Here is a 47,021-nt window from a genome sequence, read left to right as displayed (position 1 = left end):
TCCAGCGCTCCCACATCAAGGCCTTCTGGCTCTCGGTGTAATAAATGCGTGGTTTCTGTTTCATCTTCAACACTCCTGTAACCTAGGCGTTTAGGTTAGAGTGTTGCGACCACCGATTGAATCCGCAGCCAAGAGCAGACGGTCATTTTTGTAGCCGGAAAACAGGATAGTATTGATGGTTAGCACCGAGATAGAGAAGAGGAAAGCTGTTCGACTACAGTATCGTGAGCTCTTCGATGCGCTCTCAACGCTACTGTTCAGGGCTGACCCAATTGGTATTAATTTTGAAACGAACACTGACGAATACGAACCAGAGGTCGGGACAATTATTCCCCGACTGAGGCATGCCAAATCTGAAGCCGATGTGCAACTTATAGTTCACGAGGAATTTTGTAGATGGTTCGACAGCGAGACTGCCGGGCCGATAACCGATTATCGTGACCTCGCTTCTCAAATTTGGGATGAATGGCTACGATGCAAATAATTGCAGTGGGGCTGACGGCGGCCTTCGGCCAAGAGCTGCCGTTCGTCTTACCCTCATCCGGTATTTAAAATTCATGCGCAACGAATATGACAACTCTTCTTATTATCGATATGCAAGTGGGAATGACCTGGGCCAAGGCTGATGTCCGGAACAATCATCACGCTGAGGCTACCATCGCGAAACTGTGAAGCGCCTGGCGCGCCCGCAACTCTCCCGTAGTGCATGTCCGTCACATGTCCCGGACAACAGGTTCTCCGTTCTGGCCAGGTCAGTCCGGTGCGGAATTCCAGCCGGCGCTGGCACCTCTGGCACATGAGCATGTTGTCGAGAAAAACGTACCCGATGCCTTCATCAATACAGGGCTTGAGCGTTGGCTCCATGCTCGCGGCGAATCAGCCATCGTCGTCGTCGGGGTCAGTACCAATAATTCCGTAGAAAGTACTGCACGAACCGCTGGCAACCTGGGCTTCAAGACTTTCGTAGTATCTGACGGCACCTATGCATACGCGAAGGTTGACTTTAATGGCACGCAGCGTTCTGCCGATGAGGTACATGCCATGGCCCTTGCCAATCTTGACGGGGAATATGCGACCGTAATTCACTCAGAAGCCGCATTGGATGGCGTTTAGTTAGCCGTTTGGCCTGGAATTTGAAAGGGCATCAGTCGGCCAGAAGCGGCCATTTAGAGCAGAGTGACAATGTGTGAGAATTTCTGCTTGGCAATCCGCTATGCTCTAGTGCCGCTATCGGCCAGGAGCGGCCCTCTGGAGGTGAAATTCGTACATTTGTAAATCATTGATTTCTGTCAATATGTTGCCAAAACCACAAACTCCTGCAATGCAGACCCAATAAAGATGAGGGTCGCAATCTAGGACATTTCGCTTGCGTCTCGCAAGTCAATGAACGGCTAGGATGTTAGTGACCATTATGACGAAATTGAATTCCCTCTTATTTATCATCCCGTTGTTGACGGTCGCAATTCAGGCACATGGAGAGCCAGTAGAGACGTACGTCGAAGCGGCGGGGCCAACGGGGCCCTTGAAAGGGGTAATGCTGTCTCCGGGTGCGCAACCAGGTCCGGTCGCTCTGATCATTCCTGGTTCTGGCCCGACAGACCGCGATGGAAACAGTCCGCTAGGCATCCGTGCATCGACCTATAAACTCCTTGCCCAGGACCTGGCTGCGCGCGGTATGACGACCGTCCGCATAGACAAACGCGGCATGTTTGCGAGCGCTGCGGCAACGCCGAACGCTAATGCGGTGACGATCGCCGATTACGTGAACGACGTGAATGCCTGGGTTGCGGGCCTGCAAAAACGTACAGGGGCCGCTTGTATTTGGCTCATAGGCCACAGCGAAGGGGGACTGGTCGCAATGGCTGCATCAAAGAATCAACCTGGAGTTTGCGGTCTTGTATTGGTAGCCGCCGCCGGACGCCCGTTGGGTGAAGTCTTGCGCGAACAGATCAAGGCGAATCCTGCGAACGGTCCGTTCGTCGGCCAAGCAATGTCGGCAATCGACTCGCTGGAACAGGGCCGGCGGGTTGATACTGCCAGCATGCACCCGGCCCTGCAGGGCCTGTTTGCCCCCCAAGTGCAAGGATTCCTGATCAGTGAATTTTCTTACGATCCACGTCGCCTCCTAGCGGATGAACAAAAGCCGGTGCTAGTGCTACAGGGTAAGCGTGACATTCAAGTCAGCGAAGCGGACGCTCACCAGCTCAAACAGGCGGCTCCGCACGCGACGCTTGTGCTACTCCCTGATGTCAATCATGTCCTCAAGGCGGTCGTATCCGATGACAGGCGCGCGAATCTTGCTACCTACACCGATCCAAGCCTTCCGCTCGCGCCAGATGTTGGTAGCTCGGTCGCAGACGTCATCATGCGCAATTCAAATATCCATTGAACCATATGCCGTAACGCCACGGTCCGCTTCGTGGCATAACCGGCCAAAGACGGCAGCCGGCCAATTTCAGACGTTCAGTATCGCCAAGGGATTCTATGCTGCAAAAGTATTTCGATGAGCTAAAGCGCGCCGACTGGACATCCAGTTCGCTCTTTGACGCGGAGACGGTGGTAGATCAGAGCAAACTCTTTGCGTTTCACCCGACAGTACGAGAACTCCACGGCAACGTATTGGATGACGAAAACACAAGCAACCATCATTTTTTAATTACGGTCGAGCCATTGGCTGGAAGTGTTTTTTTTCTTTCGCACGACGGCGATTCGCGAATGGTGTTTGAAAGCGTGACTGATTTCTTAGACTCCGTGCGTAAGGCTCAAGCCGAAGGGCTGTCTGTGTCTGAGTTACATCCGCGTTTGAGCCCTGTCGCTAGGGACCAGGCGGCACTAGCGAATTTCATTCTCACGCTCCACCGTCAGGAATGCAATGACCTAATCGTCAGCCTTCTGCCTTCGCTGGACCTTAAAGATCTGCCGTTGCTTCAATTACTCGCCAATGACGCCGACTTCTTTCTGGGTGAGGCAGTTGCCATGGAAATCGAGAAGCGACCGTCAAAGGCGCTTCTGCCGATCGCCATCACATGTGCTGACCATGTTCATCCTCAAGTTTCAGTTGCTGAATCGCGCGCTTTGCGACGAATTAAGCAGCTTCTTTGAACGTCCGTAAAGGGGCGGAATCTGCCAACGACGGCAAGCGGCCAGAAGCGGACGATTGACGTTACCCTTCATTACTCAATTTAAGTATGCCAAGTTACGTAAAAGACACTGGAACGAGACTAGAGGTGATAGGTACGATGCATGGGGCACGTCCTGGTGGTACTTTGAAGTCGATGGTGCAGGCTGGGTTACCCGACAAATTGAACAGTACAATTCTGGTCCGCTGCTTTGCTATAGTGCCGAGCATGAGGGCGACGAATTTGGCGGGATATCAGAAAAGCCTCTTGATTTATCGGAGCCAGGGTACAGTGCGATTTCCTATCAAGAGTTCGAATCAATTTGGAGAGCCGCGTAGCGCTTCCGTTATCGGCCAATAGCTGCCCTTCAAGTTCTTAGCTAGAGAGATGTCATGGATGCTACCGTATGGGCAAGTTCTGGAAAAAGACAGCTTGGGGTTCGTGTTGGCCCGGCAAATCGTTTCCACTACTTTAGTCCACTATGGAAACATATTTTGGTTGAACTGGACGGGGAACTTCGTCAATTCAATCTCACGCCCGGATTTTGGAATCATTGTCCCGAGTTCAGGGATAGTAGCGAAGCGTATATTAAGATGTGGCTAAGTCAACGCGGACTGCTGGACTGGCCAAAAGGGAGACCACCACGTCTGGTACTGCAGCCTTTAGATGGAAATCGCTTCCGACTTAGCATCCAGTAAAAAAGGCAGCCATCGGCCAGAAGCAGACAGTCAGCCGTCGTTGGCCAACGTGCCCACCACATTTTTATACTAGATCAAGAAAGATCACATCTCTATGAAGTCACTTCGCCTGTTAACCTGTGCGACGTTGGTAATTGCATGGTGTGCAGCATCGACAGTCTGTGCTCAAACGTCAATTGCCGAACAACAGGATGCACGGGTCATAGAGACTCTGCGTCAGAACTGCGCGGATGTTACCAAAGTACATGACATCGATTTCTTTCTTGTCTTTACACGAAAGGACGACGCGGTTGCCACTGCAGAGAAAATCAGTGCCTTGGGATACGAGATTGTAGGCGTTGGCCAGCCGCCCACCACGAAGCAATGGGAAATTCACGCCAAGCGCAAGATGGTGCCAGAGTTGCAAGCAATGCAGGCGACTACACGCGCGCTGCAATCCCTGGCGGAAGTGCGCAATGGGTATTACGATGGCTGGGGTGCCGTCGGAGTCAAATAGCGGAATTTGCGGGACAGACGGCTTCATTGTGGCCACTGGCCGCAACCGGCCAGCAGCGGATGGTTCAAGAACTCAACCGAGATGAGCATGAAACGACTATTGGCTCTTACTTTTTTTACTTGCGTTTCAGCATATGCTCAGGAAACGCCCTTGCCCGAGACCGAACATTCGGCCATTGAGTATAAATCTGTGTCCGAAGCATTGGCTGCGCTACGAGCGAAGCCGGGTACCGAAATAAGCAAAAAAGGTAACTGGACAATTGCAACTGAGCAGGACATGAATGTGATTTGGTCCTTTGCCCCAGAAGGCCATCCAGCTTATCCGGCTCTGGTCAGGCGAGCTATCGTTTCTCATGACGGAAGAATATCCATCAAAATGAATGTGCAGTGCCAAGCTAGCAAGTCGGCTTGCGATAGGTTAGTACGTGAATTTATACAGCTGAACGAAGACATGCGGGCATCATTTCAATCGAAAGAAAATAAGTGAAATTGGCCGCATCCGGCCAAAACCAGCCGTTCGACTTGCTAAAAATGTTGATGCGCCTTGACTACGAGAAGTTGAAAGTAGGAAATTTTATGGGACTTATGAGATGGAAAGATATGAACTCCATTCGCCTCGCCAGCGCCGCTTCGAGTGGTTTAGGAAGTGGGTGACAATTGTTTCTTGTTTGGTTGTAGCGTTTCTTTTCTGGGGTTTACTAGCCGCTGGATTGACCAGGTATTTTTTCAAGGTTTCTGAGGAAGGTGCTCTACTGTATGTTGGCCTTCCAACTGGGTTAGTGGTTCTCGCTATTCTGTGGGCTAAACTTCCAAAATTGACACGTGCATTGGGTTTTGATGACCATTTACGATAGCCTTTTGACGGCAGCAGTCGGCCAAGAGCAGACGGTCAAGGTTGTTAAGCGACAAGACTTGCTGCGCAGATGCGAATAACTTTCGCCCGTTCTGCCAATTGCGGCAAGAGGTGCAAATCAAACCGGATTCGCCTCGCTTGCCCCGGAGATCCGCAAGTCATGCCGCCTACATCACGGCTCGTCGTAATTCGATGGACGCGCCAAAGGCGTTTTGATAAAGTGAAATTGCTGCTGGGCAGCTTGCATCGACGAGATGCCTGCTTAGTCAAACAACAAGAATGGGCTTGTCAGAGTGAAGGGAGTGGAACTCAATATACGGATGGAAGAAAACATGCCTGAACGAAATTACGTTCAAGTCAAGTACGATTCTGTGCAGGCCTATGCCCGAGTCGGAGGAGCGCTTTACCTGACCATCATTATCATCGGGCTCCTCGGGGAGGCGGTAATTCGAAACAGCCTAGTAGTCGCAGGCGACGCCGCGGTAACCGCCCAACGCATTCTCGAGTCAGAACTCCTGTGGCGCCTAGGTGTCGCCGGGCAGCTTGTACTTCTGATATGCGCTGTCGCTTTGACGTTCATTTGGTACGTGCTCCTGCGCCCTGTGAATCGAAATATCACCCTACTCGCGGTTTTTTTTGCTTTGATCTCGCTTGCCGTCGAAAGTGTCAGCGCACTTCATCTGCAGGCGGTACTTACCCCTTTATCAAACGTTGCCTTAAAGGTCGCAGATCCGCAGCAGCTTCATGCTTTGGCATATCTGTCTGTCGTTTCGCATTCGCAGGCTTTCGGGGTGGCACTGATCTTCTTCGGAGTAGAGTGCCTGATTGTCGGATACCTCATTCGAAAGTCGGGCTATTTTCCAAAGTTGATTGGCACCATGATGCAAATCGCCGGTCTGTGCTACCTCATCAACAGCTTCAGTTTGGTCCTGTATCCGCCGTTGGCGCATCTCCTCTTTCCCGCAATTTTGTTTCCAGCACTTGTGGCGGAAGGTTCATGTTGCCTCTGGCTTCTGATCAAAGGCGTTAATGTCGCTGCATGGGAACGCCAAACGAGAACGTCTTTAGAACGAATGTAGAGGGATTGAATCCGCAGCCAGGACCTGACGATCACTACGCATCGCCTTAAGTACATATGTTGCCTCTGGCTTCTGATCAAAGGCGTTAATGTCGCTGCATGGGAACGCCAAACGAGAACGTCTTTAGAACGAATGTAGAGGGATTGAATCCGCAGCCAGGACCTGACGATCACTACGCATCGCCTTAAGTACATTTCTATTTAAAAGAAATATGAAAAATTTCAACACGCTACTGTTTTTTATCTTGGCCATGCTCCCATTCCACGCGAATGCGGTTGACCAAGAAAGTCACAGTTTTGTTGCAGACCCTAACATCCAAAAAAATATTGAGCTTTCCATTCAGGCAACCCTGATAGTAGGCTGACGTTTTTATTATTTAACACTATGTTTTAACCAGCTACCCGTCTGTGCTTATTGGCCCGTGTCCGTGCTTATCAGCTCACCCTGTCCGTATAAGTACCAGTTAATCCCCCAAGCCACTCTCTCAAGAATCATGAATCCAGATCTGCTGAAATCTTTTGCACAAATCGCAGCACCGGCCGGAATTGCCATCGGCGCATTTCTCTATATATGTCGTGATGTCGTTGCGAAGAACATCTTTCCAAGCCTCACCAAGCAACAAGCCTTTCGGGTCATCATGTTTGTAGTGTTTTCGGCTTTGACCGTGGCGTTAGCAGGCACAGCTGCATGGGCATACGTCGCCCTTCCAAGAGCAACCAGCCACCCTGCGATAAACGTTACCTATCCTCCTTTGTCAATGGATGCGCTGAAGAACCTAACGTACAAAATCGACGATGAATCCATCACCTTGCAGGAAGGGGCGCGAGAGTTCATTCCCGATGCTGAGCAGGGCATGCACGAGAAGACAATCGCAGTCTATCTGACGGACCATGCGTTCGGTGATCTTAATGGTGATGGAAGCATTGACGCTATCGCTGTTCTACAGAAGTCAAATGGGGGTAGCGGTATCTATTACTACCTTGCCCCCGTCTTCAACAATAAGGGGACGGGAAAGCAATATGGAAAGGCCTACGTCTTGGGCGACCGGTTGCAGTTTCGGAGTGTCTCCATAGACGACGGGAAAGTCACTGTTGAACTCATGATGCACGGTCCTAATGACGGATTATGTTGCCCAACGCAGTTCCGTATCCTGGAATTCATACTCAGAAATCTAACCTTGCAGTGCACCACGGAACCGTGCTCCGAAGTCTAAGAACGCCTAACAAAACGTCGTCCAGAAAAACAAAAGGCCCCGAAACTGGTCAAACCCACCTGACATCGTTTTCGAGAACCCACCATGGCCAAAGCACTTCTTCCTGACGACCTGTGGGCGGTGATTCAGCCTTTGCTGCCAGCAAGAGCCGAGGTGCCCTGCCAGGCTCCTGGTATGCGATCTCATAGCAACCTGATCCACCGACGAGGTCGGGTCTAGCCGGTCTATCACCCCTGCCCTGCAGAGCCTTCTGCCGCGCTGAAGCCGTAGTTGCTTCAGCTTCGGCGGGTTCCCGCATTAACGTTCCCGCAGCAAAACGCCTTGCGACGGCAACCTCAGGTTTCGCGGGTCGCGGCTTAATCGATTCGAGGTCTCTTTCGCATCATTTCTGCTCTGCAACGATGCATTTAAGTTAAAGTGTTGCATTGAACGATTGAGTCCGCAGCCAAAAGCAGACCGACGTACTACCCGAAATTTAGTGAGAAAGACTTAATGAGCGAACGCACCTTTATGGTTCCAGCCGAACGGTATGACCTCTCGGCACTTTTGTCGGAATGGACCTGGCTGGTCCCCGAGCGGGATACTCCTCTTTTCCTGACAGTAATGGCCGACTGGGTATTTGGCTCCCCTGATGGAGCAATCTGGCGACTGTCTGCGCTGGAGGGGGATTACGTGCAAATTGCCAAAAATGCCGAGCAATACAATTGTATGAAAAGATCGGAGGAATGGCTGAGCGAAGAGTTTTGCGCCGACTGGCAACCTATTGCCGCTGAAAGTAACTTATTGCCAGACGAGGCCGAATGCTTAGGTTGGAGAGTGCATCCTTACTTGGGCGGCGATATGAAGGTCGGGAACTTGCAGGTATTCTCCATGCTGGTCTACCAAAGCTTGATGGGGCAATTACACCGCCAGCTTAGAGCTCGCCCAGCCACAGCCCCTGCGAAGAAGCCTAGCTGGAAATTTTGGTGACTGATTCCGGCCAGGAGCGGACGGACGAAAGATAATGCAACCGCGTCGAATAGAGATAGGTATGGTAAAGATAAACACGACAGGTACTATCATAAATTCCGAGCATCCAACTCATCAGGTTCGAGTGGAGTATGACGCGGAAAAGACTGGAGGCTACTTCATCTTTGAATGGTGGGACGGTGGTGGTGGCCCACATTCAAATCTTGCTTTTGATTCATGGGTGGAGACTTTGAGTGGCGTGTCTCAGTTCATTGTCGAGTCTGGATGGAAAATCCGTTGGCAATAAAGCCAGGGCCGCTGTCCATGGGATTGATTGCCACTCGTGAACTCGACATGTACGGCGACAAGCCCAATCTCGCCTTGTTGATCAACGATAAGCAAGACGCTGGGAATTCACTTCATTGATCCGCCTACTTCGGTGGTTCTACGACCGCTTAGGGTTGTAATCTGTCGTACATGAACGGCGGTAACCGGCCAAAAGCCGACGCTCACCGTGGCCGCATACAACTTGTAGTCGGATAGAGGTTTGAAGATGCGAAATACATGCAGTATATGCGGTCGAAAACTGGACCAGAAAGATGACCCTCTGTCAGTTGACTGTGGTGGCGATTGTTGGGGCTGCATCGGTGAAATTGAAGCAGACATGGGCGACGAGTATTCGTTAACCAAAGTCAGGGAAGAGTTTGCGAAAGGATTCCGCCCACGATGGGTTGATACGAACTCCAATTTATCATCAGAGGTTAAGAAATAACAAGACGGTTATCGGCCATGAGCTGACATTGCCGCTCATTCGCACAGGAGTGCACCTGAATAAATTCTATTTAATAAGGGAACGTCAATGTTGGATGTCAAACGGCGGATAGAGGTAATTTCTGGGCTGCTTGAGCAGCGTACTCCGGAAAGTGCAACCTATGCAGCGCTGGAATGCCGATTGGCGATTGAATACCTGTGCTATGAGCGCATGCAACTGGCGCTTGAGCTGGCGTCGTATGCGGATATGGGGGGGTGGACGCCAAGCAAGGTAGTTAGAGCGGTTGAGGAGCTTGTGGATGAACATATTGCAAGTTCGTTCACGCTGTTGATAGCCAGCGAGCCTAATCCTGTACCTGGTCAAGAACTGACTCTGGAAGAATTCGAGAAATTGGACTACCACCCGCTCGGTACCCAAGCTCCGCTGGATCTCAAGAAACTCACTAAACTCTGGAACGCTCTAGCGAATTCAGCTTTACACGTACAGGTGCCAAAACTGCGAACCGATCAACTGTCCATCCACGGCGACATCTCGCGGACAACGGAAAAAGTGCAACAGTGCCTTACCGAGTTGAGGAAGATAGCGGACGGCACACTGCTCTCCAATGGGTTTGGTCCCGAAGTGTCGGTCGTTTGCGATGGCTGCGGCCATCCCGTAAAGCGAAGGGTGAAACGACTTTCCGATAAGCAAACTGTATCATGTGTCAATCCTAATTGCGCTGAGAGCTATACCGTCGAGAAAGTTGGCGATGATGAATTCACGTTCGAACGGAGATTAGCCCTTTTTGAGTGTAAGGACTGCGGGGTATCAAATAATTTACCATTAAGGCAAGTGGAGAAAATGAGAGTGGTCGAAGCTATCGATATCGCCTGCTCCAGATGCAGTGCACTTTATAAATTAAGCGCACAGCTTCAGATTACAAAGGTCTAGGTACCGAGGAGCGGCACTAAGCACAAGGGTTTTCTCGGACGTTCAGATTAGCGTCGGTCCGTTTTGGGGCCGAAACCGCCGACGACGGCAGCCGGCCATAAGCAGACGTACCACCTATACTTTCCCTCGGATTAAACTCGTAACATGAACCAAGATCCATCTCCCTACCTAGCGATGAAGCAGCGCGGCGCTTCTGCCGAAGAGGTATATCGGAAGGCCTGGAAAGATGGATTCAAACGACACGAATGCCTCCTTTTGATAATGGGTGTTTTCGACTTTGAGATGTCGGTAGCTCGCGACATTGGTCATGAGATTTGGCGAATAGAGCGGGATCAACATCTGTAAGCGGCCGCTTTAAGGCGAAACCTGCCAACGACAGCAGTCGGCCCCAATCGCGAAGGTCCGAATTGGGGCGGAACCTGCCAACGACGGCAAGCGGCCAGGAGCGGACGGTCGTGCAAACATGCGAGATGCAGCGCATTAAAGTCATTCATAAGGTGAGTAGGATTAGCAATGCAAGAGGAATCAAAAGAAGAAGTTCGCCGGATTTTGCAGGGAGCCTTTGGCAGCCTAAATCTCCATAGTGAGCTTCCATCAAGGGAGTTTTACGCGAGACTAAGCGTTGTTGGGCGTCCTGACGTATGGATACTGATCTACGGCGACTACATGGATTTCTCTTATACGGAAAATTCGTCACCGGTCTCACTCATCACCGACGTTTTTGCAGGACTTCAGCCTGCACAGATCATCGATTGGTCGCCCGGCCGGCTGGCATGTGTTCAGTACAAGTTAGCTGACCCTAACATGCTATTTCAAGCGATCGATGCATTACTAAAGAAACTTTATGGACTTACCGACTACAAACTCGCTGGCTCCCTAGAAACGTTTGGACGCGCGTAAGTTTGTGGGAAGGAACCATTATTTGATGGTAACAATCGGCCAGAAGCGGTCATTCGACGTATCCCTTGGAAACAAATGCAGATGGAAGTTAAATTTCTTAGTCTTGGCGAGCAAAGTGAACATGGTCGCGTCCTTGTTGCTCGCGGCCCAACCTCAGAATCCAACATCGTTGCCAGTGTCTTGATCGCTCACCATAGTGCGCCGGTGACTCGCGTAAACATTCTTGCCAGCGCAGGGTACTCGTGCTTTCAGAGCACACGTTTCGCCGAGGGCATTGTTTACATCGGCTTTGGGCAGTTCGTGTTCGTCGTTGATCTTTACCTTGGCGAAGTTCGTCGCCATCAGCTGGACGGTTACTTTGACCATCTGTACGATTCGCGCGACCTTGAGACCCTAAATAGCCGCATCGCAGTGCTTGTAACTTCGGCATCTGAAGTTCTTGCTTTTGACCATACAGGAGGTCTGATGTGGGAGCAGTCGCCGCTTGGGATCGACGGTGTAGTCCTTCACGATGCGAGCGCGGGTCGGATTCGTGGTGATGGTGAATGGGACCCACCAGGCGGCTGGCGCCCATTTAGCCTAGTTCCAGAGTCAGGAGCAATACTTCAATGACCGGTATGGGGCGGTATCAGCAAACCACGGCAACCGGCCAAAACCGGACCTTCCTGAACATGAGTTAAACAAGAAAATGATGAACACGAATGCCTCTGAATTTGATAGAACTATAACGCTGAGAGAAGCCTACCAGCTTCTCGAAGCTTTCATTGTCCAATACCATGCACGTGGCGAGCGTTCAACTGTTGAGCTTCTCGCTGATATTGGTCTTGGTGCACAGGGCTATTCGGGTGATCCTGCACAGCTCCAAGATTTTTTGAATACCGCAGATACGATTTTGGGGCCGGGTAACAAGCAGCCGTAGGCGGCCAGGAGCGGCCATTTGATAATTTCCAAGGAACGCGATGACCGAAGATCTGTGTCTCAGGATTGCTGAGAAATATTTGTCGTCAAATGCCATTGAGTACATCCTTCCTGGCCGGATTGGCAGCAAAGAGCCGAGCAGGTGGGAGGCGATTTACGTCGTTCCAGCAGAAACGGACCCCACGGTGGCAGTTGTCGATCCTCCAGATGTACGAGTTTGGGTCACACTTCTTGACGGTCAAGTGGAATGGATACACCAAATGTGAACGGCTGCTTTGGGGCGGAAGCGGACGGTGCCATTGGGGTCTTAGACTCTCCTAATCCGTGGTTCTTGAAAGATGATAAACCGACGGGTCGTGTTAGGAGCCTGGGTGTCCTGCCTGGCACTTGGTGTGCGATCTTCTCGCTGTCTGATCCAACGACGAGATCGGTTGTGCCCTCCCCCCTGACGATCCCTGGGACGTTGCTAGACAGTGCCGCCAATCCATAAGCGAGAAAGATAATCATGTTGGATAAGAAATGGTGGCATAACGCCGTCGTGTATCAGATCTACCCACGTAGTTTTCAAGACAGCAATCACGATGGGGTCGGTGATCTGACCGGCATCATCGGCAGACTGGACTACCTGCAACATCTGGGAATCAACCTGATCTGGCTGTCGCCAGTGTACCGGTCGCCGATGGACGATAACGGCTATGACATCTCCGACTATCAGGATATCGCCGCTGAATTCGGCACATTGGCCGAGATGGAGCAGCTGATCGCAGAGGCGGCCAGGCGCGACATCCGTATCCTGATGGATCTTGTGGTCAACCACACCTCTGACGAGCATGCTTGGTTCGTCGAGGCGAAGAAATCCAAGGATAGCCCTTACCGTGACTACTACATCTGGCGCAATGCAGGCGCCGATGGCTTCCCGCCCGACCAGCAACGTTCGTATTTTGGCGGCAGTGCATGGGAATACGATACCGCCAGCGGTGAATACTACTTCCATCTGTTCTCGAAACGACAGCCGGACCTGAACTGGGAAAATCCCCAGGTGCAGGAAGAGGTGCATCGCATGATGAACTGGTGGCTGGACAAGGGCATCGGCGGCTTCCGAATGGATGTGATCGATCTCATCGGCAAACAGGTCGACCAGCAGATTATCGCCAACGGCGCACAACTGCACCCGCTGCTGCAGCAAATGCACCAAGCGACCCTGGCCGCACGCGATGTAGTGTCGGTGGGCGAAACCTGGAGCGCCACCCCGGAAACCGCCAAGCTGTATTCCGACCCGGCGCGCCAGGAGCTGTCGATGGTCTTCCAGTTTGAGCACATCACCATGACCCACGATGCCAAGGAGGGAAAATGGAAGCCGCGGCCATTCGATCTGATCGAATTCAAGCAGATCGTCAGTAAGTGGCAGACCGAGCTAGCCGATACAGGCTGGAATTCGCTCTTCTGGAATAACCACGACCTGCCGCGCGCCGTATCCAAATACGGCGCCCCTGGCCGTTACCGGGTCGAGTCGGCCAAGATGCTGGCCACCGCGCTACATTTTCTCAAGGGCACCCCCTACGTCTATCAAGGCGAGGAAATCGGCATGACCAATGTACGTTTCGATTCCATCGACGACTATCGCGACATCGAATCGCTCAACCTCTACCGCGAACGCACAGCCGCCGGCGTGTCACCGGAGACGATGATGGCCGGCATCCACGCCAACGGACGGGACAATGCACGCACTCCAATGCAGTGGAACAGCACTCACAACGCCGGCTTCAGTACTGGCACCCCATGGCTAAAGCTGAATCCAAACTACCCCGAGATCAACGTCGCGGCCGCGCTGGAACAACCCGATTCGGTCTTCTTCCACTACCAGAAGTTGATCGACCTGCGCAAACACTGGGACGTCATGGTTTACGGGAAATACCTGCCGTTGCTGGAGCAACACCCGCAGGTATTCGCCTACCGGCGCAGCTTGGGAAGCCAACAGCTGGTTGTCGTCAACAACTTCTGCGGCGAACACGTCGAATTGGATCTGCCGGCAATGCTGCACGGCATTGCCGGGCAAGGTTTGATCAGCAACTATGCCCAGCGTGACAGCTTGACCGACCATCTCAGCCTGCAGCCATACGAATCGTTTGCTATCGCGTATGAGTGTGACGCGGGGCGCGGGTAAAACGTTACTGTGCAATCACATCGAGTCGCGCGAACGCCTGGGGAAATGGCGATAGGTGGTTGAGCGCACTCTGGGCTGGTTGCACCGATTCCGACGATTACGCATCCGCTACGAGCGCCGTGCCGATATCCACCAGGCGTTTCTCTCGCTTGCCTGCATACTCATCTGCTAAGGATACATTCAGCGGTTTTGTTAGGCGCTATAAGTGGAATTGCGCCAACCCATACGGTATGATCAGCTTGCCCCCAGTCCACACTTTCAGAATGTAATCATGGTTCAAGCTGCCGTCACTCTCCATTCCATTATCGTCCGCACTCAGCAAGACCTACTGAACATCGCTTTCAGTAATGAGTATACCGTTGCATTCAGCGAAAACCGCATCACAATCGATCCGGCTGCCAAGCGGAAGCTGCCGCGCAGCTTAAACCATGAAATCGCCTCGCTCCACACGCTGTTCGGAGCGAATGGATCGGGGAAAACTGCGATCATGCTGCGCATTGCGGAAGCGTTGGGCATGGATGGCGAAATGAATATCTCGGTGCACTTTGAGCGTGCCAACGAGTTGTACTTTTACTCGGCTCCCGATCTAAATGGCTATAGGCTGGGCGGAACGAGCAAAACAAAACGGACCAAGGTACTTCCGCATATCGCTTCCGTGTTTTACACCAGTTCACCGTATGAATGGGACCGCCGACAGCGACTTTTGGAGCGAGCCGGATGCCTCGACGTGTCACCGCGATATGGAAGCATTAATCAGCTAGACGGACTGGCACTGCTCGAAGTCAAAGACCTGTTGGGACGCTTCATGAAGCATGCCCAGATAGGAATTAGCGCCAACCTGATTCCCTTGGCTGAAATAGGCGAACTTCTATCGCTCGCATATACGGAAAAGATCGATGACCTTGACTTGGGTAGCATGCTGAAAGCACTGCTGTATAGCCTTCCCCGCAGGTCTATGGCGCAAGAATCGCTACGCCTGCGGGTATTATGCAGCATTGCGGACATACGCCTAGGTGATTCGAAGCTAGCTCGCATGTGGCCATCCTTGCTTGCAGAGTCGCTGATCTGGGCAATAGGTAACCTGCTTTCCGATGAACCATCGCGCCACGACAGCATGGCCTTGCGCCGAATTCCGCACATACGGCGGCAGAAGATATTCTGGGATATGGAGTCGCGCTTTCACGCTGCCATCAAAGGCATTAACAAGGACGCGGACGGCATCATTGCGACGCTGGAGGCACTGTCAAACTGGACAAGGCAGCGCAAACGCAGTGAAATTCAGGCCACGCCAGATACTTTCGCGAAAAACATCAAGGACCGTCTGAACGATCACGCAAGCCTGGAACGGTGCAGCGCATTAGGATTGGTCCGGTTCTCCCTCGCACAACTGAGTTCAGGCGAAACGGCGCTGGCCGTGTTCAGCGCCGCCCTGCACGGAGCGTTAAGCAAGCTCGAAGGAACACCCTCCAGGCGTGGGCCTGTGCTGCTCCTCATCGACGAGGGCGAGATGTTCCTGCATCCGAAGTGGCAGCGCGAATACATTGGCAGCATCCTCAAACTCATGGCCCAGTTCCCCAAGATATCGAAGCGTTCGCACGTGCTGCTGTCGTCCCATTCCCTGATCGTCGCCGCAGACACACCACCCAACTGCCTAATCGATATCGAGCATGGGCGAACGCTCAACGGCTTTGGTCTTGGGCCGAAAAGCCTTCTGCACAACGTTTATGAGGTGGACGAACTGTCCGGCGCTTACACCAACCCGGCACTGACGCAATTAGCCGATTACTTTGGTAACGGCGGTCAGAAAATCAGCAAGCCGGAAGCAATACTCACAGCAGAGGCTCTCGCGGACGACAACATCCGCACTTACCTAGTGGGCAAAATCGAAGAGGAGCGCCATTAATGAAGCGGCTCAATCTCTTCACCGCCGCAACGTTGAAAACTCACCGGACAGCGCTAAAGGACAAGACACTCCTTAGCCTAACGGCGGAGTTCAGCGAGCCCAGCGTTATGAAAACGCGCGGGGCAGCCGTCATCGAGAGGTATCTGAGGAAGCACATTGACTCGTTGTTGGCTGGCGAGCCGACCGAACTGCTGGCGCACATCAGACATTTCGAGAAGGAATTCAAATGGTTCCACGTCTACGCGCTTGCTAACCCAAAAGCAAAGGATCCGGCTTATAACAAAGACAAAGCCGCCGTGGTCAGTGCTGTTCACAACACTTTCAACTATGACAAATTCTCAAAGCCGCGTTCAACATGGGGCGCTTACCACCTCGTGATGACTTACGGCGAACGCATTTGTCCTTACTGCAACCTCAATCACATCAACTTTCACAGCCGGCCAACAGGTACCAAAAAAAGTGTAAAAGTGCTGGAGATGCGCCCACCGCTCGACCATTATTATCCGCGCTTTTGCTATCCGTACCTGGGCATTTCCCTTTACAACTTAGTCCCGTGCTGCCATCAGTGCAATTCCAGTATCAAACTCCAAAAAGACCCGCTCGCGGCCGACCTCCCGCACCCATTTAAATTTCCTGACGGTGCATTCAGTTTCACCGTCCAGGATATCGACAAGTTCGACAAGCCGGTTAAAGCGGAAGAGATCAAGATCAGCTTTGGATGCGCACCCGGTCCCGTGCAGAACCACGTCAATTTCTTCGCCCTGCCAGAACGCTACGGCTGGTATGTCCATGAAATCGCAGATATGCACGGCAAGTATCTCAGCTACGCGGGGGCACCTACGGTGCTGGCCAAGGCGCTCAAGCGCGACATGGTTCTCCCCTTCAAGCCCGGGTCGGGCGCCGAGCGGACGCTGGGATTCTGCATGGAAGATATCTTTGCAAGCTTCGAGAAGCAATTCTCAAAATAGGGGGCACATTCGGGGCCATACCGCTGAAAATCTTTTTTCAGCGAACTCTCTACGATATGACGTCAATGGCGCGAGAGGAATGGAATGTCATGCAACAATCCGTTTGCTGGAGGGATTACCCGTCAACTGGTTACATGACGGCACAGGAAGCACAACGGGACATCAGCCATTACCTGCTGCACCGGCAAAACTGGATACGGCCACATCAGTTCAATCACGGATTGGCACCGGCCGTCGCCGAAGAAAAACTCAACGTAGTGTCCGGGATGGGTTGACCACTACACATAGCCTGTACGCCTGGGTGAAACGCTATGGCGTTCCGGAGGAAGAGCGCAAGGCAGTTGATGTCCAGGCCGACGAAATGCGGCGCCTGAAAGCCGAGCTCAAGCGCGTCACGGAGGAGCGCGACATTTTGAAAAAGGCCGCGGTGTACTTTGCCAAGACGTCCGCGTAAAGTACACCTTAATTGTTGAGTTACAGGACCAATTCCCGGTGCGACGGCTTTGCAAAGTGCTCGAGGTTCATCCGAGCGGTTTTTATGCTTGGCGTCTGAACCCTGAAAGCAAACGTGCCAAGGAAGACAAGCGCCTGCTGGTGCCCATCAAGGAATCTTGGCTGGAAAGCGGCAGCGTGTACGGCTACCGCAAGGTCTGCGACGATCTGCGCGAGCTGGGTGAACAATGTGGCATCAATCGCGTTCATCGCCTGATGCGCTCGGCGGGGATTCGTTCTCAGACGGGTTACGCCAGGCGCAAGTACAAACGTGGCGGCGCGCCGTCGCTGGTGGCTCCGAATCATCAGCAGCGGCAGTTTGACGTGCAAGAGCCAAATCGCGTCTGGGTCACGGACATTACCTACATCCGGACGTATGAGGGCTGGCTGTATTTAGCCGTTGTACTTGACCTGTTCTCGCGCCAGGTGGTGGGGTGGTCGATGAGTTCACGCATTGATCGCGAGTTGGCAATGAATGCACTGCTGATGGCTGTTTGGCGTCGCCAGCCCAGCAATACGGTGATGGTGCATTCCGACCAAGGCAGTCAATTCAGTAGCTACGACTGGCGCGACTTCCTTGACGAGCACAATCTTCAACAGAGCATGAGCCGGCGTGGCAATTGCCATGATAATGCTGTTGCCGAGAGCTTCTTCCAATTGTTGAAACGGGAACGAATTCGCCGCAAGACCTATGGCACACGGGAGGAAGCGAAGCAGGATATCTTTGATTACATCGAGATGTTTTACAATCCAAAGCGCCGGCACAGTTTCAGCAATGGCTTGTCGCCGGCAGAATACGAAAAGCGGTATTTCCAACGGCACTTGAGTGTCTAGCAGACTCGTGGCGATTCAGACCGACGAACAAACGCATGCCGTAGACCTTTTCAAAACTTCACGCTCACTCAAAATCAGTGCGTTCGCTGGCACTGGTAAGACTTCTACCCTGACTGCGCTTGCGAAGTCGACGCAGAAGAATGGGCTCTACCTGGCTTTTAACAAGAACATTGCTACTGAAGCATCGACCAAGTTTCCTCGCTCTGTTGATTGCAGAACCATGCACTCGTTAGCATTTCGAGCAGTGCCCAGCATGTATCGAGGGAACATGCCGAAGCTCACCAATTCGTTGCATAGCAATCTTGTTACCCGAATCCTTGCGATCGAGGAAATAGCTGCAGGTAACATCTCCCTGAAGCCTAGGTCGCTCGCTTTCCTGGCTGCGCAGACCGTGCAGCGGTTTTGCCAGAGCGGTGACGATGAGCTCTCCGTTGTCCACGTCCCGTTATCTGGGAAGTTGCAGAAGCTTGACCCCAAATATCAGGATGAGTTTAAAGAATACGTGAGCGATCTCGCGGCACATCTTTGGGATAGGATGCTGGATCCTGCAAGCGAAGCGCCACTAGGGCACGATGGCTACCTAAAGCTCTGGTCACTCTCGAAGCCGCGGTTGGATTATGATTTCCTTTTACTGGACGAAGCCCAAGACACTAATGAGGCAGTGCTGAGTGTTCTGCGACTCCAAGACAGCCATTTGACGCTTGTTGGTGACCGGCATCAGCAGATCTACGAATGGCGCGGGGCAGTTAACGCAATGGCTAGTGTCGAAACTGACGCAGAGGCATTCCTTACCAGGTCGTTCAGATTTGGGAGCACTGTGGCTGCGGCTGCAACGTCCATTCTAAGGCTTTTGGGGGAGACGAGAAGTGTTGTTGGGGACCCCAATCGTGACACAAGGATCGCTGCATCAGGAAGGACCGCGACCACGCTTTGTCGAACCAACGCCGGTGTGGTTTCTGTTGTCATTGATGCTCTCGGCCAAAATCGCAAACCCCATGTCGTGGGGGGAGTGAAGGACTTGATCCGCATGCTGGAAGATGTGGGCAAGCTGAAACGCGCCATACCGGCGGAGTCTCCAGAGTTTTTTGGCTTTAAGGATTGGCCTGAGGTCGTTGAATTTTCTGATTCAGAAGAAGGGGAATCCCTGAAGTCCTTTGTCAGTATTGTTCTGGCCAATGGAGAGGACACCCTTATCCGTAACCTAAAATCTGTATCCGCTGAAGAAAAAGGGGCTGATCTGATTGTCTCTACTGGTCATAAGGCGAAAGGACGAGAATGGGATTCCGTCACCTTATTCTCCGACTTTGAACCTCGCTTGAGCAAGGATGTTCCTCCAAAGCCTGTCCTGAATCAAGAGGAGGCCAGGCTTCTTTACGTTGCAGCGACCAGAGCACAAAAGCTTCTCGTCGTTCCATCTCGATTGGCCGAAAAATGGAATGTGCCGGCAGTACCGACGGTTGCTGCTGTTCAAGTTGTGGTGCCGACGGTTATCACGGAAACACCAAGGAGGTCACTGCCTCAGCTCCCATCATTTGCGAAGGTAATCCCCCCGTCATTTTCCGAGTCCCAAGCAAATTCAGTGAATTCACCTCGCAATTCGCGCACAATCGCGACGCCCGCTCCGGAGACTGGTTTGCTATCGTCAATTATTTCGTTTTTTGGTGGAAAGAAGTAAGGTCTTGTCACATTGTGTATTTGGATGCCGGATTTTCCAGGAAAGAAACTGCGGTACCTCAAACCGGATTGCCTGATCCAGCGACGAGATCGGGTCTGAGCTGTCTATCCCCTGCCCTGCAGTGACTACTCCCGCGTTAAAGCAAAAGCTGCTTGAGCTTCGGCTGGTTGCACTACACACTTTGCGGCGTTGTAGCAAAGGTTTTGCGGTGCGCCGACTTTGACTTGATGCGCTGCCGGTGCCCGCGGTTTGGGGCTGGCCGCCACGGCCGAAACAGACGTGCAATTAAGAGCCATTTTTTCGATGAACGGCAGCAAACGGACTGCTCATCGGTTGATCGACGAATGGTTGAGCGATATGCCCCGCTCTTCCATCATTTCCTCGATGTGCCGGTAGCTCAGCAGGTAAGCCGCATACCATCGAATACAGACCCAGATGACTTCGATCGGGAAAACGCATTCCTTTGAAATTGATCATGGCGCGCCGTCAAGGCTTCGATAGTGCAGCTATCCCGTGGCAGGGGTCGTGTCGCCAATGCGACTGAGCCACTCATACTAACCGGCCTTCACAAAATCCGGGGCGGTTCACTTCTTGTCCGATACGCGTGCGAGACTAGGACGAACGGATCGCTGTGTATTAACGTACTCCCGAAACATAATTGCGGGTGTGTTAGTCTAGGAATGACCTTCTGGCGTAGAGGGTAATCCTGGCGTTACACGTGCTCCGCCGAAGAGGTAGTTTGGTCGTTATTTGGCGCTCAACATGCAAGTGTGTTTTGAACTGTGACAACGCCCCTACCAGAAACTCGATTCGTGAATTTCTCAAGATGCTGATTTTAAACATCTTTTTCGTCGCCACGACAGAAATTTTCGCACCACTGTCACGCCGCCTTACTATTATAAATATCGCTCTGTGACATAGGAAGATGACCATGCGTGATGATGTACTTGACGTCTTATTGAGTGAAGGGCCCCAGCTAAGCGGCCAACTTGCCGTCGCCCTTGAAAAATGGCTAGGTATCACGCCGGCTGCTGCTCGGAAGAAGGTCGAACGACGAAGCACGGCAGTTCGCGAGTTGAAGCTATCCCCTGCCCCGCAGAGACTTCTGCTGCGCTCTAGCAAAAGCAGGCCGTCTCTAGCCATAACTGCCGGCGAAGGATGGTTTATCCGACCGAGGTAGCAGAGCGCCTGCTTCCGAACGCGATAGCGGCACAGTTGGCTACGATAAACTAGCCCGTCATCTGCCTCGTGGGCTCGGCCAGATCGGGGACTTGCGCGCTGGCGGTGGAGTTGCGATCACGGCCGGCGCGACATGGCATCTGACGGTATCACGCCAAAACAGAAGCTTGCCATGGCCTCTTAACCTCTACTTTTAGCACGCTCTAAAAAATGGGGGATTACCCGAACGGCACGCCTGGTTGCTGGCGGCTCAGCGGACTGTTGCCGCCGGCCTCGGCACGGCCAAGGCGGTCGACCAGCCGCTCAAGCGCTGGCCGGCGCAGGCACCCTATGCCGCCTTGGGCACGCTGCCGATCGACAACAACCCGTTCGAGAACGCCATTCGTCCCATCGCCATTGGCAAGAAGAACTGGCTGTTCACCGGTTCGGAACGGGCGCGCCGCCGTGCCGCCGCCATCCTGAGCCTGTTCGCCACCACCAAACTCAACGGCCTTGATCCGGAGCGATGGCTGGCCAGTGTCTTGGAACGTCTCCCGACGTCCCCCAAACAGCCAGATCGACTCGCTGTTGCTGTTCCCGGACTCGATCCAACGCTAAATACGCTGTAAAGATGGGGCGGCTGGACGCTTTCCTTGAAACCACCACCGCTTACGTTCAATCTAGGCGATAATTTATTTGTATCGCGCTAAATCTGTATGCACTGAGGGATCCCGACATGCTCCAAACCTTTCTGTACCCGTATGTCTCGACCTTGTATGGCGCCGCGTGGAACATACAACAAAACATGGAAGGACTGGGCATCGCGTCATCGAATTTCGTGCAGCGCGATCCACAGGGACATATCGTCAGTAGTTACTGGTCTCCTGCGCAAGCTGCCATACCGCTGCTCGGGATGCTCGCGCTCTGCAGCTTGGCGCTAGCTGTCCTGTTCCTAGTAAGCGGCTACGTCCTGGGCCGCAAACGCGGCGCCATGGGCGTAGCAGGCTTGCTTGCGCTGCCTGGATGCCTCAACCTGGTTTCGCTATGGCCGATGCTGCGTTATCTTCCCGATCAATTCGCCATCAGCGGAACCGGGATGCTGGGCGCTCCGCTCGGCTTTCTGCCGCTGCTCGCACTCGGTGTGCTGTTGGGGTGGTCCATAACGATCCTACTAGCCGACATACTCCCCTTGGGGGACCGGTTCGGTCACCTGTACGATCATTTGTGGTGCACTGCAGGCATCGTCGCTGCCGTGTTTTTCGTGGCTGATGCAGGCGTGGGCGAACACGCGAAGGAACTGGCAGAAAGTCAGTCCACGTCGCGCCAGGCCAGCAATTATTTGGCGCGTCAAACGGGCGCTTATGCGGCGTGGTGCGAAAAACATCAGCGCACCAGTTCTGCCTCGTGTCGCTGGGCTTCCGACGTCCAGCAAACCTTGCTGGACTACGCGAGCGCCCATGTGGCGATTTTCACAGAGTTCGGTCCGCGCACCTCGACCGATATATACGCGCACTTTCGTCGTCCCCTCCCGCCCCAAGAAGTCATTGCGATACGGCGCGAGATCGCCGCATACAATGCGGCGATGTGTCCGGTCAAGCACCTGGCGCCCGGCATCTCACAGTTGGCACCGCCTTCCACGGTGTGCTTGGGCACTCCATCTATGTACTGCACCGCTTTTGCTGACCCGCTTGATGGAAAGGTAGACAAGGAACACATCGGTCGGACGACCGCGCTGGCGAGCGAATGCATTATCCCGACGCTGGTTCGCCTGCGCGAGGAGCAACAAAGTCTGCTTGCCCTAACCATGGAGGATAAGCGCAGCAAACATTATCGCTGGCTATATTACGGGTTTTTCTGCCTGGTCGTTGGCGGAAAAATCGCCACCTCGACGATGAAGCTGTTTTCCATGGGATCGCGCAGCCGGACCGAGATCCGACGCACGGTGCAGCTGTTCAAGGATGCAACGCAGATGGTATGGGCGGCAGGGCGCGGTACGATGCGTGCACTCCGACGGCTTTGGGGGAGGGTGTCAGGCGTTTTCACGACGGCACGAAGCACCACGCGAAGACGGCGTGCACAGGCGCATGCCAGGCACACGATGCGGCGATTACGTGCGCTGACGCAACGGACCAAGCCAGCGCCACCGCAGCCGTGATAAGCGCATTTTAGGTAAGCGTCCGACCGGCCACATTTACACGCTGTTCAGGGCTGGGTATAGCCCGGAAACGACAACATGAATCGCCATCAGTAGCTTAGACCCTCTTGACTCATAGTTTTAAAACGACGAAAACCGATGGAGTGCTAGTACTTTGGTGGCCTGGCAGACTCCAGGTGTGCGATCTCGTAGCTGCATGCTCCAACGACGAGATCGGGGCTGGCACGTCTATCCCCTGCCCTGCAAAGACTCATGCCGCGTGCTAGCAAAGCAGGCCTTTCCTAGCCATAATCGCGGGCGAAGGATGGCTTAGCTGACCGAGGCAACGGCAGAACGCCTGCTTTTCCGCGCTTCAGCGGCACAGTTGACTACGATAGACTGGCCCGCCATCTGCTTCGTGCGCTCGGCCAGATCGGGGACTTTGCGCGCTGGCGGTTGAGTTGCGCTCATGGCCAGCGCGACATGGCACCAGACGGCATCACGCCACAACAGAAGCTTGTCATGGCCGCTTAACCTCTACTTTTAGCGCAATCTAAAAATGGGGGGATTACCGTGACAGTTTCCACGCCGGCTCATGTTTGCTTCCAGCCGAACCGAAGTCTAGAAATCGCGCCAGTCCTTGCTGGTGAACCGGCAACCTTGATCAACAGGATCGTTATGGCTCAGGAGCGTCAACAATGGTCATGGCGATTCAAAGCGTGAGTTTTTCTTTGGTGCTCATGTTCAGTAGCATGTGATAAAAAACGACATCATGATGATTGCGACGACGCCGCTCCATACCTACCCATATACTATCCGTGCTACGTAGTACATCAAGTGTGTTATAGGCCCCGTAGATTCTGGTGTAGCCAATATATTCTTTGGTAGCGATGAATTTGGCATAGCGGGGAACTAACGCGGAAAAATTACTGACATCACAATATGCGATGATGAACACGGGGCTAAGTGACTCATTGTCATATCCAAAAATTTTGTCTAAGTGCTCGGAGATGACGGTAGTGTTCATGAAAAATAGCCTAAAAGCTTCGAAGATGGCAATGCGATTGTTTTTCGCGTCAGTGATGTAGCCGTCGACTTCTCCCGGACTCTTGCCGGAAGTCGATTGCCCCCCACGCTTCTGGTCTCTCAGTCCAACGCGGGCCTCGGCCATCCGCTTGTCAAACAGCGATGTGAACCAATCGTTTATTAGATCCTCATTAGTGATGCGGACGTTTTTCTTGCCGCGCGGTTTCTTCGAGTGTATTTGTAGATTTTTCTTGCGAAGTAACAATTCGTGGGCTATTTCCAGCACCACATTTTTCAGATATTCGTGAGGCTGCTGTCCTTGCCCAACGATGGCCACATAGTCTTCAAACTCTTTGGACACTATTTGGCTGTAATGTTTTGTGAGTTGCACTACATTGCGTTGAGATTCCTCATTTATTACTTGGACGAGCTGGCTCACCGACAGATCGCGTGGTAAAGCTTTGCTGATTTCATCAATAAGATCATTGAGTCCCAGCCCCTCGGGTGTCTGCGGATTTAGATGGCAATAGCGAAGAGTGATTTGTTGGGCAATTAATGCTTCACCGCGTGCTATCAGTGCTAGACAATAGGGGCGCAGAATCTCGACTCTAGCCTGCTGGTCTAGAGTGAGTTTCATCCAGAATGCGTCAATCTCTAGCGTATCATGTAGTTGTCGATAGGTTTCAAGGATTTTGCTGATCCACTGGGGCGACATGTGTTCGGGCTCTATTTTCCGGATGTCGAGAAGGAACTGCAGCAAGGCATGCCGACGCTGTGTAGTGTCCCCACCATTTCCAAGGACCGCCAAGCGGCCATTGAACAACAAGAAACTGTGATTGTGATCTCCTGTTTCTTTGTGGAGAGCATCCATGATGCGAACGCATTTTTCCGGAGCGCTGTCACAATAGGCTGCAGCAATGATGTAGCGCCTGAAGCGCTCGCATCTTTGTGCTTGCGCACGCTCATCATGCGGTAGTTGAGCGTCGCCTTGGCGGCCGTGCGGTAGTGGTATCTGAGACGCTGATTCGGCAAACTCGTCTGGATTGTGCTTTAATTCGTCAAGGAGAGTTACAAGCTGCCATTCAAACTCATAACTCAGCCACGCCCTGCGAATACTTAAAATATGATGATTATTAGATTTTGCAAAGCGCTCGTCGGATAAGTATTCTTTCGCGACACCAATTAGTTTGCTGGCTAGAATGGTATGACCGGAATTCCATGCTGATATGAACGCCTTCTCAAGGCTGGCGAGCCCGAGGTCCCCGGTTTCGGATTGCTGCTTGGATGCAATCACGTCCTGCAACTTCTGAGCTCGCGCAATTACGGGGCAGTGTTCAAGTAGGACAAACAGTTGATCCAAGGGAATTCGGTGCACGCAGCGCTCAAAGAAGTCATCATATAGGCTCTCCTGGAATAAATTCGTATAGGAGCAGATCTGAGGCCACAGGTCATATTTATTTTCATAGAATGCTACGTCGAATAAGTAAGTGGCCTGCTCACGCGGGCCGAATCCCAGAGTTCGGACTATCTCGGCCACCCGATACGCTACGCGTTCCCAATATTTTGGATTTCTTTGTGGTCGTCCAACGCAGATTAAAATTTGGAGATATTGCCGTACCGCCGCACCGAAGGCGACATTATTTTTGTTCGAATAACTTAGTTGCGCCTGCCAGTCGCTACAATTACTCGATATTGTGAGGAGTTGGTTTACTTCGTCGCTCCCAATGAGCTTATGCCATGGGAGTGCGGCAAAGAAGACGCTGGGTTCCAGGTTATGTCGACCTCCTGCTAGGTTTTCCGTAAACTCGACCTTATAATAGTTTAGAAAGGCCTTCTTCAATGAGGGAATCAACGTTCCCGTTGGAACGATACCACATCCCTCAAGACGTTCAAATAGCCAAAATCCAACGAGATACCAATGGTTCTTCGGAGTTTGATAGCCTCTAGCTGTTGCGGTCATAGTAAGGGAGTGTATAAATGCCTGCCCGATTTGTATGGCTTGTTGATTTTTCAAACTATCTAACAAACAAAGTAGAAGCTGATACTCAGAGCTTTTCGGAAAATCGTTTTTTTGCAGACGACATCGGTTGCCCAGGAGTTCAACTATCCTAAGCAGGCGCTCACCACTGTCAAACTCCTCCTCGATGGTACGAAGATATTCATGGCAGACAACTTGATGATAGCCTTTGTCAAAGTGCTGAATGAATGAGTGGCTATCCCGGTGAGCACTAGCAAATGATTGCTGAGTCAAATAAAACAGGCCAATGTCGCAAGTAGCCGGCCGCGAAAGCAACCAGATCAGGTAGTTGGCACAGTCGTATTTCGGTAGCAAATTTAACATTAGGTGTTTCAGTATTGGTCGAGAAGTGGCCAATTCGAGCAATTCGTCAGAAATTCCGGAAGATATGAGTACTTGCCCATCAATTCGAATACTGTTTTCGATGGCATTGACCAGCATCGAGATGTAGAAGACATCCAAACCCCGCGAGTGTCTGAATTGATACATCTGCTGGACGAATTGCAGGTCATCAAAGTCATCAGTATTATAGGTTGGGTAGGCAGTATTCAACGTCCTCAAAGTTAATTTTTCTAGCTGGACGATCTCTTCCTGTTCTGAACTACCATTTCCTTCTGTATCAATGGTGACATGCAGATTAGATCTAAAAGGGCTGATAATGTTTGAAAATTCGGTCTCATTAAGTGATTGCTTCTGCAAGGTTTCAATTGGCAGACTGAGTGCTTCGTCCTGAGCGAGGTAAGTTATTAGTTGCCTATTGAATTCATATTGTTCCTCAGGCTCTAAATAATCAAATAGAATAGGCATTCCCCAATTACAGTTGACGCGGAGACACAAGATCCAACGAGCAAATGTTTCCTTGGGCTCGAATGATTCGCGTAGCACGAGCCAAAGGTAAGTACTGACCAACGAGCTGAAATTTTGGTCGCCAGGCGGTAGCATGAAGTGATCGTCTTCAATGCATAAGTTTGGAAGAAGCTCTACGATCGGCTTGCCACCAAAATCTGTTTCCAATTGCCTCTCCAAATCGCTTACCAGACATCTGTAATGCGGCCGGATGTAGCCGTTGTGGCCAGAACTGATTTCCTTCAAGTGTTCAATGGCTCTGATCAATTCGGTTAAACTTGGATCTACGCCGTCCAAGTTTCTTGGAGTTTTGCAATGGACAGTGCACCAGCCTGCATAAAATGCCACTAACCCGTATTCTTCAAGTAACGATAACGACAGGCTCACCCCCTCAAACTGATTTGTGCCGAGATCATTCGGCCAACGTTGCTGCCCAGCAAGTACAGCAGCTACAGTTTTTCGGTCTAACTTAGGGGTGGCAAGGTTGGCATGCGCCAGAAAAATCGACAATGCCTTAGCTTCGACGTGATCCGAATACGAGTAAATTTGATGTCTTTTATTTTCTGTCGTGTATCCAGCTAAGATAGATTTGAGGTGCCGCCAGTTTTCTGAATAGTTCTGCATTAATTTTTTTATTCCGTCCCGATTGATGTGCCGTGTATCAAGGCATCAATATTTATGATGTAGACCAAGCCAATTTACTTTAATGTTAGTTTTTGGATTATGAAAATTTATAAAATTATCATAAGTCAAAGTAATTCGATAAAATCTGTTATGTTATCAGACTAGATTCTCGGCCTGTTGAGCTGCAGTTTTAAATCGCCATAATTTCACTATGCGTTCGTGAACTGCGTTAAATTAATTGACCAGGACCAGCTTGCTGTTAAATCTGAGGGTGTTGCGCACCGCAGGATATCTTGAGCCTTCCGAGAATAACGAGGGCGAAGGATTACATGCTAGCCTTCCCTTGCTATGAAGGGCAGAGAGAGATGTCATATCCGACTGATGCAGTAGCAGAGCACTTGCTTCTGGATGCTATAAAAGCATAGTTGGTTACGACACACTGGCCTATCATTTGCTTAAATGGCTTGTCTGAGATTGCGTTACAACAAAGGATAGGAAACTCAGTGGCCAGCACACCTTCGATACTATTTGTGCCAGTATGGAAGTTGAAAATCATCTGGCGCGCCTCGATATCAACAAACGAATGGCATGGTCAAACGGCGCAATGGCCGTATCTGGGAGCTATTGCAGCAGATCGGATTCGGAACTCTGGTCGATCCGGAGCCCTTCCGGCTCCACTATTCAATGGTTTACAATCATCACACTCCACAACGGGCCATTGGCGCAAAAAACGCTCATCCAGACACTCAAAGAACGGCAGGAAAAAGAAGCCGAAACTATTCGTGAAGCACGTTTATGATCAAACGAGACTGAACACCTAGCGGCAGCACGCCGAAACTGGAGCTTACTTTGGCCGCAGAGCCCCTACTTATAGTGCGGTTCAACAGAGTATTGCATTGACCAATTGAATCCCCATCCACCAGTAGGCCTGTTGTCACGTTTTCCGCCGATTCATGGATTGCGAACAACTAATAGCGATGGTAAACGGCTCCCGCGTGACTGTTGGGTTCGACCGAATAATAAATTAGAAATGATAAGTCCGCTACTGCCGGAATAACAGCTACTATTTCTTGGTAATCAAGATTTTTTCAATACAACTCGATTGTTTGCGGCACTGACAATTTTATACTTTCGTAACTTGTTCAGTGCGCTCACACCCCCGGCTGCTACAGCAATTGATATTGCGGTAGCTGTTGCTCCGGCCCCAAGAATGGTGACTGCCGCTCCGGCGCTAGTAAAAGCGAAAGCTTTAGTCACAACTTGTGTCGTGGGTTCTGGAACTGGATACAATATACCAACAACTGCAACCATGATGGCTCCAAATGCTACGAGCCATGCAACATTTCCAGTTGCTTTAATCCGTACCACTTTCTTGCCGAGATCACCCTCAATCTCAATTGTATCCTGCCCATTTTTAATTGCTTCGCCAAGATCTTTTTCGTTATTAATTGCCAAAGAAATCCCCTTAATTTTTAGATGTATTCGAATAATGACGTGGTCGAGTTTGTTGTCCAAGTTAAACCAATTAAACTCGAAAAATGAGAGCGCACAAGGTGATGATCTTTAATTAATAAAATTCAAGCATCCCCTGATCGCTATCGCTAACGTGCACACAAGGACGAAGCTTAGTGAACGCTTCTGACCAAACCCCGCCGATGCCCAACATGATAGCAGTTCGCTCAACTGAGAAATACTCGTAATCTCACAACACCTAGGTGCGACCTATTTTTTTGGAGGATAAGGAACGAGAGTGAAAATTCCTCTGGAGTGGCATGTGCCCGGCTCCCAATGCAATTCTTTTYAGTGAGAGATGGGAATCAGGCTCCAGATTCCGCTGAATGTTCATCTAATGTGGCGCCACATAGGACGCCGCGTGCAGCATTGTTCACTCGGTCATCGAAATTGATCCGTGAGCCGTTTCGCTTCTTGCTGTTCGCCGATCGACATGGAAGAAAAAAAAGGGTCTGCAGTCTTCAATATTTCACGAGCTTCACTGGTCCTTCCCATGCGACCAAGAATAAACGCGTGCAGATAGCGCAAGGGGATGATGTGGTGAACCACATTATGTACAGTCGCAAGACGAGGCAACGAATCACCTGCCAAGGCCAAGGCTTGCGGCAACTCACCACGGCCCAAATACTGGTAAATCAGGTCAATTCCGACCCGTGCTGCTGAGTCCCATGAGCCTGTGATCTCGAAGAGTCGAACAGCAATCTTGCGCTCCCCTGTGGTTGGCCTCTGCAACTCTTCGTTAATCCGCGCGAGTAAATCAAAACAGTCCGCTAGATGCTTGCAGTTGTCAGCGTATTCTTGGTCTGCTCTAATCCTCCTCAAATATGTCTCTGGGTTCGACATCAGCTCGACGGTATTGATAGCAAGAATTGATACATATTCTTTCACAAGAGGTGTAAGCAGTTTTTCTGCGTTTGAAGGTTTCGATATCTTCCAGTATGCGACTGCGGCGTTATACGCGAAGACCCGACGATATGATGCGTTGTCGGGCAATAAGGCATTTGCGTCGTCGATCAATTCTTCGACGCGTACAACGTCGCGTATGGATGCAAAATAATCCAAACTTTTCTGCATGAACACGAGCCGCGAGCGGGCATTATTCAGTCCTTCATCAAACAGCCTTTCCATTTGAATCAGTAGTGGTCCAACGGCTTCTTTTGGCCCATGCCTCTGCCTGTGATATAAAACCGCGTCAAGGCACTCAAATCGTACTTCCGCTTCCAACTCGGTATCGGTTGCTGCGCTCTCCAGCAATGGCCACATCTGGGGAAACCCTGCGCCCTCGTGAAAAGCCTCTTGGCTACCAAAATCAGCAAGTGATGCAACCTCCTGAAGATCAATCAATAGTTTAACGAATAGCGGGAAACGCTCTTTTCCATCGTCATTTCCGAGGGAAATTTCAATCAAATCACGCAACAGAGATTTTGCACGACGTCCTGACTCAGCATCTTCGAGCAAATATTCAGTCGAGATAGGTCGTATAGCGTCGTGCACTTTACTGCGCTGGCTGCCGTAGGCTTGCAAAAGACCGCTTGCACGGAGCGCACGAAGTTTGCGCACAACAGCAAGTTGATCAAGCGAAAAAGCTACCGCAACGTTAGCAATTTCTTCAGCCGTGAGGGGAACATCGGAGAGACTCGCACATGCGAGCACCTGCTTAGATGGGATGTCGAGTCCATTAAAAACACCAGCCAACAATGTATGTTGTCGAGTGTGTACGCTTAGCGCCTGGCCCTCGAAAGCATCGCAGAACGCATCGAGATCCGAATGGTATTCTTGCTTAGCAACGGCAATGGCACTGCGAACGTAGAGCGGAAGACCTGCGGTAAGAGCTCGTATTCGGTTCGCGGTGGCCAAGCTCACCACACAATTTTGAGCGAATGCTTCATATCCGATGGAGTCGCCGCTCCATCCAAGTAACGTCTCGTGCTCCACATCTAACGCGGCGCTCAATAAGTCCAACTCTGCCGTCGGCTGCGCTAGAAAAATAAGCTTCAAATTTCCCGCGACGGAGCCAATTGTTTGCGCATCCTCGGCTCTTAGTTTGTGAGCGTTATCGATCACAATAGTGAAAGTATTTTGCCTCCCTGCTAAATTGGAGGCCACCAAGCGTAATGCCTCTTCAGCTGATACAGCGCCATTCGCAACTGCCTGTCGTACCGCCGGTGTATCGCCCAACCAGTGTGCAGCTAGCTCCCTAGCCAGGGACCGAATAATAAATGAGGTAGGAACGTCCCCAATATTGAAGTAGGCACATGGTCGCACGTTCATCAACGCTGCTTGCGCGGCCCACGACGTTTTACCGGCCCCCGAAAATCCTACGATGAGGCGGATTGTGTCATCGGTAATGAAAGCGGGTTCATTGTCCTGTGGTCGGTAATTCAGGGGCGGAGACGGAAAGTCGTGAACTTGGTGCACGAATTGTTGCAGCATCTGCGCTGCCGTTGCTGCCGTGATTTCATGGCGCTTGAACTCACCAAGGCCTCCGGCCATTCGCATCATTGCGCCCGCCAGGTGCTGCACCAAGACATCAGGGGCGACCATGACAAAGGGGAGCCTCTCAGCTTCTGTGACACACCAGTTAAACGCTTCTTCGCTGTCTGCCCATACCGGCGGCAAGCCTTGGAGGGGATGATTCGGCTTTAAAAAACGCACATCTTGTGCGAATTCTGCAGCAGCGATGCGTGTGGCCAATACGGGCCCCGCATCTCGGTTCACTGCCAGCACAAATTCAGGCTCACCTGTCCTGCCCCCGGGCACATGAAGACCACGATAGTGATCGAATCGAGTCAGCGCGGAAGAAATGTCAGAAAACTGTATGGGGTCCGAGCGTGTTTTGACTTGAACATATACGTAGCGACCGCTGAACTCCAGTTCCAGATCTTCATCCAACTCTACCCTCATACGACTCCATTCAAGCCGTTGTAGCATTAGTAAACAAGCTACTCCGTATAGATGTTGATAGAAAAAACCTCTGTGCGTCGCTTCAATCCGGCGCAATTGGGCCGGATCTACTACGTCTAGTGTTTCAAGTGTGGTCTGCGGCTGTGTCATAGAGTGAAGATCGTTGGTGTGGAGGTCGAAATAGCAAGTAACTACAGTGAGACCTCTAGAGAAACGTTGATTAAAACAGGTACTAATCATCCCAATGCTTTTTTTCTCTTAGCTGTAAGCGCGCTGCGTTGACTCTCATAGAGTTTACGACGCGCCTTAGCACGTTCAATCAAGTCAATGACTTGGTCTATGTCTGCGAGCAGTTCGTCCCGTGATGGAAGAGGAAGTTGGCGCTCAGCAGGGGTATCGTGTGCCTCTGTAGCCTCGCAAGCCCTTGCGTAAATTGATTGAAGCAATTCCCACTCGTCATAAGGATGGCCAACTACCGCACCAAATGCATCCACACTGACGACGTCGCTAAATGGCTGAACCGTATTGTTCAGGAAGACCTCGCGAATACCTCTTTCAATGGTGCCTCTTAGACTGGTGTAACTTGTCGATATTTTTCGTTCGATCTCATCACTAGGGTAAGCGCTTTGATCAGTTCTAAACTCCTTGGTTTTCTCACGAAGTTCAGCCAATCTCGCATTTGTATCTTTCATCGTCCACGTTAGTCCGTCTTTGACTAACCCTGGTCCATCGTCCCAACTGACAGTCTTGTAACTTGCCGCACAACCAGTTTGGCTTATCGCCATCGCTAGTTCTGACAGAAAAACCGCATCGTGAGTGAATACCAGCACCTGGCGCTTGGAAGACATGTCGACTAGGCGCCGTGCAATGGCCCGACGGTAACCATGATCTAATGAGGTAGAGGGGTCGTCGAACACGACCGCCGAGGAATGAGCTTGCAACTCAAGTTCTGCGAGGAACATAGCGAAGCCAATGGCACGTTGCTCGCCTTCGGAAAGAATCTTGGACGCTTTAACTGTAATATCAGTCAGTCGAAGAGTAAGCTTTGTCATGCCTAGATCAGTACGCCCTACCAATGCCGGACGGACTCTCCGGCGGTAACCCAAGGCTTTGAGCTCAGCATTCATGGCCGTAGCTAATTCTTCAGTCACATATTTCGCTGCAAGTGTCGTCAGTTTGCGTGAAATGGATTGTGGGTTTAAGGCTGCATAACATTGATTTAAATTTCTTAGAGTCAAACTATCTTTGATAAAGCGTTCGACTGCCTGATGATGAACCGACAGTAATTTACGAGCTTCCAACTCTGCCAATTCATTAACAAGGGATTGACGTGCGAGGGGATCGCCTGAAGCAAGTATGGTTTTAGCATCTGCCCGGAGAGATGCGGCGGCTATCATCAAAGCCCCATCTAGATCAGATTCTATTGCCAAAAGACTGTCAGAGCTATCCATCCAAATGCCAGACTTTAAAACTTGCATCATCCATGCATGCCGCACTACCCATACAGATGTTGCTTGTACTATCGTTACGTGGAGCTTAGGTAGACGCTCTTCTACGTCGGCAAGTGTCGGGGCATCAAGAATGTGAAGATCCACTTCTTTGACCTTTGCAAATGCAGCCAAACGCGCCTTACTTGCGGTGTCTGCTTCAGAAGTTGTGCTGTTTGCCATGAATTTAGCAAAATTCCGCATGCGTTCAGCAGCCGTAGCCGAGTACGATTGTTGGCAGAGCACGCAATGTGCATCGGGATCGAGATACGGGAAGGTCTGCTCAGAATAAGCGGAATGATGAGAAAACGCTTCGGCGGCACGATATAATCCCTGCCAAATTAAGCCGCCAGTACCTTCTAAAAGGGGCGCAATATCCGTTGTTCCTTGCGTGGCATCTTCAACTTTTGCGTCAAGTCCTTTGAGTTGCGCTTGCGCGATAACCATCGCCTCATGGGCCACTCTCTCCGCATCGATGAGTTCCTTCGCACGAGCAAGTGCTTTATCACTCACCCAACGTTGTACGCCCTCTACGCGCTGCTTTGCTTGGTCTAATCGGGTCGCTAGACGTTCTAATTCTGCAGCTTTAGGACCAGGATTGCTTTCCATTAAGGCTTGTTTAATAAGCGAGATCCGTTGTATTTCTACATCGCTAAGCGAACTGAGTCTATCAAGTATTGCACGATCAGAATTTTCTCCTAAAGTGTCAATGAAGCCCCCTACTTCAGTATCGCCTTTCAACGATGAAAATTGGTTGATATTTAATGAAAGAGCACTACGTTCGGCATTAATTTGAGCCTGCATATCTCGTTGCATCGAGGCCAAACGCGTTACCTGAGCCAACCCGTAAGGTTGGAAAGATGTAACGCCTTCAGCATCAACGTAATCGTTCGCACAGGCTACGTCATGTACTAATATAGACCTTAAGTAAGGATGTACCGGTGTATCTTGGATCCAACTCACGGCGTGAGGCAAATCATCAACTAATATTGCGAACTCAGCAGAAGGCGTGCTTGGATTCGGATCGGCTGCATTAGGAAGAACAGCTACTTTATGGCGAGCGTTGCAAGCATTTTTCAGAACACGTGCGTAGCCAGATTTACCGGCGCCGTTGTGTCCAAATAAGATCGTCATACCGTCGGGATGCAGAGAAAATGAACGCCCAGATGGAAAACCGTTAACCTGATTCAAACCGGATAAACCGACCAACCTCACAGTACTAGCCCCCCCGGCGCCAGGGATGTCCTCAGCTGTAAACTGCTTAAAATCAACTGGCGCTATACCCAGCCCATCTTCCGAACGAATCATCTGCAGGATGGTGTCTGTATCCGATGAAGAAAGCTGGGAATTTGAAAAAATCAGGCGTAGTGCTTCCTGCTGCCATTTTTTCAGCCCGTTGCACCATCCAATTATTTCAGTTACTAACTCCATGCCAAACTCCTAATCTGATGACTGATTAAGGAGTCTGTCATAACATACGGAAACAAGCTACTAAGAATATTTTTTCCGTCATCTTTTTTAAATAAATAGCGAAGAAATAAAAAAATAATCATTCCAATCGCCTGAAATGCGGCTTTTTGTGGGACTTGGAGCAGCTTGTTGTTGAAGCGGTGACGTACGCGCCGTTACTGCCCCTCTTATGCCTGGTCCGGACACGTCTGGCTGGTGTGGTACGGTGGCGTGGCCGGTAACATCGCCGTTCCGTGTAATCTGATCACCAAGCCGATGGCGACACTCACTCCATCGCGAGAATGGCGCGGTTCAGCCCCGACTTTTGACTGACCTTCTTGCCCGGCTGGCCGCATCAACCAACTGATGAACCAGGTGCCGCCTACATCGCGACCAGGTGCTGCGTTGCTAGTCGATCTTGCGGCGACGCCGGCAGATGGTCGATCAGGTCCACAACGCCGGCGTGGCCGGCTGTTGACTATTACCCTGTGACTGCTTCGGTAACTGTTGCGTCACCCATGCGGGTCGCCCGTGTTGCCGGATCAGATCCTGCAACGCGGTCGGCCGATCAGCTCGCAGTCTTTCGCCTATATGGCGAAGGCCTCAGACGACAGATACCAGCCAGTGTGCTGCATTGTGAGATCGTCGAGCGCGGGTACCAGGGCGGCCTGAGCCAGCTGCGCGCTCACAGATCCCCGCTGCGGCCGAGGTTGCCGCCCGAGCCCGAGGCGCGTTTCGAGACGGCGTTGGCGTCGACAGTATCACGCCAAAATAGAAGCTTGCCATGGCCGCTTAACCTCTACTTTTAGAGCGCTCTAAAAATGGGAGGATTAACCCGTGGCATAGCTCCAAGCACTGCAGTCTTCGTATGAGTCGCGCGCAAGAGCGGGCAAGTCAACTGGTCATCATGCCAATCAGTTATCTCTTTGTGATGGCTCCACGCCTGTCCCCCCCCCGGAAGACCTTACATCACATTTGAACTTACAAATGGATACTTGAATACGCTCATCATTTGCGAGGCAACCCCAGAAATGCTCGCGCATCAGCTCCGATTTCTGTAAGCTTAATCCCAAGGCCCGCGCCATAGACGGTACGGAGCGCCTTGTGCTCGGCCTTTCTCAGTTCGAACTCAACCTCATCAATATTTGTGCACAGATCGTAGGCTCCAAGGTACCCATCCCGCTTAGCGGCGATTGACTGGCCAAGCGTACGGAGGGTGATGTTCCTACTCAGCAGCTGCTTTATATTGCTAAAGCCGAGAAGCTCCTGCTTCAACCGCAACAACTGTGCATCTGCCAATCTCAACTCATAACGGCCGGAGGCCGGTGCGAGTTCGAGTCCCAGGAACTCAGCCGGCTGATCGGGCCGATAAATGACCGATTTTGACCCGGGGCCGAGCGCAGGTACGTCTAACCCGATGTTGTTGAATTCGTCTTTGCAAAAGGTTGCAACCTGGTTGCATTCGCTTTCATCCGTGCAAAGGAAAATCAGGTCATCTGCATAGCGAACAGCATGGGCCCCTGACAACTCAACTTTTTGGTCAAAGTCGACCAGGAGCAAGTTCGAAAAAAACGGCGATAACGGCATTCCTTGACGCACCCCTAGTCCTCGCCTGATACCCAGTTTGGCGATGTCGGTAGTCACGGACCTACTCGGTGAGTCAACTTCGCAATCCAAGGCCGAAAATAGCAGACCGTGCAACGATCGTTCCTTAATGAGCTTTTTTATCGCCGACCGTAAGTCTGCACGAGGTATCGAGTCGAAGAACGAGGTAATGTCTGTCTTATATACCCATGGTCGCCGGTTTCGCGCTGTGCACGCAATTCCAGCAGCCATGTGAACGCTACGGCCTTTGATAAACCCGAAGCTGATGTTATTGGCCAGGCGTCCTGCGTACTTATCAGCAAGGTAATCGACCAGAGCGCCTTGAACAATTCGATCTCGTACCGTTGGAACGCAGATCAAGCGCTTCTTGCCACTTGGCTTTGGCACCAGATAGGGCTTTAGCGATGAAAACGAGAAATTCTTGTCCCGGATATCCTTAGCTAGACGAATCAGATTGCCTTTGGCATCCAGATGAAAGTCATTGATCGACTGGCTGTCGATACCTGTGGTGTTTCGGGAAAGAGGTTTGGTCTTCTTATAGAGATGCTTCCATACACTGTTCAGCCTCGCATGGGAAAGCACTTGGACGTATGCATTCGAAGCCATTTCAGGTGTGCCGCCGGCGTTGAAGCCCCCCGAGCCAGCGGAAAAAGCCACCGTCGGCAGAGTCTTGGCTGAGAGCCTCTTGCGAGTCGTCCAAGCCGCTGACACCGCCGCTAACGCTCACGCGATTGCTCGCCTTTGCGCCATTTTGCCGCATGGTAACGTGCAGCGCAACCTGCATAGATGCATGAGGTACACCATTCACCCAACCACCAGCCGCCGAAATGCGAATCATACTCATATGCATTCTTATCACCCCAAGTTCGCTACAACAATTGAACAAAAAGCACGCAGTAGAGGCGATTAAAAGCCATCGCTTCCACCATGAAGGGGCGGAAGAAACGTTTTCACGTTTCGACGTTCGCGGCGCGCCCGCGCCTGTGCTCCTTGGCTGCCCCGCACGTTTCTTATCCGCCTTCCCAACTAAATCGGGAGTAGAAGACGAAGTACCACCGCTGCCACCGTCGGCAGAGTCTTGGCTGAGAGCCTCTTGCGAGTCGTCCAAGCCGCTGACACCGCCGCTAACGCTCACGCGATTGCTCGCCTTTGCGCCATAGGGCCGCATGGTAACGTGCAGCGCAACCTGCATAGATGCATGAGGGTGCTACCGCCACGTGATTCTACATCAGTTACCTCATCAATGGTCTTAAGATAGATTGAGGCCGGCTTATCCATCCGAATCAGCCCGATTGGACTTCATGGTTTTCAGATAGGCAACATGGTATCCTTGGGAATAAGGATCGCTTAAGCCATGTATGAGCAATGGCAGACGCTGGCATTGTGATTAGCTAACCGCGGACGCATCTGCTGCCACCGTCAAAGCCGCGTCCGATGCTGGCACGTTGACGGTACAAGACTCCGACCAGTCCGTTCAAAACAAGCTGGTCTGATCTAGGAAATCACCCAGCAGCACCCATGGCCGCGCACGAAGCGAACCGCCGCAATGAGAAGGTCAGCACGATGCTAGCCAGTGAGGATAATAACTTTAAGAAGCATTGGAATATGGTAGCGGAGCGGTGCGTGTGTGGATGTCGGAGGCGGCAGGCTTCCCCTCCCCCCACGACGCGCCCGACCTGAGCGAAAAGGTCAGCAGAAATTTGAAACCCACTGTAACGGACGGGAAATAATATGAATCATCAACCCCATCGTCGCGCAAGTGACGAATATAGAAATCGAGTGGATGCGGCGCTCAAAGCACTGGGTTTATCCAACTTCACGCAGTCCGAATCTTTAATCGTTGACGACTGGTCGTGTCTCGACTTTATCGCAGAGGCGTGCGCAGAGTCCATCGCAATTGATCGCGCGACGCTGGCAGCCACGTGATCGCGGGAAATATGGCAAAGGACAATTACGTTCTGTCCCGAGAAATCGTATGCATCGTTGGTGGTGTTCGTTACTCTGGATTTATGTTGCCAAAGATGGCATTGTAACTGTGGATTGGGACCGCTTTACGAAGTGGAATCAGGCAGGTGAAAACGCCCTTGAAACCGCAAGGCAATTGCTTCGCGAACTCGTTCACAAACATCAAAAGGAAGCCCGGAAAAGTGCGCGCCCCGTGAGCGCCCGCCAGCCGGCCGGCCGCCGGCGACATCGAAGAAAGGCAGAACAATGACTCTGAAGATATTGGAAGCACAACGGACGCGAACGCCTCATACCCCAATTGCTAACGGCAAGACCGCAATGTTGCTCGGGGGCCTTGAACAGGCGAAATTTGAATGTGGATGCGGTCACGTCTTTACCGCTTTGACTAGCCAGTCACGCCTAGACGGCGGATTCTTCTTCCAGAGTAGCTCCGGGGTCACAGCTGAGTGTCCATCGTGCAAAACTACAGGACAACTTGCAACCGAGGACTACGACGACGTGCTTTGAACGCCCTCGGTCTGAAAGGAAGGTAATAGATTCGGCCTGCGCGGCGCCGATGTGGACTTTGTGATGTGATAGCGCGACCAAGCCACGGTCAACTAAGGAGCCTGAAAAATGTACAACATGGAGAGCCTGGCCGCAGCCGAGGCAAACCTCAAGGACTGGAACAATAAGTTTTCGAATGACAGCAGCAATAACCCGAACAAGCACCTGTCGCAACGTAAAAGCGCCGCAAGAGAGGTGCGCATGATTACGGCTGAACTGAAGCGCCTGGGCATACTGGAAATGTCCGAGGCTGAAAAGCTCGATGCGGAGCTGGACAGACTGCATCCTAGCGCCCAATCGAAATCGATCGTGACGCACAAAGGCCGCCAGTATCAGGTGACGTACTTCCCAGTCGAGAAAAGCCGGTCTCGCAATTCCGTTAACGAATGGGGCCATCGGTGGACGGCGCTGCCGCAGGAGGAATAAGCTGATGAGCATGGCCAAAGTAACTTGAATAGGAAAACGCGCCCTGGGCGCCCGTTTGCTGACCGGCCGCTGGCGCAAGGATAAGCAATGAAATACGGCAAATGAAATGGATGTGCCTTGCGGTATTCTTGCCGAACTTCTTAGTATTGCTGAAGTTCGTCGGCTTTGACAGGTTCGACCGCCGCAGTTCACCAGCCCGAGTGTACTTTTGTTTGATGCTCGCACTACTGGTTGTAGGTGCAATCGAATGACTAGCCAACTGGACATTAGGTTCGCATCTGGATTAAAGGAAAAATCCGCGCCACTTGACGCGGCCGTAGCGGCCGGATGCCGAGGAGAGCATACACATGTCAGGCAAAATGGAACGCCACTACTTTGAAGAAAAAAAGGAACTGGCAATCGAAGGCGTACAACACGCCAATCGTACATCGGCGGAAGTTTTAGGACTGTTGAGTTCGTGGAGTTACGAAGTCCCCAATATCGTTGATCCAGCAGCAGTGCACGAACAGATTAGTGTTGCCAAAGCTCAGCTCGACAGCGTGCGGCGCAATTTTGAAAAAGTCCGCTGGGCGTCCGTCAAAACAGAGCTGGAATTCAATGACTGGCTGGTGCAGCACGGCCATGCCGATTTGGTTATCGGTTAAGACGGAAAACGCCCAGCAGCACTTACGGCCGCACTTGATGCGACCTGTCGCAACGAGAAGGTCGGCACGATGCTGGCCAGCGATGAGAATTATGAACTTTCAGAATCAAGTAAGTATGTATTCGCGCACACAGGCTGAAATTGATGCGGAGCGACAGGGCCAGATCATGGTATATCCGTTGGCGACAAAAACAGGTAACGAGTGCTTCCCGTGCCTCGCTATCGAAGTTTTTCGCACTGGTCAACCATCGCAAAAAACATGGTTAGACCTGCGCAAGCTAGGACGGCACTTTGACACTATGGAGGCTGCTTTGGACGCGGCCAAGAAAGTCAAAGTCATCAGCGTTGACGAAGCTGGCGATGTGAAGTGGGAATGGGCGGAATAGGAACACCGCGCTCTGTGAGCACCCGCCGCTAGCCGGCCGCTAGCGATTCAATGAAGGAGTGATATGACTGTATTGCGCAGCTGGGCCATCAAAGGCGATGACGGAAACATTTACACGGTTGAGGAATGGGAAAGCTCAGCCATTCGTGTCAACCGTGGGAAAGTTCCAAGCGGCATAGTTGAATATCTGCTTGAAGATGGAACGGATTTGTTCGACGATACGCCAGGCCATTGGGAAACGTCTACTGGCGTTCTATTGAAACAACCAGATGACCGGTAAGGTAGATCTTCTACCAGGTGGCGCACCATCGTCACCGATTTAATACCACGGGAAACAGCAGCAGCATCCATACCAGCCACGAGCTGGCGATGTCAATGAGAAAGTCGGGTGCAGTGCGTGGCTGACAAGGAAAATCGCCCACAGTAGCATCCAAAGCCGCGCTAGACGCGATTTTGGCAGTGAATAGGGCTGGGCGCGGTGCCTGGTCAGGATAGCAGGGAAGAATTCAATGACATCTGATTACGTAAAGCTTCGACTGAAACAAAAAGCTGAGCTTTATCCGACCGGAAAATCGAACGAGCCGGTCCTAGAACTTTGCCGTAAGTTTGCAAAGGAGGCCTCTATCGCCGGAACATCATTGGCGTTTCAAGAGTGGCTCCGCAACTATGTCTCGCCGGCGCAGCAAGGTGCAGCCCGGCGATATCTGGTTGGCCGGTTGCCTGCGATTATCCTGAACCAGTACCTACCGGCGCAGAGCATTCTTGACCCTCTGGAATAGGCTGATCAGTTACAAAAAATGGGATGCCAAGAATCCTACGTGGAAGGCGGAAGTGCAACAGGCGGCTTTTGATTCCACGCAGCTCTGCGAGGTCGTAAATCGTTTGTACTACTCGCTGCTTGAGTATTCGCGCCGCTCGCGCAAATGACCGGAAAATTCTCGATGAAAGAGATATATAAATTTGTAGCGGTGGTGGCCCAATCAAAGTTAACTCTTGCTCTGCTGGTTGTCTTTTGCGCTGCCAGTTTCGCATTGGGTCAAAAGTTCAAGGACATGAACCTATTTGCTGCCTCAGGTGCCGTCTTGACGGTAGGAGGTTTGCTGTCGCTAATTCGCTTCACGACCCTTGATAAATTGCTATTGCAGGAGACGATGATCGCAAACAGTAGCGGCCTAACCGGGCCACCTGTTCGTGAAGAGGAAGCGGTAGCAATCGAAGCTAAATGCAGAGCAGCAGCTCGGACTCGAATTAGTGCTGAATTGCGTAGCGAAATCATTGGTTTGTCGCTGACAGTGATCGGCACCCTCATTTGGGCTTATGGTATCTATGTACCCCTTCATCTCTTCTCGTGAAGGAAATATGATCCCCTGAATCGCCACGTGAATCGCCAAGAATTCACTAGACACTCGCAAGTCGTTTGAAATGCGGCTTTTTATAGGATCGGGGGCAGCTTGTTGTTGACGCGGTGGCGCACGCGCCCTTACCGCCCCCTAAGCCGGACACGTCTGGCTGGTGTGGTACGGTGGCGCAGCCAGCAACGTGCCGCCGTTCCATCTTGTCCGCGAATTGCCGCCTGAACTAGCCTCAGCCCTGGTCTAGAATAGCACGGTGCAGCCCCTACTTTTGGCGCACCTTCTCGCCCGGCTGCCCGCATCAACCAACTGATGAACCAGATCTGTGTCGCTCGGTGCTGCCTACATCGCGACCAGTTGCTGCGTTGCTAGTCGATCTTGCGGCGGCGCCGGCAGATGGTCGATCAGGTTCACGGTACCGGCGAGGCCGGCTGTTGGCGATTCCCCTGAGACTACTTCGGTGACTGCCGGAAACGCTGCACGGCATTGCCGGGCAAGGCTTGATCAGTAACTATGCCCAGCGTGGCAGCTTGACCGACCACCCCGTACGAATGGTTTGCTATCGCCTATGTGTGTGAGGCCGGGTTCGGATAAAGCGTTGTTGTGCAATCACATCGAGTCGCGCGATCGCCTGAGTAAATGGCGCTGGGTGGTCGAACGCACCCTGGGCTAGCTGCACCTCTTCCGCCGATTACGCATACGCTACGAATGCCGTGCCAATATCCACCGGGCGTTTCTCTCGCTTGCCTGCATACTCATCTGCTGGCGATATATTCGGAGGATGTGTCAGGGTTCTCTAAGCCTCGACTTTCTTCTTGCATTTTCAACACAGATTTTTCCAAACAGGTAGACTTGTCACAGATGAGACGGCTAGTACTTGTTCATTTACTCAATGGAAAGAAATTGCAATGTCAAAAATCATCGGTAACAATGACGGCCCAGGTGGCAGGAACGAAACATATCAAATTGGTGCGCGCAAAGAAGTGTCACGTGCACAAGCTGTTCGCGAAGTGAAGCAAGGACTGCATAAAGATACGCATGTTGTCACTATAAATAATCAGGAATATGTCCGCGACAACCCGGACCGCTCCAAAGCAGACAACGTTAATCGGAAAAAATAGTCTATGCGCATTTCAGAAACTATGCATCTCGTTTGACTGTTTGAACAGGAGGTTCCGTGCAACCGCCGTATCTCTCACATTCTACGAAGGCCCTCCTTGACGAATTCGGTGCTGGAAAACATGTCCCTGGCGCGGGCAGTGCTTCCGCCCTCAGCGGGCTCTTAGCCGCTCAGCTGGTTTTGACGGTTTGTAGGCTCACGCTTGATAAAGAATCGCATCGCGACCATCACGCAGCTTTGCTGGCAATTACCCAACGGCTCCAATTTTTCTCAATTCCTGCGCTTGAGAAGCTTCTGGAGCGTGACGCTGGTGCGTTTAATTTGGTCTACGCAGAGCGAATTGCAAGAGACAACACATCTAATCCGGCACAGAAGCAGTACCACATCAATGCCGAGCACCGGTATATGAAAGCAGCAGTCGCGATTCCCTTGGAGATTGCCGGGATTTGCTCGGAAGTCGCGGACGCGGCCGCCAAAGTATTCGAAGTTGGATTGCGCCATATCAGGGGTGACTCTGGTGTCGCGCTGAGCACAGCCGTATCGAGCATACTCTCCTGCGTTTTCGTCGTAAATCTGAATTTGAAAGACTTCAAGAGGTCGCACTGGTCGCTGCAACGGCAGGCGGAGTGTGACGAGTTACTACGAAGCGTTTCGGCGAAATTTCAGGCAGTACTTGGCAGCGCTCGTAGCTTGCGGGCAGAAGCACTGCTTGCAGCGCAGCAGTCCGATGAGCCTGAGCCTCTGGTTGGATTCGGAACACGGGCAAAGCAAACATACTCTGATGAGGAAATTGAGGACCGTGCCAGAAGACTCGGCCTTCAAATGTGGCAGAGGAGAGAGCAAATTTGGGGCGCACTCCAAGCTCCTAATAACCCGATTAAAGTCTTAGACCCAGAGCGCGCCCTTGGGACCCTCGGCTACAGTTACGAACTAGCTGACGCGCTTGGTACGGTAAGGCATGGAGATAGTTCTTATGAGGTTGCTGGTATCTTTGAAGCGCAGCCCGGCCTGGTAAGGGTGTCTAGTCAAATGTTGCCAGAGATTCGCTTATTCACCGCAGCGCATGAGTTAGGCCATGTAGTTCTTCACCCACATCTGAGAGAAGCGCATCGAGACCGCCCTCTAGACGGCTCTGAGAGAGCTCGTGACCAACTGGAGCGAGAGGCTGACAAATTTGCTGCCGCGTTCTTGATGCCCGGGAAGCAAGTTAGATTAAGGTTTTCGACAGCCTTCGGAAATGCGCCGTTCCTCTTAGATGAGGCAACCGCGTTCGCCTTGCAGATGGATTTGGCAAAGCTCAGGAAGAAATTGAAGACGCTGCGTGACCTCTCTTTACTGCTTGCCCGCGCCGAGCGGTTTAACGGGAAAAATTTCAACTCCCTCGCAAAGCAATTCAGCGTCTCCGTAACCACAATGGCGATTCGTCTTGAAGAACTTGGCTTGGTGGGCCTCCAGCATCAGCCATCATCGACATCCACATTGGCTAACTAATGAGTCGAGCTCCGCCGTGGCACAGTCACATTAGCTGCGTATGTCTAGGATGCCACGTCTGGGTTCATGTTAGCGATGCCGAGAGTCGCCACCAGTAGCTTAGCCCCTCCTGATCCATGGTTGTTGCAAGATGAGAAACCGATGGTTCGTATTGGGCATGGGCGTCCTGCAGGGCACCAGGGCTGCGATTTCGTAGCTGCCTGGTCCAACGACGATATCGTGGCCGACCTGCCTATCCCCTGCCCTGCAAAGACTCCTACCGCGCGCCAGCAAAAGCTGCTTGAGCTTCGGCGGATTCCACCATGAACTTTTCCGTGGCTAAACCTCAACGTCAATCCCAGGTTTCGCGGGGCGCGGCTCAATCGATTCGAGTTCTTTTTCTCATCATTCCATTYTGCAATGATGCATTTAAGTTAAAGTGTTGCGTTGAACGATKGAATCTGCAGCCAGCAGCAGACATTTAGATTTATTAGGGTCGTGGTCTCTGCGCAATACTACATGGGATTTTATGGACCAAATTCAGTTGTTACGAGATAAAGTGGCGCGCTGTGACGCAGTTCTCATGACCGTGATCGATAAAGGGCGACCGCTGCAGCCAGCAGCAGACATTTAGATTTATTAGGGTCGTGGTCTCTGCGCAATACTACATGGGATTTTATGGACCAAATTCAGTTGTTACGAGATAAAGTGGCGCGCTGTGACGCAGTTCTCATGACCGTGATCGATAAAGGGCAACAGCAATATATCGGCAAGGTTGAGAAAGTATATTCTCGTCGGTTTGAGGGGCCTGACAGCTATGACGCCGCTCAACTGTCATTTGTCGGGTCAACGGGAGCCTGGGGAAATCAAGCACTTGTGAGCGGTGAGCGAGCTTTGGTATTCATGAGCTATCTTTCGAGCTCAGAGCGATATTATCAGGACCATTGGCACGGGCACTTCACGGTTGTTTCGATTAACGGAGAGCAGTACGCCGTGGCAAACTGGCACTTAATTCAATCCGGAGAGCGATCTTTGGGACCTACATATTTGAGAGATTCAGCTTTTCTGCCTAATAATGCGAAGCCTTGGCAAGTAGCGATGCCATATGCACTGTTAGAGCGACACCTAATTGAAGAGCTAAATCGATGAACGGTACTGCAGGCCGCTATCGGCCACAAGCGGTCGCTGACTGCACTCGTGCTCATCTTCCGTCATTCCCATTCAGCAAATAACTACTGACATGCTCAAAACTTTTCGTTGTATAGTTCTTCCGTTTCTAGCGTTTGCGACGCTATCCGCTTGCGATGTGCGTGTTAAATCGGGACGCTTCGACGAGGATAGGACTCTGGCCTTGGCCGGCGTTGACAAGTACCGTGGTCTCTACGAAAAGCGAGACTACGAGCGTCTGTATAACCTGGGTTCTTCTGCGTTGAAAGCAGCCGTACCAAAAGAAAAGTTTGCCGCAGCAGTCCAAAGTGCAATAGCTCAGTACGGAAATTACATGTCCTCTGCTCTGCTGGGGGCTTCATGCTTTCCAAATGAAGTCCGATTGGCTTACGACACCGAGTACGAGAATGCGAAGGTGCGAGAGCTGATGATTTGGTCGGCGAGTGGTAGCTAAGCTGAGTTGACAATGTACCAAGTTCTGCCAAGCCAGGACGAATTTTACAAAGAGTCACAAGTCGGCTGCCCCGTTCAGTGACGAACATCCGCAATGGAGCGGCACCAGCCAATCACGGCAACCGGCCAAAAGCAGCCGCTCGACTGGTCTGACACGATCGAATATTATGCTACCCCATCAGTCCATTGGGCTAGCCCCACGTTGCGTGTTTCAGCAGCCAACTACTTAAGCATTAGGTTACCGTTCAGATTATGAATATCAATCCTCGACACGTAATTTGCGTCCTTCATCAACAGAACACGCCCGTACGCCAGATAAGCAGTCAGTTTTCTGGTTTTGATTACGATGTCRATTTCTCGCAGGACGTTGCAGACCCRAGAATGATGTCTTCATTTAAGGCGTGGGCGGATCGAGTCAGCCCCTCCGTCACTACCGACGATTGGCATGCAATCGAGGCACATTCGGCAGTGAGTTATATTCTGTCACCACGAATGACACCRGAAAACGCTCTCACAGTGTCCAGACAGACATTGGCCTTGGCAGCTRCGCTGCTACAGGCCGGTGCTTTCGCAGTCAAAGGCGAGAGTTCGGGAATAGCTCACGGCCGAACCCATTGGCTGGAGCTCGATAGCTATACCTCCAAGTCCCTGGAATCCGCTCTGATCCGTGCTTGGGTCCAATATCCGATATCCGATGACTGCTTCTACTATTCGGTGACCGCTTCTACTATTCGGTGGGTATGCACCTGCTGGGCATGCCTGACATCGAAT

34 protein-coding genes and 7 pseudogenes are annotated in these 47,021 nt (G+C 51.7%); 36 read left to right on the top strand and 5 right to left on the bottom strand.

The genetic code is table 11. From position 1 onward, the window contains the following. Positions 1 to 687: 687 nt before the first annotated feature. The 22 genes and pseudogenes from CBW66_RS25905 to CBW66_RS25805 all read left to right on the top strand — a co-directional run. Positions 688 to 1,113: pseudogene (locus CBW66_RS25905) on the top strand (isochorismatase family protein); the annotation flags it as partial. Between the two features lie 283 nt (positions 1,114 to 1,396). After that, complete coding sequence (locus CBW66_RS25900; protein WP_230492386.1) at positions 1,397 to 2,389, top strand: alpha/beta hydrolase; 993 nt, start codon at positions 1,397 to 1,399, stop codon at positions 2,387 to 2,389. A gap of 95 nt (positions 2,390 to 2,484) precedes the next feature. Continuing rightward, positions 2,485 to 3,102 (top strand): hypothetical protein, encoded by a 618-nt coding sequence (locus CBW66_RS25895; protein WP_086140549.1) that lies wholly within the window; start codon positions 2,485 to 2,487, stop codon positions 3,100 to 3,102. An 809-nt stretch (positions 3,103 to 3,911) separates the two neighbouring features. Then, positions 3,912 to 4,313, top strand: coding sequence for a ribonuclease E inhibitor RraB (locus CBW66_RS25890; protein WP_086140548.1), 402 nt, complete (start codon positions 3,912 to 3,914; stop codon positions 4,311 to 4,313). Positions 4,314 to 4,400: 87 nt separating this feature from the next. Beyond that, positions 4,401 to 4,799: a molecular chaperone DnaJ gene (locus tag CBW66_RS28815; protein ID WP_139841787.1), complete on the top strand. Its 399-nt coding sequence runs from the start codon at positions 4,401 to 4,403 to the stop codon at positions 4,797 to 4,799. A 698-nt stretch (positions 4,800 to 5,497) separates the two neighbouring features. Next, positions 5,498 to 6,244 (top strand): DUF4386 domain-containing protein, encoded by a 747-nt coding sequence (locus tag CBW66_RS25885; protein ID WP_086140553.1) that lies wholly within the window; start codon positions 5,498 to 5,500, stop codon positions 6,242 to 6,244. A 493-nt stretch (positions 6,245 to 6,737) separates the two neighbouring features. After that, entirely contained in the window at positions 6,738 to 7,457 is a 720-nt protein-coding gene (locus CBW66_RS28810) for a hypothetical protein (RefSeq protein WP_139841786.1), read from the top strand. A 492-nt stretch (positions 7,458 to 7,949) separates the two neighbouring features. Then, positions 7,950 to 8,426 carry a hypothetical protein gene (locus tag CBW66_RS25875; protein ID WP_086140546.1) on the top strand — a complete coding sequence of 159 codons (477 nt, stop codon included), beginning with the start codon at positions 7,950 to 7,952 and terminating at the stop codon, positions 8,424 to 8,426. A gap of 838 nt (positions 8,427 to 9,264) precedes the next feature. Next, entirely contained in the window at positions 9,265 to 10,107 is an 843-nt protein-coding gene (locus tag CBW66_RS25865) for a hypothetical protein (RefSeq protein WP_139841785.1), read from the top strand. Between the two features lie 513 nt (positions 10,108 to 10,620). Next, entirely contained in the window at positions 10,621 to 11,007 is a 387-nt protein-coding gene (locus CBW66_RS25860) for a hypothetical protein (protein ID WP_086140544.1), read from the top strand. 75 nt (positions 11,008 to 11,082) lie between these two features. Then, positions 11,083 to 11,619 (top strand): hypothetical protein, encoded by a 537-nt coding sequence (locus tag CBW66_RS25855; RefSeq protein ID WP_086140543.1) that lies wholly within the window; start codon positions 11,083 to 11,085, stop codon positions 11,617 to 11,619. Positions 11,620 to 11,695: 76 nt separating this feature from the next. After that, positions 11,696 to 11,926 (top strand): hypothetical protein, encoded by a 231-nt coding sequence (locus tag CBW66_RS28805; protein ID WP_139841784.1) that lies wholly within the window; start codon positions 11,696 to 11,698, stop codon positions 11,924 to 11,926. 40 nt (positions 11,927 to 11,966) lie between these two features. Beyond that, positions 11,967 to 12,191 (top strand): hypothetical protein, encoded by a 225-nt coding sequence (locus CBW66_RS25850; RefSeq protein WP_086153686.1) that lies wholly within the window; start codon positions 11,967 to 11,969, stop codon positions 12,189 to 12,191. 239 nt (positions 12,192 to 12,430) lie between these two features. Beyond that, entirely contained in the window at positions 12,431 to 14,089 is a 1,659-nt protein-coding gene (locus CBW66_RS25845; RefSeq protein WP_170933066.1) for an alpha-glucosidase, read from the top strand. A gap of 37 nt (positions 14,090 to 14,126) precedes the next feature. Further along, positions 14,127 to 14,261: pseudogene (locus CBW66_RS25840) on the top strand (transposase); the annotation flags it as partial. A gap of 99 nt (positions 14,262 to 14,360) precedes the next feature. Further along, positions 14,361 to 15,992, top strand: a complete 1,632-nt coding sequence (locus CBW66_RS25835; protein ID WP_086140541.1) for an AAA family ATPase — start codon at positions 14,361 to 14,363, stop codon at positions 15,990 to 15,992. Further along, a complete protein-coding gene (locus CBW66_RS25830; RefSeq protein WP_086140540.1) occupies positions 15,992 to 16,960 on the top strand; it encodes a hypothetical protein in 969 nt (322 codons plus the stop codon). Before CBW66_RS25835 ends, CBW66_RS25830 begins: the two co-directional genes overlap by 1 nt. A 119-nt stretch (positions 16,961 to 17,079) precedes the next feature. Further along, positions 17,080 to 17,235, top strand: a pseudogene (locus CBW66_RS29590) (IS3 family transposase); the annotation flags it as partial. Continuing rightward, positions 17,232 to 18,286, top strand: a pseudogene (locus CBW66_RS25825) (IS3 family transposase); the annotation flags it as partial. The pseudogenes CBW66_RS29590 and CBW66_RS25825, both read left to right, overlap by 4 nt. 7 nt (positions 18,287 to 18,293) lie before the next feature. Next, on the top strand, positions 18,294 to 19,961 hold the full coding sequence (locus CBW66_RS25820) for a UvrD-helicase domain-containing protein (RefSeq protein ID WP_170933065.1): 1,668 nt from the start codon (positions 18,294 to 18,296) through the stop codon (positions 19,959 to 19,961). A 1,442-nt stretch (positions 19,962 to 21,403) separates the two neighbouring features. After that, a pseudogene (locus CBW66_RS25810) lies at positions 21,404 to 21,748 on the top strand (transposase); the annotation flags it as partial. Positions 21,749 to 21,855: 107 nt separating this feature from the next. After that, a complete protein-coding gene (locus CBW66_RS25805) occupies positions 21,856 to 23,274 on the top strand; it encodes a hypothetical protein (RefSeq protein WP_086140538.1) in 1,419 nt (472 codons plus the stop codon). 691 nt (positions 23,275 to 23,965) lie between these two features. On the opposite strand, the gene CBW66_RS25800 is transcribed toward CBW66_RS25805, so the two are convergent. After that, positions 23,966 to 27,766 carry a hypothetical protein gene (locus CBW66_RS25800; RefSeq protein ID WP_139841783.1) on the bottom strand — a complete coding sequence of 1,267 codons (3,801 nt, stop codon included), beginning with the start codon at positions 27,764 to 27,766 and terminating at the stop codon, positions 23,966 to 23,968. Positions 27,767 to 28,304: 538 nt separating this feature from the next. On the opposite strand from CBW66_RS25800, the gene CBW66_RS28800 reads away from it, so the two are divergent. Further along, complete coding sequence (locus tag CBW66_RS28800) at positions 28,305 to 28,565, top strand: hypothetical protein (RefSeq protein ID WP_139841782.1); 261 nt, start codon at positions 28,305 to 28,307, stop codon at positions 28,563 to 28,565. 278 nt (positions 28,566 to 28,843) lie between these two features. Here CBW66_RS28800 and CBW66_RS25795 read toward each other — a convergent pair whose 3' ends face one another. The 3 genes from CBW66_RS25795 to CBW66_RS25785 form a co-directional block, all read right to left on the bottom strand. Further along, positions 28,844 to 29,281, bottom strand: coding sequence for a hypothetical protein (locus CBW66_RS25795; protein ID WP_205701200.1), 438 nt, complete (start codon positions 29,279 to 29,281; stop codon positions 28,844 to 28,846). Positions 29,282 to 29,659: 378 nt separating this feature from the next. Beyond that, positions 29,660 to 32,170 (bottom strand): ATP-binding protein, encoded by a 2,511-nt coding sequence (locus CBW66_RS25790; protein WP_139841781.1) that lies wholly within the window; start codon positions 32,168 to 32,170, stop codon positions 29,660 to 29,662. 248 nt (positions 32,171 to 32,418) lie between these two features. Continuing rightward, positions 32,419 to 35,100, bottom strand: a complete 2,682-nt coding sequence (locus CBW66_RS25785; RefSeq protein WP_086140535.1) for an AAA family ATPase — start codon at positions 35,098 to 35,100, stop codon at positions 32,419 to 32,421. Positions 35,101 to 35,732: 632 nt separating this feature from the next. Here CBW66_RS25785 and CBW66_RS29585 point away from each other — a divergent pair. Beyond that, positions 35,733 to 35,864, top strand: a pseudogene (locus CBW66_RS29585) (IS21 family transposase); the annotation flags it as partial. A gap of 262 nt (positions 35,865 to 36,126) precedes the next feature. On the opposite strand, the gene CBW66_RS25775 reads toward CBW66_RS29585, so the two are convergent. After that, positions 36,127 to 37,380 (bottom strand): reverse transcriptase domain-containing protein, encoded by a 1,254-nt coding sequence (locus CBW66_RS25775; RefSeq protein ID WP_139841780.1) that lies wholly within the window; start codon positions 37,378 to 37,380, stop codon positions 36,127 to 36,129. Between the two features lie 1,074 nt (positions 37,381 to 38,454). Between CBW66_RS25775 and CBW66_RS28790 the strand changes: the two genes are divergently transcribed. The 12 genes and pseudogenes from CBW66_RS28790 (at position 38,455) to CBW66_RS28770 (ending at position 46,251) form a co-directional block, all read left to right on the top strand. Then, positions 38,455 to 38,649, top strand: coding sequence for a hypothetical protein (locus tag CBW66_RS28790; RefSeq protein WP_139841779.1), 195 nt, complete (start codon positions 38,455 to 38,457; stop codon positions 38,647 to 38,649). Positions 38,650 to 39,303: 654 nt separating this feature from the next. Continuing rightward, entirely contained in the window at positions 39,304 to 39,660 is a 357-nt protein-coding gene (locus CBW66_RS25765; RefSeq protein ID WP_086140531.1) for a hypothetical protein, read from the top strand. 347 nt (positions 39,661 to 40,007) lie between these two features. Next, entirely contained in the window at positions 40,008 to 40,304 is a 297-nt protein-coding gene (locus CBW66_RS25760) for a hypothetical protein (protein WP_139841778.1), read from the top strand. A gap of 91 nt (positions 40,305 to 40,395) precedes the next feature. Then, positions 40,396 to 40,689, top strand: coding sequence for a hypothetical protein (locus CBW66_RS25755; RefSeq protein WP_086140529.1), 294 nt, complete (start codon positions 40,396 to 40,398; stop codon positions 40,687 to 40,689). A gap of 63 nt (positions 40,690 to 40,752) precedes the next feature. Further along, positions 40,753 to 40,968, top strand: a complete 216-nt coding sequence (locus CBW66_RS28785; protein ID WP_139841777.1) for a hypothetical protein — start codon at positions 40,753 to 40,755, stop codon at positions 40,966 to 40,968. A gap of 229 nt (positions 40,969 to 41,197) precedes the next feature. Then, entirely contained in the window at positions 41,198 to 41,467 is a 270-nt protein-coding gene (locus CBW66_RS28780; protein WP_139841776.1) for a hypothetical protein, read from the top strand. A 162-nt stretch (positions 41,468 to 41,629) separates the two neighbouring features. After that, the gene (locus CBW66_RS25750) at positions 41,630 to 42,040 is read left to right on the top strand and encodes a hypothetical protein (RefSeq protein ID WP_139841775.1); all 411 of its coding nucleotides are present in this window, start codon (positions 41,630 to 41,632) and stop codon (positions 42,038 to 42,040) included. A 631-nt stretch (positions 42,041 to 42,671) separates the two neighbouring features. Continuing rightward, a pseudogene (locus CBW66_RS29580) lies at positions 42,672 to 42,890 on the top strand (hypothetical protein); the annotation flags it as partial. Between the two features lie 58 nt (positions 42,891 to 42,948). After that, positions 42,949 to 43,161, top strand: a complete 213-nt coding sequence (locus CBW66_RS25745; protein WP_086140527.1) for a DUF3892 domain-containing protein — start codon at positions 42,949 to 42,951, stop codon at positions 43,159 to 43,161. 56 nt (positions 43,162 to 43,217) lie between these two features. After that, positions 43,218 to 44,651, top strand: a complete 1,434-nt coding sequence (locus tag CBW66_RS25740) for a cyclodeaminase/cyclohydrolase family protein (RefSeq protein ID WP_086140526.1) — start codon at positions 43,218 to 43,220, stop codon at positions 44,649 to 44,651. 711 nt (positions 44,652 to 45,362) lie between these two features. Further along, positions 45,363 to 45,779 carry a hypothetical protein gene (locus tag CBW66_RS28775; protein ID WP_139841701.1) on the top strand — a complete coding sequence of 139 codons (417 nt, stop codon included), beginning with the start codon at positions 45,363 to 45,365 and terminating at the stop codon, positions 45,777 to 45,779. A gap of 202 nt (positions 45,780 to 45,981) precedes the next feature. Then, complete coding sequence (locus CBW66_RS28770) at positions 45,982 to 46,251, top strand: hypothetical protein (RefSeq protein WP_139841702.1); 270 nt, start codon at positions 45,982 to 45,984, stop codon at positions 46,249 to 46,251. The last annotated feature ends 770 nt before the right edge of the window (positions 46,252 to 47,021 follow it).

The organism is Janthinobacterium sp. GW456P, from assembly GCF_002127655.1.
In the GTDB taxonomy this organism is placed as follows: domain Bacteria; phylum Pseudomonadota; class Gammaproteobacteria; order Burkholderiales; family Burkholderiaceae_D; genus Janthinobacterium.
Note: the sequence above shows the minus strand (reverse complement) of the source record. Positions and strands in the feature narration are given on the sequence as shown.

Coding starts and splice junctions, on each gene's coding strand:
- CBW66_RS25900 (WP_230492386.1), top strand. CDS start 1,397: ATGTTAGTGACCATTATGACGAAATTGAATTCCCTCTTATTTATCATC.
- CBW66_RS25895 (WP_086140549.1), top strand. CDS start 2,485: ATGCTGCAAAAGTATTTCGATGAGCTAAAGCGCGCCGACTGGACATCC.
- CBW66_RS25890 (WP_086140548.1), top strand. CDS start 3,912: ATGAAGTCACTTCGCCTGTTAACCTGTGCGACGTTGGTAATTGCATGG.
- CBW66_RS28815 (WP_139841787.1), top strand. CDS start 4,401: ATGAAACGACTATTGGCTCTTACTTTTTTTACTTGCGTTTCAGCATAT.
- CBW66_RS25885 (WP_086140553.1), top strand. CDS start 5,498: ATGCCTGAACGAAATTACGTTCAAGTCAAGTACGATTCTGTGCAGGCC.
- CBW66_RS28810 (WP_139841786.1), top strand. CDS start 6,738: ATGAATCCAGATCTGCTGAAATCTTTTGCACAAATCGCAGCACCGGCC.
- CBW66_RS25875 (WP_086140546.1), top strand. CDS start 7,950: ATGAGCGAACGCACCTTTATGGTTCCAGCCGAACGGTATGACCTCTCG.
- CBW66_RS25865 (WP_139841785.1), top strand. CDS start 9,265: ATGTTGGATGTCAAACGGCGGATAGAGGTAATTTCTGGGCTGCTTGAG.
- CBW66_RS25860 (WP_086140544.1), top strand. CDS start 10,621: ATGCAAGAGGAATCAAAAGAAGAAGTTCGCCGGATTTTGCAGGGAGCC.
- CBW66_RS25855 (WP_086140543.1), top strand. CDS start 11,083: ATGCAGATGGAAGTTAAATTTCTTAGTCTTGGCGAGCAAAGTGAACAT.
- CBW66_RS28805 (WP_139841784.1), top strand. CDS start 11,696: ATGATGAACACGAATGCCTCTGAATTTGATAGAACTATAACGCTGAGA.
- CBW66_RS25850 (WP_086153686.1), top strand. CDS start 11,967: ATGACCGAAGATCTGTGTCTCAGGATTGCTGAGAAATATTTGTCGTCA.
- CBW66_RS25845 (WP_170933066.1), top strand. CDS start 12,431: ATGTTGGATAAGAAATGGTGGCATAACGCCGTCGTGTATCAGATCTAC.
- CBW66_RS25835 (WP_086140541.1), top strand. CDS start 14,361: ATGGTTCAAGCTGCCGTCACTCTCCATTCCATTATCGTCCGCACTCAG.
- CBW66_RS25830 (WP_086140540.1), top strand. CDS start 15,992: ATGAAGCGGCTCAATCTCTTCACCGCCGCAACGTTGAAAACTCACCGG.
- CBW66_RS25805 (WP_086140538.1), top strand. CDS start 21,856: ATGCTCCAAACCTTTCTGTACCCGTATGTCTCGACCTTGTATGGCGCC.
- CBW66_RS25800 (WP_139841783.1), bottom strand. CDS start 27,766: ATGCAGAACTATTCAGAAAACTGGCGGCACCTCAAATCTATCTTAGCT.
- CBW66_RS28800 (WP_139841782.1), top strand. CDS start 28,305: ATGGAAGTTGAAAATCATCTGGCGCGCCTCGATATCAACAAACGAATG.
- CBW66_RS25785 (WP_086140535.1), bottom strand. CDS start 35,100: ATGGAGTTAGTAACTGAAATAATTGGATGGTGCAACGGGCTGAAAAAA.
- CBW66_RS28790 (WP_139841779.1), top strand. CDS start 38,455: ATGAATCATCAACCCCATCGTCGCGCAAGTGACGAATATAGAAATCGA.
- CBW66_RS25765 (WP_086140531.1), top strand. CDS start 39,304: ATGTACAACATGGAGAGCCTGGCCGCAGCCGAGGCAAACCTCAAGGAC.
- CBW66_RS25760 (WP_139841778.1), top strand. CDS start 40,008: ATGTCAGGCAAAATGGAACGCCACTACTTTGAAGAAAAAAAGGAACTG.
- CBW66_RS25755 (WP_086140529.1), top strand. CDS start 40,396: ATGAACTTTCAGAATCAAGTAAGTATGTATTCGCGCACACAGGCTGAA.
- CBW66_RS28785 (WP_139841777.1), top strand. CDS start 40,753: ATGACTGTATTGCGCAGCTGGGCCATCAAAGGCGATGACGGAAACATT.
- CBW66_RS28780 (WP_139841776.1), top strand. CDS start 41,198: ATGACATCTGATTACGTAAAGCTTCGACTGAAACAAAAAGCTGAGCTT.
- CBW66_RS25750 (WP_139841775.1), top strand. CDS start 41,630: ATGAAAGAGATATATAAATTTGTAGCGGTGGTGGCCCAATCAAAGTTA.
- CBW66_RS25745 (WP_086140527.1), top strand. CDS start 42,949: ATGTCAAAAATCATCGGTAACAATGACGGCCCAGGTGGCAGGAACGAA.
- CBW66_RS28775 (WP_139841701.1), top strand. CDS start 45,363: ATGACCGTGATCGATAAAGGGCAACAGCAATATATCGGCAAGGTTGAG.